Source organism: Thalassoroseus sp. (genome assembly GCF_984380535.1).
In genome coordinates, this window is the sequence record NZ_CFHRBF010000003.1 from 115,344 (window position 1) to 173,014 (window position 57,671).

A 57,671-nucleotide genomic window follows, 5' to 3' on the forward strand; every position below is an offset into this window, starting at 1 on the left:
CTCACAGGATAACGACGGCGTAAACCGCGTCAAACCAAAACCCGGTCACGTCAAGAATCTGCCTTAGGCGGCTTTCTGGGGTTGTTTGGGGCCGATTCGTTCGACTTCCGCCCCGCTCTTTCGCTTGAGATCGAACAAGCCGAAGATTTCCGACGCATTGAGCGAAAGTTGCACGTCGGAGTTGTCGCCTTCACCAAGAATCCGTGCGAACAGTTCACGTTTCTCGGTGAGAATCTTGTCGATACGCTCTTCGATCGTATTCTGACAAATGAATTTCGTGACGACAATCTGAGCCGCCGTGCAACCGATACGGTGGGCTCGGTTAATCGCTTGGTCCTCGATTGCCGGATTCCACCAACGATCGTACAGAAACACATAGCCGGCAAACTGCAAGTTCAAACCGACGGCACCGGTACCGTAGCTCATCAGTAACAAGTTCGAATTCGGGTCCTCTTTGAATTGCTTGAGGATCGGTTCGCGTTTTTTCGTCGGTACTCCACCGTGATAAACCAATGTGCCACACTGGTCCCCAAGTCGTTCGTCGAGTCGGTCTTTCAGCCAATCGATTGTTTTCGTCCATTGGCTAAACAGAATCGCCTTGCCGCCGCTAGCGGAGATCTCTTCCATGTCCGCAACTAGCCGATCGAGTTTCGTCGACTCGCCGGTCAGAGGGTCGTAATTCGTGATCTGTTTAAGTCGCATGACCAACTCAAACACATGTTGCACGGTAATTTCATCGCCCATTTCATTGAGCTGAATCACACCGTCTTTCTCGGCGGTTTTGTAGGCGAATTCTTGAGCGGGCGCGAGCGGAATCAGTTCGTCACGATCCAACCGCGGCGGTAAGTCGGTCATGACGAGGTCTTTGGTTCGCCGCAGAATGTATTCCTCGGAAAGTTGGCCTAAGCGTCGTAAATCCGGCGTTGCTCGCGGCGGGACGACTTTGAGGAATTCGAACAATGCCGCCAACTCTTCGGGGCGGTTTTCGATCGGCGTACCGGTCAGTGCCCAACTGCGTTTGCGTTTGACGGACCGAATCGTCGTTGCAGTGCGGCTGTCTCGATTTTTGATCCGTTGGGCTTCGTCCAGCACCATTAAATCGAATTGCGGACGATCTTCTTCGGGGAGACTTTCATAGTCACGAATGAAGCTCTCGTAGTTGATGAGAAAGATCCCTGCGCTGGGCATTTGCCAGATCAGACCACGTCGACGACTGTTGCCCTCGACGACCGTCAACGGCAATTCGCTGGCCCAGAATTGAAACTCTCGTTGCCAGTTTGGCATCAACGGTTTTGGACACACCAGGAGGATTCGGCGGGCCTGTCCGCTCCGTAACAGTAGACGGACCGCCGTGATTGTTTGCATCGTCTTGCCGAGACCCATTTCGTCGGCTAACAACGCGCACCGCTGTTTGAATAACCATGCAATGCCTTCGTACTGATACGGAAACGGCTCGAACGGCATAATCAGTTCTTGTCCCGCTAACCACGTTTCCAAGGGCGGTTGCAGAACGTAGAACAGTCGGTCTTCGAGTGATAAGGCATCACTCGGTGGTTTTAGCCGTGTCCGTTTCTTGGGCTGGTTATCGCTTGCGGTCGCCGGCTTTTTGGGTTTCGGAACTGGAACTGCGGACTCTGCATCGTCCGACTTCTTCGTCGGCAAGAATTCAATCCCAGCCGGGAATGTGAGACCGAACGTGCGGACACTGGGCCGGTGGGGACGCCAAGCGAAATTGACACTGACTTCCGTCAGGAACTCGGTCGATTCCGGCTCAATTTTGAGTTCGCGTGTGAGAGCCGCGTTGATACCCGATTGGTAAATCGTGGCGTCCGTCTCGAAGGGGATGACGTGACATTCAGGTTTGGGAAATGCGGGCCGATTCGTCGCGGTGGCGGCAGACATGGCGGACTCCTATGGTCACGACTCGGTATTTCACGACTCGAGAAGCCGTGTTCGTCGAAGGCTATGTTTGACACAACCGAAAACGCTGTGTCACCGAAGGTCGTGGTCCTAAGCTGCTTCGCGTGTCGGTGCAGCGGCTTTTCCGAGTGCTTCGCTCAACGCATCCTGAATTCGTTGGAAGGGTTCTGAAAGTTCCGACTCTGCTGCCAATGTGCCTTCCAATTGCTCCAAAGCGGCTCGATCGTCTGTATGTCCCTCTGCCAATTTCAAACGCTGACCGGCAATGACCATCTCATCCGCACCGGATGGTGTTGCCGAGTCGATCAGACAGGCGGCGGCCATTGAAATGTGCTCACGCACGCTGAGTAATTCAAGATCGTCCACCAGCACCACGGTCGGTTTGACCCGCATCTTTTCGACGAGTGTTCGCCCGATGAGTTCCCCTCGCAGATAAGGCAAAAGTGTCGGACCGTAGAGGATTTGTTGAGTCCGATTGGCTTGTACCGGGGTCGTGCATTGGAATTCCAGTGGTCGGCCTTGAGGATTGGTAATCAACATACCTCCGACATGGCCACGGTCTTGGAGCGAAATCGTAGTAAGAAAGCCCAATCGGAAATCGTTTGCCGTTTTCGCCGACATACAGCATCCCTGCCTAGATAGTTCACAACGTGTTCATTTCTTCGCTGCCATCGCGCGACCTCACGTGTTGGTCTCGCGGGCTAGCCACCAGTCTTGCGCAAATCGTTTCCCTCATCGTCGATGTACCCCAGGCGACTCCAGTCGAGTAAATCAAACATCGGGGGGAATTCGGTGAATTTTCTCAGCGCGCGGTATATTTCCTCTAGCCGTCACTCGAGTTTTCCGATTGTAACGATGAGAAGTCTTCCGCAGCTCAGGAATTTTGCTGCCAGTGACAACGGTCGAGGAAGTTGATCGACCGTGCGATGGTCGGGCCACATTGCAGACCGAGACGGAATCATGGACAAAACCTCTCTACTTGCCCAGTCTCCACGAAGATTGTGGACCATGCACGGATTTCTCGCGGTTATAACCTGTGTGTTGTTTCCCACACTTTGTATCGCGGATGTCGTCGAGGCGATGCCGCGTCATTCCGTGCATATTGGGGTGATTGGGGAAGCTGCCCGTCCTGGGGTGTACCAACTAGCAACCGGCACAGCGACGATGGGGCATGTGCTCAACCGTGCGGGTGGTCTGACTCGTCGTGCGAGTGGAAGCGTGCGAATCGTTCGGGGAAACCGTTTATCTCACATGATTTACGTGGGAACCGAAACGACGGATCAATCGCGACTTACAGAGTTGCTTGACGGCGATGTTCTCATCGTCGACGGCTTTGTGTCGCGTAGCCGCACCGTTCAGATGGCCGCGAGCGATACGGCCTATGGAACCTCGACGGCAAACATCAATCGTGATGGCGAACCCATTCCGGTGGCACTAGTCGGTTTGACGACGCATCCGATTGTGATTCCCGTTCCGAAAACGCACGCTCATCCCAAAGCGATTCTCGCGTACCTGGGACAGAGCCCGGAATTGGCGTCGGGTTTACAGATCACGTCACCAGCCTTGGGACGAAGCCGGTCCGCGTCAAACACCGATCGATTTACCGGGCCGACGGTTGTTTCTTTTGAAGGGCTGCCGATTGAATCGAACCGACTGCCCGAACTTCCGCCCGTGTTCCAGGACGATCTTGAACAAACGGCTCCATCGACCGTCGGGACTATCGGAAATTCCGTTCCTGAGACGTTGCCAACTCCGCCGGTGCTCAGCCGCGTGGAACTCGGACCCGAGCCACCGCAGTTGATCGTGCCAAACACAAGTGAGCTTGAATCCCAACCGTCGATGTCTGGCCCCACGCTCGGCGAACCAGCGATTGTGCGATCGGAAGAACCGACATTGATTCAGAAGATTCGCAAGATTGAAGAGGCGGCTGCCGCGAGGAAATCCGAGCAGACACCGACCGTTGCACATCCTGTCGCCGAGAGAAAACCGGCTCGTTTAGACGTTGCGACAATCGCTGACACGGTCGCATTGGATCCCAAACCGGAAACGAGCAGCAAGCGTGCGGAATCTTGGCGGATGTGGAAATGGGTTGCCGGGGTCACCGGGATCTTTCTGGCCGTGACATTCGTTTTGGTACGAGCATCGCAACGATGGAGTGCGACTCGTGCAGCTGCGAAAACGGAAATCCGGATCGATCGGCCTCACCAGACCGTCGAAGAGCTACTCAAGGGACCGCACTTCACGCCGACCCCGAAAGCAGAACCGACAATTCACGCGAAAGGCCAGGCAGAATCCAAACCTGCCATGCCGACGCCGAAGCCCGTAACTCAGGCGAGTATTCCACTGCCAAAACCCAAGTTTGCGTCTCCACGGGCGGTTCGACACGTTCCGTCACAGAATACCACCGGGCATCCGTTAGCAGAACGAAGTCGGTTTGATGACGCGTTGGCGAATCTTTCCGATGCAGCTTAAGCCGGCTCACTTGACGCTCATTCGCCGCATGAACCGCAAATAATTCGCTTCAAAAAGCGGGAGATCTTTGCCGAAGGCATCGCGGAATTCATCGAGTCTTTGCGACGGAGAGTCTTCGGAATTCATCGCCCGCTGCGTGAGTGTTTGCAGATACCGAGCATACGCGACGGGTTGCGTTTCGATCAGATAGAAGCTCAATGCCCATGCTTCGCTGTAAGCATCGAGTGTGTCCGTCTGAAACGGGCGGTCAGATTTGAGTAACGATTCCAGCGATTTTTCCGGACGTCGTGACACAAGAAAATTGCGGAACCAGATGAGTCGTTCGCGATTGATTCGGCTGCCGATCTCGTGTCTTGCGGATCGATCGAGAATTCCCGGCGCTTCGAAGACCGTCGCCAGTCCTTCGACAACCCACCGAGGATTCGCGCCTAGTCTGGCGTGTAGACCGGTATTGAAACCGATTTGATGGGTGGCTTCGTGGACGAGTGTGTCTCGCAAGTTTCCCGTGACCATCGCGAACGCACGTTGATTCAGTTTGTCGGCGGACTCGGAGTCGCTCACGGACGCTTGTTCCGAATCGAAGATCGCGACCCGATTGGTCTGGGGCGAGTAATAGCCACGCAAACCGGCAAAGGGTTGCAGTCCATCTTGGCGACAAAAGTCGGCGAACGATTTGGCGTCCGCGAATACAATTGCAATCAGTGGAAACTCTGGCGTCTCGACTTGGAACCCTCGCATCGCGAAGTAGCTTCGAAACCCGCCGTAGACTTCGTCCAAAAGATCGCTGTAATCCCGGGCCCGTCCCATTGGGGCGACGACCACGTAGTTTCGACCGGCCGCAACTTCGTAACTTCGTCCGAATTCTCGCTGCAATCGCGTGCGTAACGCAATCGACGTCTCCGCATTGAACGGGCTCTTGGTGCGTTCGACACGTCGGACCGATTTTACGGGCAACGTCTTCAACCATCCATCCGGTTGCATCAGCCAGCACCGCGTGGAATCCATTTGCACGAGTTTGCCGGAGATGGTCTGGTTGTCGTCAAGGTGGAGTCGCAACAGGTTGGGGGCACCGGCAAAGGTTCCCCGCGACAACATGAGCAGAATGACAACAAAAAGGCATCGTGAGAAACGAATCATGGTGTCGACTGACAATCTCGATTTCGCAAGTGACGCGGTCGGTCCAATTCAACTGTAGCTCGGAAATGTTTTCGACCTCTAGGATTTCAGGAGAAATCCGTCATCGCCACTTTCTCAGCCGTCACAACCGCCGTAGACTCAGGGAAGACTTCCCAAGTCAGAAAAGAGCGGTGCGACAATGCGGTATCTGACAACCCGACTGATTCTTGGACTGCTGTTATGCATGCAGCTTCCCGTCAGTGTGTTGGCTGACGAGGTGAATCAGGCCGTCACCGAGTCTTGGGTGAAACAACTGATGGCTGGGACTCGTAGTGAACGAGTGGCTGCACAGCGGGAACTCTTGGCAGCCGGTCCGGGTGTTCTCGAATGGTTGCCACCGCTTGATTCGATTCGTGATGTTGCGGCTCGTGAGCAACTGCGACGAATCCGAATCGAGTTAGAACGGCGATCTGCCAAGGAATCGGTTCAAGCAAGTTTGCTCACACTATCTGCGGAGATGACGCTCGCCGATGCTTTTCGTGCAATCAGCGAGCAATCGAATAACCGATTCGAATGGAAGGCGTTGCCGGCAGATGTTTTGTCGCAGTCGATCGCGATGGATGTCAATTCCGTGCCGTTTTGGCAGGTCATGACGACATTAGCCAACCGCTTCGAGTTTCATTGGCAACGACCGGAATCCGGCAGCGAACTCCAGCTCGTCGATGGAACGCGGCAACGCATTGCGAAAACGCAAGTGCTGGAATCAGTCCTGCTGTCTGTGGAGCCGATCAAGACGCGACCGATCGGTACGGACAATTCGACTCGGTTGGTGCGGGTGCGGTGTCGGTTAGAGGTCGAACCACGTTTGCGACCCTTATTCCTGGCAATGACCGGTCGCGATGTCGCTCTGCGAAATTCCTCGGGCGAGACATTCCCTGCGTTCAATCCGGACGCCCAATATGAACTCGCGTTAGGCGATGCGGGCGAAGTGGCGTTCGACGTGGATTTCCTGGCAACCGATGCAGAGATTGACGTTCGCGATTGTCTGTTCCAAGGACAACTGACGCTCACAATTGCCGCCGGGACCGAGGAGATTCGGTTCCGCGATTTGTCGAAATCGCAAGGAGCGTCTCGGCGACGCGGTGGTGTGACCGTGACTCTCCGCGACGTGACGACTTCGAATTTCCAAAACACGCCACAATGGAAAACGCGGTTGGCTGTCGCCTACGAAACCGGTGGCCCGGCGTTTGAATCTCATCGAACGTGGATTTTCCACAATCAAGCGTACCTGGAAGGTCCGAACGGTGTGCGTCAGCAACGTGACGCAGGGTTCTCGACGGAACTCACGACAGACGGTGGTGTGATCCTGGAATACACTTTCCGTGATCCGCCGTTTGAAATCGCCCGGACGGACTTCGTCTACGTCGCTCCCACGCTGATTACAACATTACCGATTGAATTTCGTATTCCTAAAGTTCCCGGACCAACATCCAAGGACACTCCTCAAACCGAAAGTCACGATTGATGCATGGCCCCGCAGCACTGAAAGCCGTTTTTCACACCCCGGACATTGCCTGGAAGATGTACCTGGAAGACCTCACCGAAGAGGAAATGATGCATCGTCCTTGTGAGGGGGCGAATCATATTAAATGGCAGATGGGACACCTAATGATGTCTGATCATCGGATGGCCTCTCTGGTGTTCCCTGGCCAGATGCCCGATCTGCCCGACGGCTTCCAAGAACGGTATGCCAAAGAGACCGCCGAGAACAACGATCCGTCGGCCTTCGACAGCAAAGAGGAATTGATTCGTATTTGTGAGGAACAACGTGCAGCCCTGTTCGCGGCATTGGAACAGGCGACCGAAGAAGAACTCGATCGAGAGACTCCCGAAGAATGGCAGTTCTTCGGTCCAACGATGGGCTATGTTATTGCAATGATGCCAACGCACTGGATGATGCACGCGGGACAATGGGCAGTCATACGAAGACAATTAGGCCGGAAACCCCTGTTTTAACGATTCGAGTGAATGCACAATCCGCGATTTTCCGAGAATCGGCAAATCGTGATTGACACGCACTTCCCTAAATTGCCCAATGGACCGATATTGCCGAAACCGAAAATTCAAGACAGCGCGATGGGATCTTGATTGACAATAAACTTAGACGAAATCGATAATGTACGTTCCGTCAGAAGACTTGAAGATGTCAAGAAATCTTGGCATTTCGAGTCGGACGATGTTGCCAATTGACAACAGGTAGGTGGTGAAACAGCAACGCGGGCCTTCGTACATTTCATCGCATTAAGAATTGACTACCCGCTCTCCCAGGGAATTCGTGAAACTGATGCATTGATGCTCAGTGGTACGTTGGTTGCTGAGAGAGTGATTCGGACGGTTGAACAAACGAGTCTCTCAACTTGTTGGGGCCGAACCCCCACGACGATGCCCGCATTCAAACCGATTACCAACCATTCAACGCAAACTGTCTCTCGGCCGGTTGCGTTTTTTGGCTGCGCGGTGGCGGATTGCGGTTTTCATCGGTTGTCTCTGATTGACACAACGAAGGACAAGCCATGGGCCTGACCCACTGGATTCAAAAACTTCTCGGCCAGAAACCTGCGAAAACTCGTCAGCCTGAAGACGAGTACGTGCAGCTGTTCATGAGTCGGTTGGAAGATCGTCGGGTGCTCAACGCCGATTTCGGCGTCGTCGGCACCGAGTTGGTACTCAACGACTTCGCGCAAATCACCGACGAGAACCTGACCGTTCAGGAGAACACCGGCGCGGGAACTTTCGAGTTCGTGCTTTCCGAAGGGATCTGGACGGAAGATCCGGCCAACCCTGCGGTTGCTGGCATCTCCGGGGCGGGCACTGGGACTTTGTCTGTCGACACGACTTTGTTCCAAGGAGGTACGCCGACTCTGGAAAGCATTCTGATCGACGACTCTTTCGTGGGTGCCGGCATTGATCCCGATGTGACGTTCAACTCAGCTGACTTTAGCGATCTCGACGGCGACCTCGAATTAAACGGTGTCAGCAACGTTGTTTTGACCGCCACTGAAACGCTGACTGTTTCCACATTCAACGTTGATGCAAGCACAATTGTCTTCGACGGGGACTTAACCGGTACGGGCCTGGTCACGTTGGAAACGGATTCCGTGACGTCCGGCGGCGCGATCTCGATCAACGGATCGGTTGATGGCGTCGGCCTGACCGCAACGTCAGGGAATCAAGCTTTGACAATCGCCGGCAATTTGGGAACAAATACCGCGTTGTCGTCGTTGACATTGAACAACTCGACCGAAACCGGTGCGGTGAGTATCGACGACATCGGTACATCGTCCGCAGTTGGGGTTAGCGGCAATATCACGATCGGGAATAGCTCACTATCGAGTTTGACCTTCACGGGGACGCAGTATCAGAGTGGCGGAACTCAGTTTTACCGTGTTGGTTCTGGGCAGGAATACCTGTTCAATGCTGGTAGCGACGTTTCGATCGGCACGTCGGCGGTGGCCAATTTCGGGGTGAGTACCAGCGATCCGAATATTCGACTGACGGATGGGTCGAATCTGACGATCGATGCAGGAACAGGAAACGTACTGATTCTCGGTGGAATCCGCGGTACGAATGACGAGACTGTGTCGATCAATGCTAGCATCATTCAACTCGGAACCGTTGGTGACGCGGACGAGATTCTATCTCTGACCACCAGCGGTAGTACGCTCGACTTGCGTGGCGATATCACAACCAGCAGCACGGCTACCGGGAACCTTGTGACGATTAGTTCTACGTTTACCCAATTGCAAGTGGGTGGGAATGATATCATGATCGACACATCCGCGGGGAACGGGAATATCAGCATTAATAGTGTCCAAGGCGGCAGTCGTGACTTAACACTGAACGCCGGCAGCGGCACAGTGACGACTAACGGGAGCCTCGGGTTTACTGGTCAAGAACTCCACGACCTCACTATTACCGCCGGTACACTCAATCTCGGTAGCAACATTCGAACCGTCGCGCGTGATGAAGCAACCGTGGATACAGCAGGCGATGTGTTGCTGGATGCGACAACAATTAACGTTACAACGACCATCGAGATCGATACCACGGCCGATAACGGCGGGAATGTTGAAGACGGAACCCTCTCGGTAACCGGCCCCATTTCGGCGGCGGGGCAGAATCTCACGATTAACGTCGGCACGAATGGCCTGCAGCTCAACAATTCCTCCAACGACTTTGGCGGTCTGGCGTTGACGGCAAACAACGCCACCGTGGTCGACGCCAATATGCTTACACTTGGCGATGTAACCACACAAGCTCTCTTGAATTTGACGACCGGGTCCGGGAATTCCACGCAAACCGGTGGCACCACCATTAGCGGCACCGGAAGCTTTATCAAATCCGGAGCAGGTACACTCACACTTAGCGAAGCCAACACGTTTTCCGGAGCCGCCCAGATCACGGAGGGACGCGTCATCGTCACGAATGCGGACGGTCTCGGCGCGGACTCCGCCGCAACAACAGTCGATTCAACGGCGACCCTCGAATTTGGTGCCAGTGTTACGGTATCGGAACTGCTTATATTCGACGGGGGAACTTTGGAGTCCTCAAATTCCGTCTCTGCGACATTGACTGGCGGTATACAGCTAAGTGCCGATAGTGCTATCAACATTGGGAATAGTAGCCAAGTTTCTGTCAACTCGACGGTATCCGGTACCGGTGGGTTCACGGTCAACGGCGGCAGCGGAGGAAGCACACTTCGCTTGCAGCAAGTGAATAGTTTCGCCGGAGATGTCATTGTCGAATCCGGCACATTGTTGCTGGAAAATGCCGCGACACTTGGAAGCACCGCGGGCAACACGCAGATCGACACTGGCGGCTCTCTCGAACTGAATAACATCACAATCAACGGCGAATCGCTCGTTCTGGTGGGGGCAAGTTTCGCCAGCAGTGGCACGTCGCAATGGAACGGCACGGTTGCCATCTCCGGTAGCAACAGCTTCTCTCCGCAAATCGGTACCTTGACGGTCGGTGGAGTGATTAGTGGAGCCGGAAGTGTCACGACCGGCACCGGGACAACCATCTTCACAGCGGCAAATACCTATACCGGAACAACAACCGTCGACGGCACACTGCAGATCGGCAGTACCGGTTCCATTGCCAGCGATGTCACTGTCAACGGTACCCTGGATGTCGATGGAAGTGTCAGCGGCACCGTCACGGTCGAATCTGGCGGGACTCTGCAAGGGACTGATGGAACAGTTCTCGGAACGGTCACCATCAAGAACGGTGCAACACTCGCACCTGGCGACAGTCCTGGCATCATCACGTCCGGTGATTTGGTCTTCAACGAAGCGGCCACGTTCGCGGTTGAATTCGATGACGACAACGCAGCCGGCGCGACAGCCGGTACGGACTATGACCAAGTGCAGGCGATCGGTTCAGTCACGATTAGCACGACCGGTGCTGGAGTCGCGTTGGACTTGGCTGATCTCGGTTCCACGGATATCGATGTCGGCGATGTGTACGTGCTGATTGACAACGACGATACAGATGCAATCGTCGGCACGTTTACCACGGTCACCGCGGGTGGCTCGACAATTTTTAACGAAGTCGGCGGTCTCGAAGAAGGAGATACATTCGAATTCAACGGCACACAATTCCGCGCGTCCTACGTCGGTGGAACCGGCAACGATTTTACTCTGACGGTCGAAAGTATCTCACCGATCATCGTGGGTACCGCCGGCGACGATAACTTTGTCGTCTATCGATCAGACAATGGCACAGCGGGTGACGGGACCGATGACCGGATCGTCGTCGAACGTGATGGAACCGTCGTATTGAACGAGCTGTTTACCGATGTCGTTGGTTTGACGATCAACGCCGATGATGGCGATGACACCCTCACCATCGACTACTCCGCAACGACACAGAATGTCGGAAATTCGGTCGGCTTTTTCAGCTTGGTCAATAACGGCACGATTACCTTCAACGGCGAGGGGCAAACAACCCAAGATACGCTCATCATCAACGATGCCGATGGGGCAACGATCGACACGGTGACACATGTCTTTACAAATGCTAACGATGGCAATGTGGAAATCGTTTCTCAGAGTTCCGGTACGGGAAATATCGTTTACACCGGTCTGGAACCAATCACTGACAATCTCAGCACCGCCAATCGCGTCTTCACCTTCACTGGTGGCGATGAAACGATCACATTGACCGACACGACAAATGCCGGCGAATTACAAATTGACTCCACACTCGGCGAATCGGTGACGTTCAACGACCCCACCGCAACACTGACGATCAATGCCGGTACCGGGATCGACACGATTGTTCTCGAAGACACCGTCAACGTCGACGGCAGCCTGGATAACTTGACGGCTGCACTCACCATCAACGGGGATGCCGGGAACGACGAGATTCAACTCAACGCCAACCTATCACTGGGTTCGGCAACTTCCACGGGGAACGTGGTCTTCAATGCGGAAGCGACCGTGCTCGGTCAGGATGTTTCCATCGATACCACCGGAGGGGGATCGAACGGCGATGTCACCTTCCAAGGAACCGTGGACTCGGATGGCACCGCGAGGGCACTTTCGCTGACATCGGGCACTGGAACCATCGCCTTCACCAACAACGTCGGAACAACGGCTAGTCTTGCTAGTTTGTCGACCGACGTCGGTGGCATCACTCGGATCGATGCCGATGTCACCACCACCGGTGACCAAAGCTACGGCAATGTCGTTGCCATCACAGGGACCACCGTCCTGACTGCGGTCAACGTCGACTTTAGCGATCGCGTTATCGGGTTCAACGGTGGTGTCGCGGCGGATGGGTTTGGCGACCTGACCGTCACCGCGTCCGGTACGACCACATTCAGCAGTCAAGTCGGGCACGATGGCACCGCAATCGCTCGCCTCGTCAATCTGACAACCAATGGCGGTGGAACGACAATCTCGACCTATCCGTCAGCCAATGGTGCGGATCGCGCAATTGATGTGACCGGGACGTTGCGTTTCGACGATCAATACACCGCTGATGGCAACAAGGCATTTCGTGCAGACACGATGATTTTCAATGGGATCGTCGAAGGTCTTAGCGATGGTGCCGGTGCCTTCATCTTGAACGCCGACACCTCGATTGAATTCAATGCAGCTGTCGGAGCGACCAACCGGATTAGCTCGGTCACAACGACCGGGACCGCCACCACGTTTCTCAATACCACGCTCATTCACTCCACCAACGTGCAAAGTTACGGGACTGCAGTCGAGATCAACCCGGCTGGAACGGGGAATGCGGGCACGACTCGGCTCGATGCTGATAGCAACGGAATCATTTTCGGCAGCACGCTCCGCAGCGCGAACGACGCCGAGGATTCGCTAGTACTGACCGCGAACAACATCACCTTCAATGGTGCGATCGGCGACAACAGCCAACGTCTAAACAAACTGACAATTGATGACCTCAACGATGATGGCGTCACGAAGATCGTTGGAAACGTCAGCTTTAATGGCTCGATCACACTCTCAGGCAATCTTACCCAGGATGACGGAACCGGCACCACGACATTGAACGGCGGTAACATTGGAGGAAATCTCGATGTTACGAGCAGTATCGTGACATTTGCATCAGGGACCCTGGCCGTGACGGGGAACGTCACCGTTTCCGCAAGCGATGACGCACAAATCAACGCGGCAGTCACGACCGAAGGGAACGTCGATGTGTCTGCCAATGACGATATTACTTTCGGGGCTGCTGGTTCTGTGTCGGCGACCGCCGGTTCCGGGACGTTCACGTTTACCGCAGATGCCGACGGTGATGCGAATGGTACGGGCGGTGCCTTCACTCAGACTGACGGTGCCGTAATCTCAGCGGCGGGTGTCGTCACCATCAACGCCGACGAAAACGTGACCCTGGCTAACGTGCAGACGTCGAGTACAGGTTTCAATCAAATCAACATCACGAGTGGTTCGGGCGCGATTGTGGATGGCGGAGATACCGACATCGATATCGTCGCGGATTTTGCCTCGGTGAATCTCACTGCAGCCACGTCGATCGGGGGACTGAATGTCGGCGAGGAAATCGAGACCACAATCTCGACGTTGGACGCAACCGCCTCGGCTGGTGTGATCGGAATCCTAGAGAGTACTGGTCTTAGTCTGAACAATGTTTTGGCATTGGGCGTGAATGGAGTTGTTGAGGTTGCAAGTACTCTCTTCAACGTCCAAGCCGGGAACGTGCAAGCCACCGATCGCGTCACATTGAACGCCCTGAGTGCCACTGGCAACGTCAACGAATTCGGTAACGACGCCTCGGCGGACATCACGGCTGCGAGCGTCTCACTGCTTGCAGGCGGGAATGTGGCGGTCGGGAACACATTGGAACTCGATACCGATACTCTCGCGTTTGCCGTCGGGGGGAGTATCTTCGTCACAAATGATGGTGCCTTGACCATCAACGACGTAGATACGTTGACCGCTTCCACCGCAGGCGCGGGTGGCTCAGTTGTTGCAAACAGTCCGCTGACAATCGCGCACAATGTCACCATCGGAAATAGCACGCCCGACGCGACCATGGCGGACATGACCTTCGAAGCCGGTGGTCAGGATACCGTCGCTGATGATGATCTCACCATCCTAGCTGGTGCGACGGTGCGTTTGGTCGATGGAGACGCCAGTACGTTGACGTTCCTGGCTGGGGACGACGTAATCCTCGTCTCCGATGCCGACCCGCGTATCGAAACCGCGAACAATGCCGATCACGTGGTCGTCATCACCGCCGATACCGAAGGATTGACTGCACCGTCGGATAACGATCGCGGTTCGATTACTCAGACGGGAACTGAGGTGACGATCGTCGCCTCCAGGCTGACCCTGAACTCGTTCGATGGTATCGGGGACAGCTCCGGCGATGCCGGTACGACTGCCGACAATGCGTTGCAAATCGACGTTGATTTCCTGACCGCTATCAATCTCAATGGCGGAGCCAACGTTAACGACATTCGAATTACCGAACGCGATGACGTCGGCTTGGTCGAGATCGTCAATCCAGGACTCGTCGCCACGATCACAGCAGGCGGCGCGATCACGGATGGTTCGACAGCCAACGAGAATGCGAATGTCCGGGCTGGCTCACTCGCGTTGCGTGCGGGCAGTGGGATCGGCGTTGCGGAAATGAGCAATAGTGCAACCGATGACGACGATATCGACGTCCAAGTTCTGAACCTAGCGGCGACCACTGCCACCGGCGACATCAGTATCTCCGATAGTAACGATGCCGGTTCGGTGCTAGACGATGGCTTAGCGATCAGTGTGGTCGACTCGCTCGTTGGAATCTCGATCACTGCGGCCACCGCAGACGATGATATCCTCATTCGGCACAGCGGTGATGGGAACGACGTCTTCGATGTATTCCGTGACGTCACCATCACGCCAGGTACCGGATTGACAGCCGGTGGTATCACGTTGATTCAGTCTGACGACGCCAACCTCGATATCGAAGCCGACATTCTCAACTCCGGCGGTCGTGACAGCTTGAATCTCGACGGCGGTAGCATTGAACTGATCTCGTTCGCAGATGTCGAAATTCTCGACCGGGACATCGACGGGAGCGCGTTGACAATTTCGACAGCAACGGTCGGTGGTGTCGATACCGGAAACATCGAAATCCATGCCGGTCGCGTGATTGATTACTTCAATCCAGCTTCGCAAACTCTAGGTTCAACCGACGGCGATATTCTGACAAGTTCCGGTTTAGATGCGACCATCACTACTGATGATTCGGACGCCGGCAGCAGCAATGGCAACATTTTGTTGACGGCCACTGACGACGTTCAATTGGCCAATATCACGGCGGGGGCTGCGTCGGTTGGGACCTCGGGCATCGTCTATGTCATTGCAGACAGCAATGTGGACGGGACTGGCTATCAGGACGGGACCGGTTCCATCGTCGACTCGAATAACGGGGAGACCGCGAACATCACGGCGTTGGCGGCTGTGTTACGAGCCGGGACTGGAGTCGGCGATGGAGTGAGTGGGCTCGCGGATATCGATCTTGCCGTTGCGACGGTCGCGGCTGAGACGGATTCCGGCGATATCAACGTTCGAAACGACGGATCTCTGACGATCGGAAGCATCGCGAGTGCGATCTTCAGCAAGTTCGGTGTCGCTCCATTACTTAGCGGTGCCACGATACTCGATGACGTCGCGATCGGGACTGATGCACAAGACTCGACAAACGACACGATCACCATCGTCGCCGCAAGTCCTTTGATCGTCGATGCGACTGTCGTCAACAACGATGCGGGTAACATTCTCTTGGCGGCTCAAGGCAGCACGAACGCCTTAGTGGGCACGTTTGCGTCGAGCGATGACGATCTGCAAATCAATGCCGACATCACCGCCGCTGGTGGGAACGGCAATATCACCTTGCTCGCAGGTGGGGATATTCTTCAGACCACTGGTGCCGTGTCGGCAGCCGGGACTGGTGTCGTCAACGTCTCCGCGGGTGAAGACTACAACGACGGTACGAATCAAGCGGGCAATGCCGCTGCCGACGTCGTCATGTCCGATGGAGCGGTCATTCAGTCCGCTGGCGGAAATATCGACATCGAGGCTACTCGAAATGTCGTCTTGGGGCAGGTGACGACAACCACAACCGTGTTCGTGACCGCCGACGACAACGATTTCGGTCTGACTGACAACGTCGGTGCGATAAGCGATGCCACACCTGCCAACGATACCGGCGGAACTGCGCTCAACATCATCGCGAATACCGCAGTCCTACAGGCAGCCACCGGCATCGGTGATGCTGCTACCGATGATGCAGATATCGACATCGATGTGACAACTCTTGCGGCCTACACCGAAACGGGCGACATCAGCATTCAGGATCCGTCCGACCTCACTCTGGCGGCAGCAGGCGGATTGACGAACGCGATCGAAATTGGCACCGGCGGCGCCGATGATCACATCCTCGTCCGTGAGGGGAATGGCATTTTGACCGTGAACTCTCTCGTAACGAATGCCGGTGCTGGAAGCATTACGCTTGCCTCCGATCTCGACGCGGCTGGTGACGATCTTCTCGTCAATGCGAATGTCACCAACACGAACTCTACCGGCGGCGATATTCGGCTCATTTCGTTCGGTCATGTCATTTTTGGTAATGGGACCACGCTAAATACCAATGGCGGTGATGCTGAAATCCACGCCGGACGCCAATACGTATTCGGGGCCAACGGTGGCGGAAGCTTGGCGAATTTCCAGGCGTCTGACGTCCAAGCCACCGCTGGCGCTGCGACTCCGGCTTACAACATCAATACGGATGGCACGAACGCCGACGGGAATGTGCTCGTGACCGCCGGACGTCATATCGAACTGTCGGCGATCACAGCCGGTAGCGGCACCGTGTTTCTCACCGCCGACGCAAACGGAAGTGGGGATGGGGCAATTAGCGACTTCTCCGGTGGCACGACCGTTGACGTGACGGCTGCGAATGCTGTCTTCCGTGCTGGCAGCGGCATCGGAACAGATGCGGAAGATCTCAATGTCTTGTTGAGCCGAAACTTCTCGGGGGCAACCGGACGCGGCGACATCCATGTGGCCAGCTCCGGGAACTTGACGACCGGTCCTGTCTCAGCGGCCACCTTCGATATCGCCGGGAATACTTTTTCTGGGGCACTATCCGGTGTGTTCATTACGGATGCTCTGCCATCGCTCACTGGTGCCGATAATTCGGACTCACTCGGCGGTGCGAACAGCGGTGACGACAACATCACATTGACGGCGAACGGTTCACTTTCGATCGGTGCGGTAGTCGTCAATCTTGATGCTGGCGACATCAATCTGAACGCAGTCGGTAACACATTGACAGTCAACGCAAATGTGGCCGCTATCGGTGCGAGACTGGCAGTCCCGGTGGTCGTTGGTGATATCCGAACAAATGCCGACACGATCATTCTCAACGCGCCAGAAGCCACCGTTACTCTGCCCAACGGGACAATGCTGACCAATGTTGCCACGCTACAAACTGATGGTGGTAACATCGATTTGAGTATGCCGGCGACATCGGTCATCGTCTTGCAGAACAACGCCGTTCTCGACACCGACTATGTTGAAGATTTCACCGACGCCGGAAGCATCCTCTTCCCGGCCAGCGGAACAGTTAGTGCCGCTCAAATGGATCTCATTCTGGAGTTGGACGTCCGTCGCGAAGGGAACTCAGTGAATGCGACGGCGGGTAACGGTGTGATTGGCATCGAAAGTCCAATTACGAATACCGGAGGTTTCTTCCTGGGAGCATTCATTGCCCGGACGGACGGCGTGGGAGTTGTTAACCTCAACGCTGACATCACGACCGATCACACGCTCAATGACCAGGATGCTGTCGGCCCCACGAATCTCACGGCGGCGTTAGGTGGCATCGTATTGGAGGGCCGAGTTCAGGTCGGTAACACGACTGGTGGAACCGTCACGCGGGTCCTTTCAACCGATGGTGTCACTGGTGGAGACGCCGGCGATATCGACCTCTCAGCGGCGGAACTGTTCGGATCGAACGTTGCCGGCGACGATTTGCAACTTAACGTCGCGACCACCGCGGCCGGCACGCTGGCGGGTGACGTCTTCCTCGGACTCGTTTCCAATGACGGAGGAGACGTTGGCGAAGAATATCTTCAAACGGTGACCGTGAACGCCACGAGTGGAACGGGAGCGGCTCGCACGCTCGACGGCACACTCGTCTTGACGAACAACGTCACACTCGATGCCGGAGCGGCGCCCGCTGCGTTTCGGTTCGATGGCGTCTCGGTTCTTCTCGATGCGGCCCTGGGGACTGTCATCGAAGTGACGACCGAGCAAGGCGGAAACGGAGATGGCGGAGCGGTCGACTTCGGTACCGCAACGATTTCCAGTTCGCAGGCTGGTGTCGATTTGGTGATCGACACTCGCAGTGGAAGTGACCTTGCACCCAACCATACTGCTCCATCGGGCAATGGGACCGCTGGGGCGATCACGATCGGCAACGTCAACGGAACGTTGATTGATCGCGTCGATGCGGTCACGCGAAACTTGTTTGACCGCACAGCCGGTGGCGGTGAGTTCGTCAACGATCTGACGCTCGATGCGCTTGGTACGGGAGCCGTCATCACGATCGATTCAGACACCGCCAGCACCACCGAGATTCGCACCGATGACGATGGTTCCGCGACGTTCAATGCGGAATCGGGAGACGTCACAATCGCCGGTGATTGGCGGCTTACCGAGTCGACAACGATCGACACAAATCAACCCGGCAATCCCATCATGGCGGGATTCGTCGATGAGAGTAGCGGCGGTACTGTCACATTGATCTTCGCCAATCTTTCAGCCGTCGCGTCAAATGTTGACCTATCCATCGACACTTCAGTCGCTACCGTTGGCAACACGCCGAACCTCAATGGCGGCGAAGTTCAACTCGGAAATATCAATAGCACGGGCGGTGGCACGGCACTGAACAACATCACGATCGTGACCGATGGAGGAGGTTCCCTTGGGGAAGCAGGCGATCTTGAGTTTCATGGCGATGTCATCATCGACGGCACCTTCGACTCGACAGCCGCTCATACGATCTTCCGCAGCGCGATTGGCCCCAGCTACTCGCGTTCGGCACTGCTCGATAACGCCTCGCTCACCGCTGGCACTGCATACGTTCGTGCCACCGGAAGACGAAGCGGCGATCGCACCGGAGACGCTGGAGACCCGACTCGACAAGGGGACGGGGCCGACCTGATCATGGAAGAACCCAGCGTGGCGGGTGAGATATTTATCATGTCGACCGTCGGCGAAGTTGTGCTCCAAGCCAACGATGACGTATTCCTGCAGCGAGTGATTGCAGCAACAGACGCTTTCATCGTGGCCGGTGCGGATAACATCGACGCCGGAAAAATCGTCGATTACTCGTCAGACGAGACGCTCGCGAACGTGACAGCCATCAATGCCTCGTTCATTGCAGACGACGGCATCGGCGCGGCATTCAGTGACACGAACTCGGGAGACGAGGCAAACGATATCGACGTCGAAGTCACCAATCTCGCTGCGACATCGAACTTCCGCGACACGGAACTGGCTGAGGTTCCTGGCACGAGTGGACCAATCCAGACGGTACCAATTCAAACGGGCGACATTTTCATCAGCGATGCCGGGAGCCTGACAATCGCTGATCTTTCCGGCACAACGCTGGATGGAATCACGGGAGCCAATGGAGTCTCCATTACCGGTGCGGGTGCCGCTCAGGATATTCTCATTCGCGAGGGGGCAGTGAACGGGGGGGGCGACGAGTTTACGGTCAATGCCAACGTGACGAACGCGAGTGCCGGGCATATTACCCTGGCGGCGTTTGACGGTGACCGTCGGGGCGTCAATCCTGCTCCAGACGTCAGCGGTCTAACCATCAACGCGAACGTCACCAGTACGGGTGGCGACGTTCGACTGTATAGCGAGGTGGATGTTGACTTCACGGGGATGGCGGTGGTCGATACCAACGGCGGTGGAGCCCTCGTCCTTGCGGGAGTTGCATTTAGTTATACCGGCGGCTTTATAAATACGGGAGATGTCCTTGGTGACTTGACCATGGCAAGCGGCGCTTTGATCACGACCGCCGGTACCACAGATGGGGATGTCTTGGTCGCGGCTCAGCATAACGTTGCTCTCGCGCGGATCGATGCCGGCACCGGCAATGTGGCAGTACGGGCAGACACGAACGATGACCGCGATGGGGCCATCACCGACAACCAAGCGGACGAATCCCCCAACGTCATCGCTGCGAATTTGCAACTTCGCGCAGGTGATGGAATCGGAACTGGCATTGGCCCAGCTGATACGGACATTGACACCACCGTTGGCGTCCTGGCGGCGATCACAAGCACCGGCAATATCCACGTCCAGAACACGACGAATCTTGCCATTGGGTCGGTGCCGACCGTGAGCATTCCGGCGAATGACTTCGTCGTTATCGGCGTAGCTGGATCGTCTGGGGTCGCCATCTTGGATGACGCGGTCGATGCCAACACGGGCACGTTCTCAATCGATGTGAGAGCCACCGGTTCGCTTACCGTGAACGATACGGGTGTGATCCGAAACGGCGTGATGGTCTTTAACGAGACGGTCGTCAACGCCGATGCTGGGAACATCACCCTGTCGGCAGAAGGCACGACGTCGAGTTCCGATTTGACAATTAACGGTGATATCGCCGCGTTTGGAATTTCGGCCGCTGCGGTTGATGGCACAACAGGCGGCAATATCCGTCTGTTCGCGGGCGATACAATTTCGCTCAACGGCGGAACTGCACGATCGATCTCGACCGAAGGCACCGGGCAAATCTTCTTGTTTGCTGGTTCCGACCGTTTCAGTACGCTTGCCGGTTCCGATGCTGGCGACATCCTGATGAGCGATGGCTCGCGAATCACGTCTAACAATGGACACATCGGTTTGAGTGCTGCTCGAAATATTGAACTCAGCCGAATCATAACGGGGGGCAATGTTGCCGTCCGCGCCGATTCGCGGGTCTCCCATGATGGCAGCGCCGACTTTACGTTGAACGGTACCGGTGCGATTTTTGATAACCTGACCGGGGAAGGTTTAGGGAATGAAAACATCGTCGGGAACTTCTTGCAACTCACCTCCGGCAGTGGAATCGGTGACGACAGCGAAGACATCGACACCGGCGTGAACCAACTTGTCGCCGAGACCGACTCAGGCGATATTCATGTGAAAAACACCGGGAATCTGATTATCGCGGCTGGGTTTGGACTGGAATATTCCCCAAGTCCAGGTCAAATGGCTGACATTGACACCGTTGGGGTAAGTATCAACGACGATGCCGGGCTCGGCGGCGATGCTCAAGACAGCACTAACGACAATATTACGATCGTCACGGCGGGAACCTTCAACGTCCTCGGAGCGGTTCGCAATCGGGATGATGGCGACGTAACATTGTCTGCGCGAGGTTCAGCGGGTGTCGATCTACTCACGATCTCAGCCGATGTTGCGGTTGTTTCGGATACGGGAATCGGAGGGACGGGTCGTATCTTCCTCGACGGTGAAGGCGTGAGTCTCACGAGCGGAACCGTTTCGACGGAGACCGGCAGTATCGCCGTTGATGTCGGTACCAATACACTTACGACGGCGGCAGTTGCCACCATCTCGACGACTTCCGGCAACGTCTATATCTCAGCCGACAATGCCGATTTGGCGGGAGAGATTTCCACCACCGCCGGCAAAATCCTCATCGCTGCCGACACAACCACCCGACTAATATCTCTTGGTGCTGGCGCAGTTTTGGGACTGGCAATCGATGATAACGAACTGAACCTGCTATCCGCACCGACGATTGTCATCGGTGTGAATCCAAACACGCCCAACGACCTCTTTGGCGGCCAACCGTTCGATAACCCCGAAGGATTGTTCCCTCATATCGATCCACCGGGAACAACTGCTGGTCCAGAAACTGACAACCCGTTCGGTGGCGTCACGAGCGGTTTGATTACCTTCGGCAATTTCGTCGCGGATTCCGAATTTGCAACCGGAGAACTCGAATTGTTCACAACGGGGCAAATCTCGTTGACGGGAGCGATTGATCTGACAACGGGCCCGATGCGAACGCTCGATCTGATCAGCGGTGCCGCCGGAATCACACAAAGCCCGTTTCCGCTCGGTGCTCTCAGCGTTAGCCGACTTGCGGCCCGCAGTACAGGCGGCATGATTTCGCTCGACAGCAGTTTCAACTTTGTCGATGTCTTCGCCGCGATTACTGATGGCGGGAACATTTCCTTCACGGAGCAAGATGGCTTCACCGTCGACGTGGCCGGAAACGGTGGATGCACAATGACGGACGTAGTCGGTGTCGTTTCCAACGGAGGAAATATCACCCTACAGACCGGCGGGAATCTGACGATCGACGATGCAACGACGACCACAGTCGCAAATATCAATGCTAGTACCGGCGATGTCACACTGACAGCCGATGCCAACTTGTCTGCCTTGTTGGGTCCAGCTAGCGACGGTGTCGGGGCGATTATCGACGGTTCAATCGGCGAGTCGGCAGGAAACGTCAACTCCGCTGATACGAACGTCATTGGCAACGTGGTGACACTCTCCGCCGCAAGTGGTATCGGAAGTGACAACACTGGCTCGGAATTCGGCGATTCCGAGGACCTTGACATCAACGCCACCATTCTCACCGCCACAAACACGACGAGTGGGGCAATTCAAATCTTCGAGGTTGACGATCTCCAATTAAACACTGTCGTCAATGTCGATCGAATCGTGGTGCTCGATGTCACCGGAGCAATCAGCGATGTCGATCCGCTTTTGGAGGGCACCCAAAATATTACTGCTGGTGCAGCGGCATTACGTGCGGGAACGGGAATCGGTAATTTCGCATACGGCATGCCGCTTACGGAAGGCAACGATATCGATGTGGACGTCAACACGCTGTCGGCGTTCGTCGCAGATGGAGACATTTTCATCACCGATATCAATAATGTCTCGCTCGATAACACCGATTCCATGCTCGGCGTTTTCGGTGGTTTGACAGAAGCGATTCGAATTGGCGGTGGTTCTGGCGACATTCTTATTCGGACTGAAGATGGAAATCTCAGCGTCGATGAGACCGTCACCAATGCCGGGACCGGGACACTGACCCTTGCGGCAGGAATCGGCGGACTGTTGGCCAGCGGCAATTTGAACATCGATGCCGACGTCACTACCACGACCGCCTCTGGCGGACATATTCGCTTTGTCGCCGAGGAAGACGTTAACTTCACCGGATCCGCAACGGTGCGTTCGAACGGAGACGACATCGAAGTGCATGCGGGGCGTGTGTTCAACTTCGATCAAACTCTCAGCGCTGGAGATGGCGACGGTGATATCACGATGGCCTCGACAAACCTCGCTGAAACCAGCTTGGTAACGGGCGGCGGTGACGCCATTCTGACAGCGACCGACAACGTGGCGATCAGTCTGATCGATGCCACTGGCCAGACAGTGTATGTGGTGGCCGATAGTGACCTCAGCGGCATTGGTGCCATTCTTGACAGCCGAGATGGTGATGGAAGCGGCAGTGCGAATATTATTGCAGCTTCGGCGTCACTCCGAGCCGGTGATGGTATTGGATCCTCGACAGTCGGTGGTCCCGCCGACGCGATTGACACCACGATCGACACCATCGCCGCCGTCACCGATCAAGGTTCGATCCGGTTGGATGATACGGATGCCCTGACGGTCGGCACTGTTCTTGGCGACATGTTCTCGGTTGATCTGACTGTGGGAAGTTATGGCGAAACGAGCACGGGGAATGTTGCTGATCTTTCCGGTCTGACGATTTCCGATACCGTGAACAACAATAGTGGCAACGACGAAATCCGCGTGCAAGCCGCATCGTTGACGGTCAACGACACCATCGCGAACTTGGACGTTGGTGACGTTACTCTGCACGCCGTGACCGGCGCGGTCACTTTGAATGCGAATGTTACTTCCGAGCGAGTTCTCGGAAGTGGCAACTTCATGAATGGCGGGAACAATCCTTCGGGCACGATTCGCATCAATGCAAACAGTAACGTCACGCAAATTGCGACAGCGACGATCACCGCCGATACTCTCGGTGTGATTTCGGCGACCGGCGAAATTAATCTGCTGACCGCCGTAAACGATGTCAATAATCTTTCCGCCGCAACCGGCGGTGGGGACTTTGGCTTCCGAGATACCGATGGCTTTAATCTTCGTGCCGTCACATCAGTGACCGACGCGGCTTTCAATGCTTCAGGCCTCTACGGGGGAACGAATGGTCTGAATGTTGGGACCGGTACTGTGAGACTGATCGGTCAAGGTTCGGCAAACAATGTCGAAGAAAACAGCCTCATGCAGGACGGCGTGACCGGTGGAATCATTGCAGGAAGTTTCGGCATTCGATTGACTGGCGGCGATGTGCGTTTCGATCCCAATGGAGCTATGGGGTCTGCAATCAATGACGTCGATGTTCTGACGGCTGAAGTCACACGACGCGATATTGGCGGCGGCACCTTCATCGGAGGCTCGTTGCAGTATTCCGATACCGATGAACTTACAATCGGCAGCGTTACCAGCCGTGATGTGTTTGCTGATTTGTCCGGTCTGAGAGTTGAAGTCGATGCGTTGATTTGCGTGGGCAAGGTCGCCATGGGGGCTGAGGGCTTAGTGATTTCCGAAGCCATCGCAGTGGGAACTCCCGCATCCGCCATGGGCGGGCCCGTAATGGGCGGGATCGGTGGAACGCTGCGCATCCGGTCGGCGGGAACGATCACTCAAACGGCTGTCTTGGAAGCCGTTAATTTGGGGATCATTGCCGGTGCTAATGTCACGTTGGAACTGGGCAACGATGTCGATGTGCTGGCCGCCGACGTCATGGGCAACTTGTTCTTCAACGATGTCGACGACTTCAGCACGGGAACTGTCACAGCGCTGGGTTGCTTTGATCGGGATGTCACCGGCATTTCGGCGACGGTGGTCAATATCTGTGCCAATGAAATCAGCATTAATGCAGCGATCAACGCGAGCGATGCCGTCCGCTTGCTGGCCCTCACTGGGAACATTACGCAAACAGCAGCTATTCAAACCATGAGACTCGGGGCGCGGACGGCTCTCAATGGTGACATCGTACTGACGAACACCAACAACGACGCTGACATCATTGCCATGCGATCCGAAGGCGGCAATATCAGCTACACCGATAGCGATGGCGTGATCGTCGACTACATCGACGCGGACGAGTGCTTTGTAGCCGATGTTGTTGGGGTCACCACGCCCGGTGGAAACATCACACTGACCACTGGCAATGTCAACGCCGGTGGGAACAGTGCCAGTACAGACCTCGTGATCGACGACGCCGGTAACACACCGCAAATCGGGTTCATCAGCACTGGTGCGGGAGCGGGGACGGTTACGCTTTCCTCTCAAGCCGGTATTGTCGACAACTCACCTGGGGAGTCAGCCGCGGCCGATGGTATTAACATCGCGACTCTCGGTGCATTTACAGGCAATCAGAACGTCAACATCGCCGCTGCAATGATTACGTTGCGAGCGGAATCTGGTATTGGTTCCGACGCTGGACTGTTCGCTGACCCCGGTGATCTCGACATTGATGCAGACACATTGTTCGCAGAGAACGTCACCGTTGGGCACATCCAAGTCTTCGACGTCGATGACATCGCACTCGGCCAGCCGATTGACGGCACCGACAGTCAAGGGGGGATCGAACAGGGGGGCATCGAAAACCGCGGTCGGTTGGTCATCATCGATGCGGCCGGTCAGATCACTGATGTCGCGGCTAGCGAAACCTACGTCGATTCGACGAATACCGTGCGAGATGCATTCAATGTCATCGCTGGCACGCTCGGACTCCGTGCGGTCAACGGAATCGGCAATTACGACTGCATGATGCCAACGGAAACGAACGATCTCGACATCAACGTCGATAATCTCGCCGCAACAACCCGGTTCGGTGACATTTTCATTTCCGATCGCAGCCAACTGACGATTTCCTCGGACGGCGTGCAAGGCGTGACCGATGCCGACGACGTGGTGGGTCTAACGATCACTCGCAATGGTGCCGATCAAGAGATTTACGTCCGTGAAGGTCGCCTGAATTCCAATGATGTCATCAACGGTGGTGACTTCGTCGTTAACGCTTTGATCGAAAATGTCGCGACCGCTGGAAATGTGACTCTAGCTGCATTCGGGACGAATGCGACTGGGACCGAAGCACTTGTCCTCAATCAAACTGACGTCAATCGCGACGGACGTGTTCGGACCGCCGATGGCAGCATTCGGTTGATCAGCGAACAAGACGTTTTGATCAACAATACCGCCATGGGGTCGAATCCGGTGGTCTCTTCCGGGACATCGGGAGAGGTGGTCATCGCGGCAGGATTCACGTTGCCGTTTGTTGGGAACCTAGCCAATAGTGCGACCGTCGACACGGAAATTGCAGGTGCCGACATCGTTATGGAATCGGGTTCGCAAGTTGTCACAAACGGCAATCTTGGGAACGACGCGTTGTTAATGGCCCGCCGAAATGTTGCGTTGAGCCAGCTTAATGTGAATCGGGCGAATGCATACATCGTGGCCGATGCCAATACTCTGGCGATGACCGGCAACGGAATTGGGGCCATTACAGATTCCCAAGCGGATGCGACTGCCAACATTATCGCGGCGAACGCCTCGCTTCGGGCGGGCAGCGGCATCGGAACCGCTAACGATGATCTCGACTTAATGGTCAATCGACTGGCGGCCGTAACGGATTCCGGTGACATCGTCCTTCAAAATGTGAATGGATCGAGTGGATTGACGATCGGTCGGGTCGATGGTGGGTCATTCGACCTCAATTGCGACGATATGATTCTCGTCGGCCCGCTGGAAGGTGTGACCATCGCCGCCATGATGGGCAACAACTCTGGCAGCGACCGCATCGAAATTCGCGCGACCGGTGGAGCGAATGGATTACTCACGGTCTCTTCGAATGTCGTCAATAATGACACGGGGGCTATCGTCCTCGCAGCAGAGGGTGTTGCGACAACGGACGACTTGGTTGTCGATGCAGACATTACTTCGGCCGGCGGACCGACTCAATTGGTCGCAGGCGATTCCGTCGTGCTTGGTCAAACACGGGCTGTTACGGTTTCATCGGCGGGTGGCGACATTTCCGTGACTGCGGGCACAAACTACAACGGCTTGAACATGGCGAATGCGTCTGATGGCGGTTCCGTCAATGGACCGGTTGCCATCGGAACTTTGAACGCCGACATTACCATGTTTGAGGATGGTGTCTCGCAAAGCGTTGTACAGTCGATCGGTGGTAACATCGGGCTGCGAGCACCGCGTGACATCTTTGTCACTCGACTGAATGCGGGCATGCCCGGCATGAGTGGAACGGTAGCCATCTTCGCAGATGCCAATCCAAATGGACTGCGTCAGGATGGAATCGGTCGCGTGCTGGACGGGCTACAGTCGGAAGCTCCAAACGTCATTGCCAATTCGTTGCTGTTAGCCGCGGGCGATGGCATTGGTGTTGTCGATCCCACAGACCCACGAAATGCGGGCCAATCGCCAAGCACGCTGAATGCGGCCGTCAATTTCAATACGAACGTCGGCCAACTGACAGGCTTCACTGACAGCGGCGACATCCACGTCGACAACGAAGGCGACCTCACGGTTACCCAATTGACATTCAACTTCGGCGACCTGACGGCAGCGATGGTTCCACCATCGTCATTGACAGGTATCACGATTGAAGATGCGGCCAACAGTGACAATGCAGCGGACGAAATCATTTTTTCGAATCAAGGCGCGCTGACAATCGTTCAACCGGTTCTCAATCGGAACGGTGGAGCGATTACACTCGTCGCGTTCGACGATGCGATTGGTACTGAGGCCGATGTTCTGACCATCTCGGCGGATGTGCAAATCCAGACGACGGCGGGAAACAGTGTCTCGCAAATCGTATTGGCGGGCCAGGGCGTCACCATTACGCCTGGGGCGTTCGATGCCACTCCAACCGTTCGATCTGAGAATGGTCAGATCACCGTCGATACGGTACTCACGCCCGTTGATCCATCGATGCAACCGAACGGCGATAGCACAGGGCGGTTCACGATGGACGCCGGCGCTGTTCTGCAAACTGCGAATCAGAATATCATCATCTCGGCCGATCGCGCAAGTCTGGCGGGGCTTATCTCTGCCGGCGGAAACGACCGTTTCATCCTGATCGCTCCCGACACCGGCACGACGAGCATCAATCTCGGGGGTGCCGCTGACGGAGTCAGTGATGGCATGTCGCTTTCGTTGGCCGACAGTGAACTCAACACACTTCAGGCTGAAATTGTTCGGATCGGCAACGCACCGATCGTCCGAAACAGCGTGGAAGAAACACTTGTCAGCCAAGCGAACGCAAATCTCGTCGGGATGAATGGCCCATTGAACGGTTCTGCAACTCGCGATATCGACACTCTGCCACAACCGTTCAACGGCGATACGACAGGCACGATTACCTTTGCAGGTGACTTCACCGCCCGCACTGCATTTGCCACAGAACTCTTCCAGTTGCGAACCCGCGACGCTGCGAATCTTTCGATGACCGACAACGTGGTCATCAATGCCAACGTCGATCTGAGTGACGCATTAGATCCGAGCACCGGCGGAAGACACTTCGAAATCTTCGCGGGCGGAAACATCACGCAGACAAACGCTCGCGTTCAAACCGGGTCGACCATGGATGACCGTGCGGTCGCCGATCTGACGGTGCGTGACGGAGATGTGTTCTACTCCGCTGAACGCTCGATTTCCCTTTCAGGCGGAGATTCCGGGACAATCGTGACAGCCAATGGCGAGATTCGTTTGTTGGCAAATGATCCCGAGCAGAGCACAGCGATGATGGTGCCGACCGGAGGAAGTTTTGCCGGCATCACGCTAACGAACAACGCGGAAATTCGCACCGGGGCCAGTAACATTCCTGGTGGTGACATCGTTCTTGACGGGCAGGGTGGAGACGCTGGGAACAACAGCGATGGTATTGTGATCGATAATTCGAGTATTCGGTCGGTCGGAACGACTCCCAATGCGGGAACCATCAGCATCTTGGGTATCGCAGGACGGATGACTGGTCCGACCGTCATCGATAACAACCAAGGTGTACGAATCACCGGTGCAAACTCGCTAATCTCATCGATCAATGGTGCGATGACCATCACCGGAACGAGTTTCGGCACCGGTGACGACAATCAAGGCGTTGAGATTTCGAATTCGGCACAACTCGAATCGTTGGGCACCGCGACAATCACGGTTCGTGGTACTGCCGGGCAAGAAACCGGATCAACGCCGACCAACGAGAGCGAAGGTCTCCTACTCACGTCGGCCGCTAGAGTCACCTCGACAGCAGCCGGAAATGTGTCGCTCATCGGGCAGTCGTTCGGTACGGGCAACAATAATGAAGGGGTGGAAGTCTCGGATCGTGTGCAGTTGACTGCAAATGGCAGTGCATCGTTGACCATCAATGGTTCGACCGGAAGTCAAACCCGGCGTGGCGTCAACGATAACGAAGGCGTTCTTGTCACGGGACCTGGGACCGTTGTGCAGACAAATACCGGATTCCTTGCCATTCAGGGCGTCAGCTTCGGGACGGGCGATCGCAACGAGGGGATCGACATTGGTGGAACTCTTGCGAGTACAGCAATGCCAGCGATTGGCGGTGTTCAGATTCGCTCGAATAGCGGCATGGTCACCATCGATGGAACTGGTTCAAGCGGTGTCAACGCCAACCGTGGGGTCCGGTTGCAAGGGAACGGTACCGTGGTCGCGACCACCACGGGCGTGCTAAATATCACGGGCAATGGCGGTTCTGATGGCTCCGCAGGCAGCGGAGACAACGACGGGGTGATGATCGACGCGAATGCCCAGGTCGGCGACATCAACCAAAACGGAACCGTGACAATCGTCGGGAACGGCGGCAATGGAAACGATCGCAATCGCGGTGTCCGCATCAACAATGGTGATGTGAACACGCAGAACGGTAACATCCAAATCATCGGTACGGCAGGTTCGAATGGCAATGACGGGATCGACAACGAAGGCGTGTTGATCGAAAACACTGGGACGGTTCGGTCGTCGGGAACGGCCGACATCCGAATTGAAGGTCTGGGCACTGGCGGGATGGATGGAGAGGGTGTCCTCATTACAGGGGTTGACACTTCGGTCTCCTCTGCCAGTCGTAACATCCTGATCCAAGGTCGCAGCAATGCCACAAGCACGACGCACAATGTCGCCACTGGGAACGCCGGGGTCGAACTGTCTGCGTCCGCCGTTGTGCGAGTCGGTAACGCTGGGAACGTGACGATCATCGGTGAGGATGTCGGCATCGGAAACGCGGCCACGAACGATGACAACGTCTTGATCGACGGACCAACAACGATTCTGGAATCACAGAACGGTCGTATCAATGTTGTCGGCGTCAACACGGATGTGCGACTTGAGAACGCAGAGTCCATGAATGTTGCCGCCGACAACAGGGGCCAAATTCGCACGGCCGATGGCCTCGTCACGATTACGGCAGCCGACGACATTCATCTCGGAGTCATCAACCTCAACAGCAATGACAACGCACCGAACGGCGTCGGTCATCTGCTGGCGGATCATGGATTCGGTACGACTGCTGATGCCGTCGCAACTTTCGGCGGCAGTCCCGACCTGACGATGTTGCGATCGATGACCATCTCCGATGGAGTCGGTCAAATTACAGATAATCGCGGCGGAGATGGGGCTTTGACAGGACCTAGCCGGCCTAATGTATTGGGCGGTCCGGTCACGTTGATCGCAGGGAGTGGCATTGGGATCGGTAACGGTGAAACGGCCCAAGCCGGCACCCGTTCGGTGGTCGCCAATAATGAAGCAGACATCGACGTCAATGTTCCGAATCTGGAAGCTTTGACCGCGACTGGTGGGATCAATCTCTGCAGCTATGCGTCAACGATGACAATCGGAGGAGTGCCAGGCAGTGACTTAATGGATGGCACCGGTCGGTCTGTGGGTCTCACCGTGGGCGAAGGAAATCCCGCGAGCAACGATGGAGACATCTTGGTTCGAGGGATCGGCCTACTGATCAGTGAGACTGTGACAAACACGGGGGCTGAAAACGCGACGTTTATGCGTCTACCCAACACCACAGGAAATATTACCGTCGAAGCCCTTGTGGATATCGCAGTGGGGACTCTGACCATCGATGCCGGTGCGGCGCTGCAAACCAACGGTGCAGGATCGATCAGCGCGGGCAGCAACGTGACATTGAATTCGAACACTGCTAGTTCCGAGTTCAACGCTACTGTATCTTCCCGAAGCGGTTCGATCGTTTCCACCTCGGCTACGTCGACAGTCATCAACGCCGGTTTCCAAGCAGGGCGAGACATTAATATCACCGCTCAAACGGCGGTCGGGATCAATGCAGGAGTCAGTGCCAACGGTAATCTGATGATCGACGCCGTCACCGATACGCTGACGTCAACCGCGCCGGGGCAGCTAACGGCGGACAATGTCACGCTTAGCTCCGCGGAAGCCTCTGTCTTCGGCGGTAGTGTGACGGCTCGTGGCAATATCGTGTCGCGGTCGGACAATGCAAATGTCACAGTGAATGCTGCATTCGTTGCTAGTCGCAACATTGATGTGACGGCCAATACGTTCCTGAGTGTCAATGCCTCGATGACTGCAGGCGACAATCTCAGCCTGAACGCCGTCAATGGCTCACTCGTCACGACCATTGGCGGTCGGCTGGTTGTCGGCGATGATCTTTTACTGCGATCGGCAGCGGAATCCATCATTGGTGGCGAAGTCGACACTGGCAGAGATATTAATTTCGTATCCCGTAGTTCCAGCATCTCCGTGAATGCGGAATTCGATGCTGGCGGAAACATGGTGATCAACGCCGCCACCGGGTTCGTCAACACAGCTCTGATGCGTGCGTTGTTCGGTGGTGATATTACCATTACAGCTGGTACCAATATCGAAGTTCGTGGTGACATTTACATCGTTGGCGACGCCCAAATCAACGGAACAGCGAGAACGGGCACTACGATGATCGCTCCGAACGCGTCCGTCGAACGACGACAAGGCAGCATTGAAAACAACGCTGTGTTCGGACGAGTTCGAGTCGTAGAGCCGAATATTTCCGAAATTCGAGTTTCCGATGTCAGCGCTCTCGGTGAAGTCACTGTGACGTTCAACATCGGCTCTTTGGATGAGGAGAACCTCACCTACATCATCGATTGGGGTGACGGTACCATCAGCATCGAGGGAATCGGCGGCGATGAACTGAACTTGCTGTTCAACCGGCCTGAGGGTGGCGTCACGGATGAAATCGTGCGTGCCCGTAACGTTGGCCCAACGACGCAAGTGAACGCCGGTGAAGAGGTCGCAACTCACACCTACACAACCGCTCCCGATCCCAACAATCCATCGGCCCCAATCCGAATCCTTTTGGTCGGCTTGAACGACCCGAATATCAATTTCGTCGGGAACGTCCCAGGGCCTTTGGATCGGGGCTCTAATAACTTGGCCGCCGGTCGCAACGCGACCGAAATGGGGGGCCAAAACGCTCTACCAACATTCAATGAAACTCTGGCAAGTTTGCTTCGAGGTGACCGGGCGGGACTAAACGGCTTCGGCTCGAGTGTTCAGTTTGACAAACGTACGGTGAGCGTGAACACGGTCGTGCCCAGTTTCGTGAATCCCGGTACTGGGTTCGGGACGGTGGTCTTCGACCTGTCCGCCACACCTCCGCCGCTGTTTAGTGGTGAGGCTGATGCGAATGACTTGATCACGGCCGACAATACGACGCCCGTCCAACTGAACCAGAATCAAGGATTCACCGGGAATACCCAGGATCAATCGGGGTCCGAAGAGAAGAAATTCCTGCTGCGAGTGCTTTCGCCTCGGGGCGAAGTTGTCGCAGAGTTCCAACTCACTGCGGAGGAAGTCAACAACCTGACCGCACTGTGGCGACGCTTCGCGGAAGCTGACGGTCGATATCAAGTTGTCGTTGTTGAAGGTGAACGAGAAGCGGTCTACCGGGACGTTACTCTCAAGCAAGGTCGAGTGGTTCAAGAACGGGAACGCACGCCGGATGACACGGGCCGTTCTCAAGTCGTTGACGAGAACGAAACGCCGGCCGAACCACCGGTGGGAGCAGACGACGGGGCTGCAGCCGACGCCGGTGGCAATGCGAAACCTGCCGAACAACCAGCTTCCGGTGCCGTCACTGCGATTCCCGCTTCCTCGCCGGTTTCGCCGGATGATTCTTGGGCCAACTGGCAACCAACGACAACTGGGAAAAAACTCACCCGGAAACTTGGCAGCAATGCCAATGACGCATCGACAAACGGTCTCACAGCAACCGCTGGTGTAATGGCAGCCGGTGCGATTGTCGGTCGCCGTGCCCAACAGCAGGCCCAGGACGAAGCCATCGCCGACTTCACGCGGCAAGACACGAAGGGCCGAAATGCCCGTCGCCGCCGACGTCCCAAGTAAAACGAAATGGCCCGCTCAAACACTATTTGAGCGGGCCATGGAATCGTATTCGCGGTGATTGCCACCAATATCGAAACTTAGATGACGAAGTCGGTTTCGCGTCCGAGAATCCGGTCAATCGTGTCCTGGGGGAGATCGATAGCCGGGGCATTGGCACCGCCCGCACGATCCGTTGGATTGATCCCACAGTAAACGGCCCAAGGTCCCAAATGTCGCCAGCGACCGGCCCGCTTTGGTTCGTTGTCTAGCACGGGAGTGGTGCAGCGATTACAACCGATCGTCGAATAGCCTTGGAAATGCAGCGGGTTGATGATGACAGCATGCTCGGCGATGTATTTTTCAACCTGATGGTTGCTGAAGTTGACCAAAACATTGACGCGGAGGCAGTTCATTTCCGTGTCGATCGCCAGGATCGGCGTATTTTCCCGTTTGCCCCCGTCACTTCGCCGAAGACTACCTACCAGAGCGTCATACTGGCCTTTGGCTTTCAACAAGGGTTCCGTCTTTCGCAAATGGCAGCATTGTGCTTGACCCTCGGGCGTAAGGTACAACACGCCGAGCTGGTCGGTTTGCTGCTCCATCGTGCGATCTGGTTCGAGAGTAACCACATTTAAGCCGTACTCTTCAATGAATCGATCACGCGTCTGCAGCGTCTCTTGGAACAAAACTCCGGTATCGACGAACAATACGGGAATCGGAAGCTGCAGTTCTTTGATCATATGACAGACGACACTGCCGTTGCGTTGCATCGACGATAACGCTGCCAAGCGATCACCGAAAATGTCGGCCGCCCAGCGAATCAGCTCTTGAGGCGTGCGTTCCTCAAAGGTTGTGTTGAGATCGTTCAAGTCTGCTTGCGTCAGGCGGGCCATGATTCACATATTGTCAAAGAGATGGAGAAGTTCGATGCCCGCCATTTTAGTAGCTACTGGGCCGGAATCAATCAACGAACCGCATCGTCGCGGTCGCCCGGTGTGAGGTGCACCGCATTAGAACGCCGTGAAGCTCCCAATTCCGACCGACCCCGACACCGGCAAGAGACCATAGAAACCACGTGTGAAGTATTGTTGGATAAGGTCGCCTGTCCACTGGATATGTGTTTTGGGGAGAATCACAACATCGCCATCACGCAGCCAGACTTCTCCCGGCGGGCAGGGTTGTCGACCGAAGAATGCATCGTGGAGATTCAAACGGGTCGCCAGAATTTTCCAGTTTTCATCCCGGCGAAGAATCACGACTTCTTCGAGTTTCGCACCGGGGTTCCATCCACCAGCCAATGTAATCCCTTGCATTGCGGTCGTAGGACCAACCAGTTCGTACCGCCCCGGTGTGCGAACTTCACCGACGACGTAAACGTAACGCGGCGCCCGTTGAATCAGGATGGGAGTCAATTCGATCCCCTGCACCAGACTCGCGTATCGCTGTTCGATCTCACTCTTGACTTCCGTCAGATTGAGTCCTTGGACAAACACCGAACCGATTGCCGGCAGCTGAATTGTTCCCTCGGGGGTCACACTGACCTGACGACTCTGGCCACCATTTCCGAAACGACCGTCGACTGTATTCCGAAGCTCTTCCAGTGTTGTATTGACCTTGGTTGGAGTCACAGTAATACCTGGGTCCAACACACCACCCAAGCGAAACCTGGATTCCAAGTCGTTACGCAGTTCTTCGACTGTCCGGCCGGCGGCGGTGATCTGACCGAACTGTGGTACTGTGATGGTACCGTCTGGCTGGACGATCAATGCCCGATCAAACTCAGGAGCAGAGAACGATTCGATTCGCAACTCGTCGCCGCGATTGAATCGGTATGGCTGCGACATGGTTTCACCGGTCAGCCGATAGACGAATTCGAGCGTGTCGTCCACGCGAAGACGGTACTCTGGAACATGTGCCGTCCGTGATGGTCCCACGTACTCGCCAGGGCCGTAAATTTCCCAAGGAATCAAGTGTGCACGACTCCAGTCCATCGGACAGCAGCCGTTCTCGCATTGCACGCCACAACGAAATTGTGGTGCTTCACATGCGGCGTACGTTGAATTCAAAGGTGTCGGAGACGAATAAGTCCCAGCGTTCATCGGGTGAGTGGCGGGATAACCCACTGGGGAACCAGTCGGCGACACGACAGTCGGCGGACTGAATGCATCTCCATGCTGAGGCGGATTCATGCCTGCTGACGGATAATGCCCTGGATCACCGGTCGCCGGTGTGACGTATGCCGGGTCATAACGGTAGGAGGTTTGCCCGGCTGCGATCAATGCGACTCGTCCGTTCTCCTGGCTCTGATTCGCGGCAAACCTCGGCGAGGCATCACCCGCGCATCCGGCGAAACTCGCAAGCCCAAGAATCAAAACGAAGCAAATCGATTTCCACTGCAATGACGGAGTAGTCCCTAAGGTGTTGATCATTGTAAGTGGTTCCTCTGGCCTGAGACCGTTTTGTGGTCTTCGATGTCCGCGGTGAACGCGATATTGCCCGCGTTTTCCGACTCTCGTAAGAAGGAAACCGCGACATTTGACCGTTAACTGTACTGAGTGCTTGTTGACCGCAACGTATGACTTGTTCACATGAGCGAAGACTTGCGGGCTAACCTATTACCGTGTTGGCGGCGATGAGGTTTGAGGGAGTTGCGTAGCAGGCACGTTGAGCGGCTGACTTCGCGTTCGGAAAGCCATCGGATCGACCCATTCGATGGCCGACTCCACTCGCAATTCACTCGGCGGTGTCGTTGGATGCATCACAAAGTTGCGGTCGGTACCTGGCTGTCGACGCATCGTTTGGACTTTTTGCAAGTTCCGCCACACTTCCGGTTGAGCAGCAATTGCATAGCTATGTCGAAATGCCTGTTCTGCGGCGTCAAGCTCTCCAATCCGAGCAAGCAACACTCCGACTTCATTTGCGGCTCGATTGTTTTGAGGCCAGACACGAATGGCGGCCCGGTAATACGCCAACATTTTGGCTTCAAGTAACGGGTTCGGCAGCGAATCCTCATGCGTCAAATACGGTTGCAAACGTCCAAGTCCGTAAAGCGCATAGGAAGCGACTGGCTCATGAGCTCCCGCGTCGGCCAATCGGTCACGTGCATAGAAATAGTATTCCTGCATGGCCGTCAGTGGGTTGATGGATGGGACTTCTTCTGACTTCGCAAAGACCGGAGTTTGATGCCCAGCGATAAGCCGAGTCATCGTCTGCCCGACTTTCGATACAGATCCCGGGAAAAGAAAATCATCCGCCTCGTCCATCGCTTCCAATCCATCAGTCATCGCAGTGATGTGTTGCTGTCCACCCGTGCGAACGTCGGCCGCTGACGCCACGAGACTCAACGCCTTCTCAAAAGCCGACGCAGCAGAGTGCACGGCTCCCCGGCTTGCCAGCTCCATTCCCCGGTTGAGGTGTTGCTCCGCTTGACGCAAAGGAACACGCGAGACGGCATTCATGCGGGCATCTGGAACTTGACCCCAAACGCACGAAGTCGCGAGGGTAACCGAAATACTAAAGATGTTCAGAAGGCAGCTCTTCATCGGCAACCGAACGTTAAGAAACTTGATCAATTGGCCCTGACTTAGTGTTGATTCCGTGCAAGTCGGCATAACCGGGACTTTGGGAATTTTCACCACCATCTGTATCGTCTTCCGCCGCGTGACCAATCATCGTTACGACGTAGGAGACTGCGTTGCGGGCTCAATTCTTCGTGCAAAACCGTATAGACAACGCAGCTTACCCATCCCCCTCAACTCGGATAAGCCGTGCGAAGGTTACAGTCGGGCGCGTTCGTGATCGCTGTTGCCTCAACCATGTGAGGTGATGACGGGAATTTGACGGCGGTCCCGTCCTCGTCAGCATTCGTGACCTATGTTCTCTACATAGACTCCCTTGCGTGGATTCTCCGTCCACAAATTTCGATAGCCTTCACCCTCGACCAGCGGTACTTTCGGATGACCGATCACGAGCGATCCACAACGTTACGAGATGCAGGCCGAATCCTCTTTCGGCACAAGCGGAAGGCACTCGCGTTCATGGTGATGGTGGTCAGCCTGGTAACGCTCGTGACATTGCTCACGCCCAAGGTCTACCGTTCGCAAGGCAAACTTCTGGTCAAACTCGGCCGGGAGAATGTCGGCATCGATCCAACCGTCACGCTGGGACAATCCAGCACGGTGTCGCCGCCATTGAGTCGCGAAGACGAAATCAACTCCTTGGTCGAGATTCTACGGAGTCGTGCGGTGATCGAGGGAGTCGTGAAAACCCTGACACCAGAAACCATCCTGGCTAATAAGTCTTCATCGAGTTCTCGAACACCCCACGAACAGGCCGTGCTCCTGCTTCAAGAAGACCTCGGCGTCGGTGCCGCGAGTAAGTCGAACGTCCTCGATGTCAGTTTCGACCATGAAGATAAAGAACTTTCGCGTCGCGTTGTCGACACCGTGATGGACGTCTTCATTCGCGAACATGTTCGTCTCAACCGCACACCGAAATCGCAAGCGTTCTTAGACGAACAAATGAAGTCAACTCGCGACAAGCTCTTTCAGGCGGAAGATAAACTGCGACGATTCGAGAATCAGTCCGGCATAGTCTCGCCGGAAACTCAAGAACAATTGCTCGTCGAGCAGATCTCGAAACTCAAAATCGAAATGCAGCAAGTGGAGACACAGCGACTTGCCGTGCAAGCCGAACTTGATCATCTGCACAAGCTTTTCGAGATGGGGCCGGATCAATCGCTGTCAGCGGCGTACCAAGGCACTGCGAACGACGCGCTCGACGACAGTCGCAAACAACTTTATAGCTTGCAAGCCCGCGAGAAACAGTTGCTCACGATCTACGACGAAGACTACATTCTCGTCCGACAAGTTCGCGAGCAGATCGCTAAGACAAAAGAACTCATTGAGAATGAAACCACGCAGCAGCAAAGCACGCGTTGGCCGCAGCGGACCTACGAAGAGGCGCAAATCGTACTAACGACGAAGCAACCCCTGCTGGCTTCTCTCAAGGTGCAATCGCAGGAACTGAAGTCGCGACTCGCCCGGCTGCAAGCGGACCAAAAGCGAATTCATGATCAGGCGGCCGAAATCAAACAGCAGCGTCGGCAAGTCGCGTTGTTGGATCAAAGCTACCGAAAGTACACGGAAGGACTCGAGCAGGCGCGGGTGGATCAAGCTCTCCAAGATGAACGAATCTCAAACTTGAGCATTGTTCAACCCGCACTGACTCAGATCAAACACGTGAAACCGATGACATTGGTCAACTTACTACTTGGTGTCGTCTTCGGAGTTTTTGGCGCAATCGGTTTAGCGGTCGCTGCCGAGTATCTCGACCATTCGCTGAAAACAAGCGACGACGTTGAAAAGCATCTCGCGCTGCCAGTTCTTGCATCAGTTCCTGAACTCAAGCCTTCCGAACTCGAAGCTCGACGTTCCGCCTGATGTCGCTCGAAACTGAACGTATTGAACCGAGAAACACACTAAGGAGTGCACGGTGATTGCCCCCGTCAAGCACAATGAACCGTTAGAGCGACGCGAGTCGCCAAGAGACCGGAACCGAATTGTTCGAGCCGATCACCTAGCCGAGTCATGTCGCACGTTGCTCCGCAAACTTCCTTGGAAGGGAAACGACTTAGATACCCCGCTGACAGCCATCGGTCTCACAAGTTGTCATACAGGAGAAGGGGTGACGACAATCGCTCGCGAACTCTCGGAAACGGCTGCAGCTACCGGCGAACATAAAATTCTGTTAGCCGATTTCAACTTCAATACCGAACACAATTTCACGACGGATCGATCGCGACCAAACTTAGGCGTTGCCGACGTCCTACTCCGCAATGCGTCATGGAAAGACGCCGTTGTCAATACCGACGTGCCGGGTCTGTCCTATATGCCCGCCGGACATCTTCGCGATAACGCCAATGATGCGATCGATGCTCGTTGCCTACCCGACCTCATTGAAGAGCTTAAAACAAAATTTGATCTTGTCATCGCTGACTTACCACCCGCGGGAGAAGTCAGTTCGGTTCTCCGCATCGGTCGACTTCTAGATGGTCTTGTGATCGTAGTCGAGTCGGAAAAAACTAGGCGAGAAGTTGTCGCCAGACTCAAGTCACAGCTCGACTGCGCAAGAATCAATATGCTCGGCGTTGTGCTCAATCGACGACATCAACACCTTCCAAACTGGCTATACAACTTGTTTTAAACGCTCGCCTTGAATTATTCTAATTTCGACATCCACGGACTTCTCTCATGCTGATTTCAGTCTGGCAACGCGTCTTTAATTCGCATAAAGCAAACCTGCAAAAGGTACCGGGCGTTCTATCGACAACGGAGTTCAAACGAACTATCGCCGAAGAACGAGTACGTTCTGAACGAACTCATATTGGATTCAGCTTGCTCACCTTCCGAGCAACATCGCCACAAGACAAACCGAATACACTGCTAAACCTGCAACTCACTGCCATCGAACGCTTGCGAGTGCTCGATAAGATCGGGTGGTTAGATCGAGATACCGTCGGCGTGCTAATGCCAATTACTTCCAGTAGCGATGCAATTCACGTCGCGGAAGAGATCAACGCGAAACTTGCACAACGGAAGCAACCGGTCCCAGAATTCGAAGTCTTTACGTACCCACTGACCGAGCAATCAGACAGAAATGATGACTCGCACCAAGTTGGTAACTCAGATCTTGAGGACAAGATTCTCAAAGAGTGTAGCGATCTTCAGGAGATGTTAGAAACCGAAAAGTCAGACGAGAGTGGCACACCGGCAGCCTCGACAGATACTCAAGCTGTCGATTCTAGCACGTCATCGAACTATGTTGTCCATCCTATGACAGACCTTTTCATAAGGCCAATGCCGGTCTGGAAGCGACTACTCGATATCACCGGGGCATCCCTCGGTTTGGTCGCTACAGCACCGATTCTGTTGCTATCCATGTTAGCAATCAAAGTGACATCACCGGGGCCGGCCATCTTCAGCCAAAATCGCACGGGGCTTGCCGGACGAAAATTTCGGATTTACAAATTGAGAAGCATGGTCACGGATGCCGAGACGCGAAAAAAAGAACTGATGGACTTGAACGAGCAAGATGGTCCCGCCTTCAAAATCGCTCATGATCCACGCATTACTGCAGTTGGACGATTCCTTCGAGCGACTAGCATCGATGAACTTCCGCAACTGTGGAATGTCTTGATTGGCGACATGTCACTCGTTGGGCCGAGACCTCTTCCTTGCAGCGAAACTGATGCATGTCACGGATGGCTACGGCGAAGACTCGATGTGACTCCAGGGCTGACATGCGGTTGGCAAACTCAACCCGAAAGAAATCGCATCACGTTCGATGACTGGACTCGCATGGATGTTCGCTACATCCAAGAACGCTCAATGTGGACAGACATCAAACATGTCTGGCGGACATTCGGTGTCATCGTCGGTCGTCGGAGCGTCTAGTATGCCAAACTTACCTGGCATAACGCCGCCCAAACCGGAACGTTCCGCCTTCCAGCTTCTTCGCAGTACAGTTCGAAAGGGATTACAGTCGGGCTCGGTCAGTAACGGTCTTTGTGCAATTCTGGATCAAGCTGTCACAAGTGGCGGACGCTTTGTATCAACGATTCTAGTTGGACGCGCATGCGGAGCAGAGGGCCTCGGACTGTATGCCCTCGGTATCTCGATTGCGATGATTGCATTAGCCGTCCAACACTCCGTCATTACGGCCCCTTACACCGTCTTTCTGCATCGACTCCGAGAGGACAAAGACCAAAAATCCTATGCAGGGAGCATGTTAGCCGTATGGCTTGTTCTTGCAGTTGGTATCGGATTGCTGCTCGTGACGAGTGCGTTAGCACGACCGCTCACTAATACGCTGAACTCAAACGCATCCTTCTTTAGAGTCCTATCGATCGGGGTGCCATTTCTGCTACTCAGAGAATTCGCTCGGCAACTCGCCTTCGCAAAGCTCAAGTTTAAGGTCGCGTTGCTGATCGACACCGTCGCAGCCTCATTGCAGACGATAGGCTTGGTCGTGTTAATGACAATGGATCTGCTAACGCCTGTGACTGCATGGTGGGCAATAATCGCAGCTTACGGGGGTACGTGTGGCGTTTGGCTCTTATTGAACCGTACGGGGTTTCAGGTTCGACTTGCTCAAGTTCCCTCTGATTTCCGTCAGAACTGGCGACTCGGTCGTTGGGACATGGCAAGCAATGTCATGATGAATTGCCAATTATACCTGGTGCACTGGTGCCTCGCATGGTGGGTCGGCGTCGAGGCCACTGGTGAATATGCCGCGTGCGCAACGGTTCTGCTTTTTGCGAACCCTATCGTGATGGGATTAAGTAATTACCTGATGCCAAGGGTTTCAAGGACGCTGTCTACGGAAGGATTGGCGACAATGAATCGTTTCGTTCGGTCGGCAGCTATTACCCTGGTCGGGGCTATGATTGTCTTCTCGGTCGTTGCGATCTCGTTAGGTCCACTACTGCTGCAACTGCTTTTTCAGCTTACTCCCGATGCAACCCACCGAGTCGTCATCGCGATCCTGGCAATGAATGCAACGGTTGGTGCACTCGGCGTTAGTGCAGAATGGGCTTTGTTAGCAATGGAACGCCCGCAGACGAATTTCTACGCGACAAGTCTAGGTCTAGCTGTCACTAGTGTAATAGCTGTAACAAGTGTCAGTCGGTTTGGAATGATCGGTGCTTCGGCTGGATTACTGCTTGGTACGGTCCTTTCTGTAAGCTACATCTGGACTGCATATTACGTTGCATCTCGACAGCAAATTGCCGCAACCCAATTGCAACCCTCTCAGTCAGAAGCCTAACCGGAATTCGCGACAGGAACCGCGGATTCAATACGGGTCAACAGGCTGAAGAACGATTCATAACGAGACGCAAGTCAACATACACATAGCGATTCCACGTATCGATGATTTTGTGATTAAGGTAAACTGGTATGTTACCGGCACGAGGCCACATCCGTTGTGATCAAGGTAGTCGAACAGATTTATATGTTCTGACACTATCTTGCTGGCTGATGATGCTGGCGACATTCTCGATGCCTGAACGTGCCGACAGCCTAGCCGGTGGAGCGCTTGATAGTATTGGACTGATTAAACTCGCCGCCCGCGCAATCGCGACAATCCTTTTGACCTGGCGGATCATTCGAATCCTAGCTCGTGTTGGTTTCATAGCGGCCGGACGACGTGTACTGCCGATCGCCATTTTTCCGCTATGGGCACTCGTGTCCGTTACTTGGTCGCCATTACGATCCGTTTCAGTGGCACAGTCATCGAGTTTAGTCGTGCTGGTTTTGATCGCAACGCTTACCGCCTACAAGTGTCGCTCGAAAGCTTCCGTTCAATTTTTGCTTAAGCAACTATGTTTGATGCTTGCGATGCTCAGTTGCTTGATTGTTGCGTGTTATTTCTTAGCGCCGCAGTTTGCTAGTATGACACGTAATGGAACTGGCCTCTTTCATGCGACCAACACGGCGGCGACGGCGTCTTTAGGATTGGTGTGTCTCACATCATCCCTGCTAATTTGGAATTTCGGCTGGACTCGACGGATGGCGTGGTCCGCGTTGCCCCATCTAGTCGTAATCATTATCTCGGCCAACAGACTGTGTTTTCTGGTCAATACAGCTGCGTTGCTAATCGTTTTCTATCTCTATGGCAGCCGCCTCATGGCGGCCATAACCGTAACAGTGCTTTGCGGGCTCGGTGGCTGTTATCTACTTCTTGACCCAAACCACGAAGCTTTTGCCGCCGTCGGTAGTGAAGTCGTCTCATATGCCAGTCGAGGTCAGAACTTGTCTCAATTGTCGGCCTTGTCCGGTCGCGAGGAAATGTGGACCGTCCAATGGAATTCGTTTTTAGATTCCCCTTGGATCGGTCATGGCTACTTCGTGACATCGCGAGAAGGGCAACTATACGTATGGTATAACTGGGCAAATTACACGGCACATAATCTCGTTTTGCAAGTCGCTGTTACTACCGGCATCGTGGGCCTAACACTTTTTGTGTTCGGCATCTGTGTACCTTACATCAAAGCCGCCCGACGTTTGATGAGTCGTCCCACCAAAAGACCACTTGGGCACTTTCTGGCAGTGATCGGTTTTTGGTTCTTCGGTTGGTCGACAATGAATGAGTCCATCATGGGGCCAGTTCAGCCCGAGTCTGTTGTGTTCTTCGTGCTACTCGGGATAGGGCTTGGTTGTGTAGCGTCTGAGGAAACTGCTGGCAACACGCAGACTGACAACGTGGCTCAAAAGCGTCCTTATGAACAGCTGCCAATGGTCGTTTGTTCTTGAGAATCAATTTTCATCATAGATGAGTGATAGGGTTTTGTATGCAGGTACTAACAGCGGATACAAGCGTCGTCGATGGCATCACCTCCGAGCCTGAGAATCATCCGGGAGTCGAATGGCCTGCTAAGAAAACAGTTTTGGGTGTTCAGTTGTCTCCAACGAACTATCAGGAGGCGACCGACATAATCATCGAAGCAGCCCAGCAGAGAGAATCCGCGCTTGTTTCGTGTTATGCAGTCCATGCGTTAATGACGTTCTCGGGCAACGATGAACTTCGATCGATCGCTAATGACTTTGACATGATTACACCGGATGGACAACCGGTCCGCTGGGCGTTGAATCTTCTCCACGGTGCGAAGCTGCGTGATCGCGTGTATGGTCCGGATTTGACTCTATGGCTTTGCGAAGCGGCAATGACGAATGATGTGCCGATTTATCTTTACGGGGGGAGCCCGACCGTCATTGAGAGGCTTGTGGAACGTTTGCAAACGCGATACCCGTCCCTGAATATCGCAGGGTATGAGTCGCCACCATATCGTTTGCTCACTGATGAAGAAGTCACTGAGGTTGCAGGACGTATCAACCAATCGGGAGCGGGACTGGTTTTCATCGGTCTTGGTTGTCCGAAACAAGATGTCTTTGCACATCGAATTCATAACCAACTTCAGGCTGTGCAAGTTTGCGTCGGAGCCGCTTTCGATTTCCATGCCGGTGTCAAGTCGAGTGCTCCTTCGTGGATGCAAAAGTTAAGCCTGGAATGGCTCTATCGACTCGCAATGGAACCACGGAGACTTTGGCGTCGGTATCTTGTCACCAACTCACAGTACTTGTTTCGGTTAGGTCTTTCGCTCCTCAATATTCCGAAAGTTCTTCGGCAAAGGACAAAGCGATAAGACGCGCGTAATGAATGTCCTCTCATCACTTGTGAATTCCATGAGCATACACGTTCCGAAGGTTAGTGTCGGCGTTCCGGTCTACAATGGCGAACGTTATCTTCATGACTGTTTAAAATGTCTTCTTGAACAGTCTTTCGAAGATTTTGAGATCGTGATTTCGGACAATGCTTCGACTGACGATACCGAATCGATCTGTCGCCACTATGCAGCGATTGATAGTCGCATACACTACCATCGGCAAGATACTAACCGCGGTGCGAACTGGAACTTCAACCAGGTGTTCCACCTTAGTCAAGGTGAGTACTTCAAGTGGGCTGCAGTTGACGACCTCTGCGACAAACATTATCTGCAGAAGGCGACAGAGTGCCTAGACGACCATCCTAGTTGTATATGGTGCCATTCACTGACAGTTCATATCGATGAGTTTGGGCGTCGGTTCGACGCAAATCCACGGTCTCAGACAGAGGATGTCCATAGCCTTTTGCGGTCAAACTCACGTCTGGCGTATGAATCGGCAGACGCGTCGCGTCCTGCAAAACGGTTTAGTGCCGTGCTACTAGGCACGACATGGTGTTCAGACGCATTCGGTCTGATCCGGAGAAAGTATCTCTCCGAGACGGCACTTGAAGGACCTTACTATGGTGCCGAGAAAGTGCTGATGGCGGAACTCGCATTGCGAGGGCAGTTCATTGAAATCCCCGAAGTCCTGTTCTACCAACGTGTTCACCCAGACGCTTCCGGGGAAATGCAGTGCGATCGCGATCGCGAGCGATTCACTTTTGGGATCGGCTCGCGACAGGGACGGTGTAATTCGCTCGCACTTCTGCGAGGTTATGTCGAAGCCGTTCAGCGAGCCAAGCTGAGCCCGCGCGAACGAGCGTTTTGCTACGGACATCTTATTCGCTATGCCTGTCAGTTTCGCAAGCTGTTTAGAAAAATGTGTCACGCGACGTCCAGTCTATGCACGAGCTATAAGTCGCCGTTACTCGTGAAGCGCTAGTCCGCTTACGCTAACGAACAGAAGTCGCGGGAGTAAGATTGTTCTTTTGGTCTTCAACGTCCGTGAATAGAACGTTCTGCTTCAGCATCGGCGAGGATACTCACACGTCGGCCAAACGGAAATGGTGCTATGGCCGCCGTTCCTGCGAGACCACGTGGCCCCTTAACTTTGATGAATTCTGAAAAAGTGCGCGTTTCGCAAAATATACATCATGCGGCTGCTCACACATGTTCTATGTTTTTTTAGTAACACTTACCAATCGCAGATATTGCAGTTTCAGGACATAAACTCATGGTGATGCCTTTCGACGGCGTATTTAACGGTCGCAAAGTCTTTGTCACTGGACACACAGGTTTCAAAGGGTCTTGGTTGTGTCTGTGGTTGAAAAGGTTAGGAGCTGAAGTCGTTGGTTACGCTCTCGCACCTCCTACAACCCCGAGCCACTTTGAATTAGCTGATGTCACTGGCCAACTCGTCGAAAGTCACGAAGGCGATATCCGCGACTATCCGACACTCAGTCGTGCTATGCAGGACGCGCAGCCAGATATCGTGTTGCATTTGGCGGCGCAAACGGTCGTTCGCGAAAGCTATCGAATTCCCCGTGAGACTTTCGACATCAACGCGGTCGGGACCGCATCTGTTCTCGACGCGGTTCGGGAATTGAATCGTCCTTGCACGGTCTTGTGCATCACAAGCGATAAATGTTACGAAAACGTCGAGCAGTTATGGGGATACCGTGAAACTGACTCTTTCGGAGATCATGACCCTTACGGCGGAAGCAAAGGAGCTGCCGAGATCGTTGTCAGGTCATACCGTCATTCATTCTTTCCGCCGGAGCGTTTGGATCAGCACGGTGTCAAACTGGCATCGGCTCGAGCCGGGAATGTCATTGGCGGTGGTGACTGGACTAGCGATGCTCTGATCGTTGATCTCGTGAAGTCACTGGAAAATGCAACTCCCGTAGAACTTCGGAACCCACACGCCTATCGTCCTTGGCAACACGTTCTGCAGGCGCTCAGTGGGTATTTGACGCTTGTGCAACGAATGTTGCAAACAGACGACGCGACATTCTGCGAAGGCTGGAACATTGGTCCTTTGCCAGGAAACGAGTTGAGCGTTAAAGGGGTCGTCGAGACGTTCCTCGAAGAATGGGGGACCGGATCTTGGCGCGATGTGAGTCATCCCGACCAACTCCGTGAGGCGACACTGCTACATCTTGCGATCGATAAAGCGATGTGGAAGCTCCCTTGGAAACCATGTTGGACCGTGCAAGAGTCTCTCCAGAAGACAGCTCAATGGTACAAAGCGTGGTTTGAGGGTCTGCAGAGCGTTCAAGATGTTAGTCTTGGCCAGATCGAAGAGTACGAGCAAACGTTTGTGGCCTCTCAGCAACAGCTGTTCCGAGATCGTGGGCTTCTTGCTGACACGGATTCGACTCAACGGGTGGGGGCTGAACAAGCTCAATGCAGCGTGCCCACCTAGTCGATCGGCACACAATCAGAATCAATCGCTGCGCTCTACACAAGACGATGACTCAGAATTGCTAACCCTTGATCAATCTTCGGGACGATCGCCATGCCCCAGATTCAGAATTCCGAACTTCGCACAAACTTCGCGTTGTCGAAAGAACTGCAGAAGAAAAGTCATCGCCTTGTTCCCGGTGGAGCACATACATATGCCAAAGGTGACGATCAATTCCCGCTGGCGTCGCCTGGGTTTATTACGCATGGCGAAGGATGCCATGTGTTCGACCTCGACGGTCATGAGTACATCGAATATGGAATGGGGTGCCGAGCGGTCACTTTGGGGCATGCCTATCCGGCAGTGATCGAAGCAGCTCGTGCGGAACTTTCGAAAGGCTGTAATTTCAGCCGGCCATCACCACTGGAGTTTGAACTCGCCGAGGAATTGCTCGATGTAATTTCCGGTGCCGACATGGTGAAGTTCGCGAAGGATGGATCCGATGTGACCACCGCTGCGTTGAAACTTGCGCGAGCACATACCGGTCGAGACTTGATCGCTTTCTGTAGCGATCATCCGTTCTTCGCGACAAACGACTGGTTTATCGGTCATACCGCTGTCAACGCGGGTATCCCGGAGGCACATCGAAATCTGTCGCTTGGGTTCCACTACAATGACATTGAAAGTGTGCGGCGGCTCTTTGCAGAACATCAGGGCGAAATTGCGGCTGTGATTCTCGAGCCGGCTAAATACGACGAACCACAGGACGCTTTCTTGCATCAAGTGCAAGAACTTTGCGTTCAGAACGGGACTGTCTTCATTTTAGACGAGATGATCACCGGGTTCCGGTGGAATGTGGGCGGCGGACAACGTGAATACCAAATCGTTCCTGATCTTAGTTGTTGGGGCAAGGCGCTAGCGAATGGTTTTTCGGTTTCAGCCCTGTCAGGCAAGCGGGAGTTGATGGAACTTGGAGGACTTGACCACGATCGTGAGCGGGTCTTTTTACTGTCCACAACCCATGGTGCGGAGACACATGCTCTCGCAGCGGCGAAAGCAACCATTCAGACGTACCGCACGGAACCAGTGATTGAAACACTATACTCCCAGGGACAAAAACTGAAGGACGGTCTTGATCAGGTTATTAAAGACTCTGGTCTTTCCGACTACCTGCAGATTCACGGGCGTCCTTGTGCCTTGGTCTATCACACGCTCGACGCGGAACGTCGCCCGTGTCAGTGGTTCCGAGCATTGTTTATGCAGGAAATCATCAAGCGAGGTGTTCTGGGGCCGTCCTTTATTATCAGCTATTCGCACTCAGACTCAGACGTTCAGAAGACGATCGATGCGGTTGAGGGAGCCTTGCCAGTTTATAAGGCTGCCTTAGAAGACGGCGTACAGAATTTCGTCGACAGACCAACTGCTTCGGTCTATCGAAAGTACAACTAAATCAACTCAAGACCGCTGAGTAAGAAACAATAATTGGCCGACTAACGAAAACACTGAACGAAGGCATGAAACGGGGTAGTTTATTATGATTCAAGCTGTCTATAGTCAAGATGCGGTCGAGAAGAACACCGGAAGCGAAGATGACATTCGTCATTCGCCGAAAGCCCCGGCTCACCAGTGCCGTTTCTGTAAGACGCCGCTCACACATTCGGTTGTCGACCTTGGCATGTCGCCGTTGTGCGAAACGTTTCTCACTGCAGAACAACTCAATGCGGCGGAATCATTCTATCCGCTGCATGCATTTGTCTGTGAGCAATGCCTGCTCGTTCAAGTCGAAGCCTATGTGAGTGGGCAAGAGATCTTCGGACAGGAGTACGCTTATTTTTCTTCTTATTCTGACTCGTGGTTGAAACATGCGTCGGACTACACCGATATGATCATCCCGCGACTCGGGTTGACTAAGGATAGCTTGGTTGTCGAACTTGCGAGCAACGATGGCTATCTGCTGCGAAACTTCGTTCGCCACGGTGTGCCTTGTCTCGGCATCGAGCCGGCTCCAAACGTTGCCGCGGTCGCCGAGGAACAAGGAGTTCCGACACGTGTGGAATACTTCGGAGTCGATGTTGCTCGACAGTTCGCGGCTGAAGGCATTCGGCCTGATCTCTTGTTAGGCAACAACGTGCTAGCACACGTTCCCGACATCAATGACTTTGTCGGTGGAATGAAAATCATTCTAAGCGAGCGGGGAACCATCACGATGGAGTTCCCGCATCTTGTGAACATCATCGAGCAGAACCACTTCGATGGGTTTTATCAAGAGCACTATTGCTACCTCTCGTTTCATGTGGTTCGCAAGATCTTCGCTCATCATGGACTGACGCTCTACGATGTGGAAGAACTCCCAACTCACGGTGGTTCGATTCGGATTTATGCTCGTCATACCGAAGACAGCACGAAGCCAATTTCTCCAGCTGTCGAGCAGATGTTGCAGTACGAGATCGATCGGTCGTTCACGGAGTTGTCAACTTACACTTCGTATTCAAAACGTGTTGAGAAGACGAAGCACGATCTCCTAGAACTCCTCATCCGGCTCAAGCGTGAAGGCAAGTCAATTGCCGGTTATGGTGCTCCTGGCAAAGGCAACACGCTTCTCAACTACTGCGGCATTCGTGAAGACTTCTTAGACTACGTCGTCGATCGAAATCCTTACAAGCATGGTCGCTTCTTGCCTGGGTCTCATATCCCGATCTTCGACACAGACCGAATCGAAGAAACACGCCCCGACTATATCTTCATTCTGCCGTGGAATCTCCGAGCGGAGATTACCAAGCAACTCGAATATACCCGCGAGTGGGGTGCCAAGTTCATCGTTGCGATTCCCGAGTTGGAAGTCTTCTAGTAGTAGTATTCATCCTGTAGGAATCCTGTTCACTTCTTAGTCTCATTTAATCGAGAAGTGGTTTTGAAACGGGACCTTAGTCGATGCGGACCTCAACCTGTCATCTCACTGTCAATCATCTGTGACATCGAACTGGAATACGAGTCATGAAAGTCGTTTTGTTTTGCGGCGGATTCGGAATGCGACTTCGCGAGTATTCAGAGTCCGTGCCGAAACCTATGGTGCCGATCGGATATCGTCCGATCCTTTGGCACATCATGAAATACTACGCACATTTCGGCCATAAAGATTTCATCCTATGCTTAGGATGGAAAGCCGACGTTATTAAGAAGTATTTTCTGAACTATGACGAATGCGTATCGAATGATTTCGTCTTGTCTGGTGGCGGTGAAGTCGATCTACTGGCGAGCGATACGCATGATTGGACGATCACGTTCGTCGATACGGGGACACAGGCCAATATCGGTGAACGACTCCGTGCGGTTCGCCCCTATCTCGATGGCGAAGACACGTTTCTCGCGAACTATGCTGACGGTCTCTCGGATGCACCTCTTCCCGAACTGATCGACTTGCATCATCAGCAGGACGCAGTGGCCACATGCTTGGCAATCAAGCCGATGCAAAGTTTTCACACGATTCATTGCGAATCCGACGCATGTGTCTCGTCGATCGAAAGCATGACCGCTGGCGATTCGTGGATCAATGCAGGGTTCTTCGTTCTCCAACATGAGATATTCGACTATCTCGAAGCCGGTGAAGAACTGGTCTCGGAACCGTTCCAGCGATTGATCGCAAAACGCAAGTTGTTCGCCAAACGCTATCATGGCTTCTTCGGGTGTATGGACACTTTCAAAGAGAAACAGCAGCTTGATGATTTGTACGCATCGGGGGAAGCTCCCTGGGAAGTTTGGAAACGCTCAGACCGCGGCGCCCATCCGGGAAATCAAGTGGTACCGATCGATGTCGAGAGCCGATTGATGTCGGACGTCGAAGGGATCAGTCGCGAGATCGCAGGTTCACAAAGCGAGCGTACTAGCAATTCCGTCGAAGTTGTCGACACGGTGGGAGAATAGCAATGATTTCTCTGCGGGCTCAGGATGTTCGCACCGTCTTATGTCTCGGAGCACATTCCGACGATATTGAGATCGGTTGTGGCGGCACGTTGTTGAAACTGATCGCTGATAACCCGAACTTGAGTGTGTACTGGGTTGTTTTCAGCGGCGAACAAACTCGTGCCGACGAAGCAACTGCGTCCGCTCAAGACTTTCTTAAAGGCTGCAGAGAACGAGAAGTCATTATCAAAGGTTTCCGCGATAGCTATTTCCCCTATCAAGGGGAGGCGATCAAAGATTTCTTTCACACACTATCGAAGGAAGTCCAGCCGGATCTTGTTTTTACTCATCGTAAAGAAGACGCGCACCAAGATCACCGCACACTTGCAGATTTCACCTGGTGCACATTTCGGAATCATCTGATTCTCGAATACGAGATCCCGAAATTCGAAGGCGACTTAGGGCATCCCAATGTTTACGTGCCGCTCGAAACAGAAGTCTGCAAGCGAAAGGTGGACCTGTTAATGCAACACTTCGCGACGCAGCGAAGCAAGAACTGGTTTACACGTGAGACATTTGACGCTGTCCATCGTCTACGCGGTTTAGAGTGTGTCAGTGACTACGCCGAAGCGTTTACATCGCGGAAACTGACTATCGGCTGAAGTTGCTAGTAAAGACACGAACTCGACTAGGCCGTCGGTGAAGAGGATGTCGTTTCAGCTTTGGTTGCTGATGACACCACGGGACCCATGGTCTCGAACATTCGATCGAGTGATGGCTTGAAGACATTCCCGATGAGCACATCCACCACGTCACCGTGAAACTCTGGGTGCATTTTCAAGAACGAGCCGAAACTGAACTCGGTCGAATAAAAGGCGTACACCAACTTGCGGAAGCGTTCGACGCCGGCTCGATACTCGGGGATCCAACTGCCCAATGCTTGTTCGGAAAAATCATTGGAATCGAAAGCCGCGTTCACGGCATCGGCTGCCATCCATCCCGATTTTAAGGCGAGAAACACGCCAGATGAATAGACGGGATCGATAAACCCACCTGCGTCCCCAACGAGTACCCAACCGGGACCGGAAGCTTTCCGGGTTGTATAGGAGAAATCCTTGGTGGTGAAGTGCTCGGTCACGCGGGTGGCTGATTCAAGTCGCCGTTGCAACGCGGGACAACGTGCTAATTCTCGCTCGTAAACGTCGGCCGACGAGAGCTTGTCACCGAACATATAGGCCAAGGTGCCGGTGCAACCAATACTCACGATGTTGTCCGGAAGCGGAATATACCAAAACCAGGAACTCTTCCCGGCTGTTTGCATGATGATCGTGGCTCCTTCGTCTTTCCCATCGCCACGTAATGCATTTTCATAGTAGGTCCAGATCGTTGCCATCTTCAGTCGCGGATCCGGCACCTTGAGATTGAAACGCGATGCCAGAAATGCTGACTGTCCAGAAGCATCGACAACTACGCGCGAAGATACTTCGTGAGTCGTTTCGCCAGTCTTGACGCGAACTCCGGTCGCTTGATCGTCGGTGAACAGTACGTCCAGAACCTGGGCATCCGTCCGGCAAACGGCGCCAAGTTCAACGGCCCGGTCAATGAGCATCTCATCGAAAACGCCTCGCTCGACTTGCCAAGTCACTGAGGACTCGTGCGGGTTGTGCTCATCGAAGTAAAATGGTGCTGATTCCTTATGTCCATCGCTGACAAACTGCACGCTGTATTTCTTCGGAAATGCGCTTTCCCGCATTCTGTCTAGCAACCCCAACCGTTCTAATGCCCAGTACGTTTCGGGAATTAGAGACTCGCCCACGTGAAATCGTGGAACCGCACTGCGTTCTAAAATGAGGACCGATCGTCCTTGTTCGGCGACCAACGCTGCAGTTGCTGCGCCGGCCGGACCACCGCCGATTACGATGACGTCGTATTCTTCATTCAGTTCAGGTTGCGGACGAGTTTTTGGTGTGGGTTGGGTCTGAATCATTGGAGTATTGATTGTGCGGGCGGGAATGAAACAGGGGGAGACGTATCACAACGTCAGAAAACTCTAGGCAAGTGGTGTGGAAATTTCCAATAAATCCACGGCGGGTAGTTGATTGCAGAAGATGGTCGCCAGCCGACCGTATGTCGTTTGCTCGCCGGAGATACGCATCAGGCGGGCCAATTCCGGACCCGGCGTGATTCTCAGCACAGCGCCCAAATCAATATGACGCAGAACATTATGGTTGATCAGCACACGTCCGAGGGGAATCTCGCCGGATAGAATTTCGTCGCGGACGGCGTTCGTGACGTATTGAAAGTCGAAACGGACGATTCCGAACTGCACGACTTCATCGGTCCCAGATTTCAGCAGGAGAATCTTCCGGACGTAGATATCGTCGATGAATCGCTGTTCCAAGACTTTGACGTCGACCTGCGATTGATGATGTCGCTCCATGCTGACGGTCATATGGGAATTGTGAACCAGCAGCTTCTGATACGGCTCCGGCACGAGAGCTCCCGCGACATGTTCCGCCTTGGCGATTAATGGTTCTTCGCTAGGGAACAGAGCCGTCAGTTGATTGAGTTCATCAAGCGGATTCACCAAGCCACCTCGAAAGAGTCTAAAAGAGAAACCAGAATACGCGGTGATCGAAGCAGCCGGATCAGGTGTAGCGGACCGAGCGGTGTTGAGGTTCGAAATACTCGGTGAGTAGGCTGTCGACTTGCAATAAGCCTTTGCGAGTCAGTGTCACTTCGTCGTCACTGACCTCGAGATATCCCGCGGACTGTTGATTGGCGAGCGCAGTTGCAAATTCTTCCCGCAGATTCACTCCGAATTTCTCTTGCAGTGGTGGCAGCGAGACGCGGCCTTCTTTCATTTGCAAGATGAATTCACGAATCAGCCGTTGATGGTCGGTTGGGACGAGTGCCCGATTCACCGGCAACACTCCGGTGCCGATCGTTTCCATGTAGTCTTCGATCCGATCGAGGTTCTGATAGTGCACGCCCTGGAAGTGACCGAACGACGAGACACCTGTCGCCAGAATATCCGAGCCGCGGAAAAGATTGTCACGATAGATGAAGCGATCGGTTTCGGGATTGCGGATCAGTTCGTTCCCGCTGGAAGCTTGATAGCCATGGCCGGCCAGATAATCCATTGCTTCATTGACCCAACGCCGTTTGGTGTCCCAATTGGCAATGGGCGAAGTGACCCCAAGTTCCTTCATCTCTTTCGAGATAATCGTGTTATGCGGCAACTCCATCTGATAGATGGTGATGTTATCCGGCTGCATTTCGGCGGCTTTTTCGTAACACTTCTGCCAGTTCTCGTCAGTCTCGCCGATCATGCCCGCGATGAGGTCGATGTTGACTTGCGGAAAATCTGCGTTCTGGATCCATTCGTATGCTTTGAGAACTTCCGGCGAAAGGTGGGCCCGTCCGTTTGCCTCCAGAATGGCGTCGTTGAAATTTTCGACTCCCAACGAAACTCGTGTAACGCCGATCTCTTTTAAGGTATTGACCTTGTCTTCACTCAGCGTTCCCGGTTCACATTCGAAGGTCACTTCACGAGCGGTTTCCCAAGAGAGATGTTCGGTGAGTCGGTCCCGCAGTGAGCGTAACTGTTTCGAGCTGAGATACGATGGTGTACCGCCTCCAAAGTACGCGAAATGCAGTTCGCGATCGACTACACCCGGTTTCTCAGCGAGCAACGCGAATTCACGTTCGAGCGACTGCACGTAATTCTCGATGGTCTTCGCGTTCTGCTGGGTGTAAACACGGAAATAGCAGAACTTGCAGCGTTTCCGACAGAAAGGAATGTGCATGTACAACCCGAGCGGCACACTGGCATCGGGTTCACTGTTCAATGCATCGAGGATGCTCGGAACGTAGTCCGTCTTCCATTGCGAGAACGGTGGATAGTTGGAAATGAAGTAGCTACCGACTTCGGTAGTGGCTGTGGTGTCGGTCGTCATAGCGAGTCAATTCTGGTTACAAATGCATGTCGCAAAGTCGCCTCACGGCTGTTTTTTGCCGAGACAGACGATCGGTTCATCGGCACCTTCCGCTGCAATCACGAGACAGTTCTGTCCGATCGCAGGGGAAGCGGTCACTTCGCGTCCGATTTTGTATCGTTTGCGTTCTTGGCCGGTCTTGAGATTGAGTTCGTAGAGAAATCCGTCACTCGAACCACAGAATATCCGGTCACCCGAGACAACCGGTGAACTATCAATCCGTTTTCGGGTCGTGAAAGTCCATCGGCTGCGACCTGTCTTGCGATCGATCGCATGAATCTGCTTGTCACGCCCCCCGACAATCACCATGTCATCAGTGACGGCAGCGGAAGAATGATACGGAAGCTCCTTGTCCTCGTCGCGATAGGACCACAGTGTTTTCTGTGTCTTCCAGTCAATTGCCAAGACAGTGCTGGCGTAGGTTCCCACGTAAAGAATTCCATCTCGCAACGCCGGCGAAGCAATCAGGTAAGACCCGAGTGGCATGTCAATCTCTTCGGCGCCGGTTTCCAGGTTGATAACACGAAGATGCTCGTCGCATCCGGTTACGAAGGTGTGTTCGGTCGAGATTGCTGGTGAACAGTTGACGTATCCGTCAGTTTCGAACGACCAGATTTTCTCACCGGACTTCCGATTGAGACAATACAAATTGTTATCGTAAGAACCGAAGATGACTTTCTCACCAACGATGCTAGCCGAACTGACGATTTCTCCGTTCGTTTTGAACTGCCACAGCCGTTTTCCCGTTTTCGCGTCGAGGGCATGGAACATACCGTCTTCATCACCGAGATAAACAACACCCTCCCAGACGGTAGGCGAAGATTTGAATCCCGGTGCAAAGGCAGCCGGATCGGGATCGTCGATCGAGCGTGACTTCCAAAGGATTTCACCAGATCGAAGTCCGATACACAGAACATCGCCGCCGAGCGTGGGGACATAAACCCGATCGGACACAATGGCAGCGGTCGAGGCAACACCGAATTCTGTGGGAATCGACCACAGGACTTCCAGATCATCCGGCAGCTCGGTATTCGCGATTCCCAGCAACTGAAATCCGTTGCGGTAACTGTTCCAGTCCTTTGAATTGGCGGTCTGGGCATCTTGAGCGTGTGCCGATCCTACGGCAATGATCACACCAAAAGCGACCATCAGCAGGCGGGATGCAGCACGTCGCCGTTGCGGCGCCATCATGCGGGTGAAAATGCGCATCGGTAAAGCTCCTCGAGACTGGTTGCATCAACAGGACGTGGATTAAAATTCCCCGTCCATTGTTGGGCGGCCTCAGTCGCCATTCGCGGAATGAGGTCCTCGGATACGCCACACGATTTGAGATCGGTTGGCTGACCGGAGGCTGCAATGAGTTTGGTTAGGAATTCCGCGAGGGAATCCACTGGAGAGTCGCCATTCAGACCGGCATCGTTCGCCAAATCAGCGTACAAGTTGCCGACTTTCGCACCGTTGAAGCGGACAACGTGCGGCAGCATCACCCCGATCGCAACGCCATGGGCCAAGTCGTAATGGGCGGTCAACGGGTTCGCGAGGGCGTGTGTCGCACCGAGCATGGAATTTTCGATTGCAGCACCGGCGAAGTGTGCTCCGAGCAGCATCGCACCGCGGGCTTCTAGGTCTTTCCCATCGTTCAACACACGGGGAAACCCGTTCGCCAGCAATCGCCAAGACTTTCGACTAAACAACGTGGAGACGCTGTTGCGTGGTTTCGTGACGTATGTTTCGATGGCATGACTGACCGCGTCCACGCCGGTCGCAGCAGTAATTTTCGCGGGCATACTGAGCGTGAGTTCGGGATCGAGAATCGCAACCCGACACGCCGCCTTCTTGTCGCCGCAGGCCATCTTCATATGGGATTCTGCCTGCGCGATTAGTGCAAACGACTGCGCTTCGCTTCCGGTGCCGGCGGTCGTTGGAACAGCCACCATTGGCAACATGGGCTTGGTCGCTTTGCCCACTCCCCAAAAATCTTCCATCTTCCCGCCGTTGGTCAGCAGAAAGTTCACACCCTTGGCGCAGTCCATGCTACTGCCGCCACCAAGCCCGACAATTACGTTCGCGTTTGCCTCGCGGGCAACAACTAACGCGGCGGCCACGTCATCGGTGGTTGGGTTGGGACGAACTTTGTCGAAGAATGTGACCGTGAGACCCGCTTCACGCAAACATCGATCCGCGCGTTCAACATGCCCAGCGTCTCGCAATCCCGGGTCGGTGACGACGAACACCCGATCTCCCAGTGATTTCGCGAATTCACCCAGCCGGTTCAATGTTCCAGAGCCGAAAACAACTCGCGTCCGGGGGTCGAAGTCGAAACTCGTTAACTCCTCGGCTATTGAATTTGATCCGCGGTTCGACGAAGCGATGCTATGCGAATTGCGAGTATGTGCGTTGGAACTGACGGCTGCGGTCGAATCTGCGGGCATGAAGGCAAGTCCGAACAGAACGGCGGGCGGGTCGAGGCAGGGGCCGGATGTCAAAATCGGGGCTGCATGGGTGGTATCGGCAAACCCCGATCTCTTGAAGTGTAA

General features: G+C 54.4%; 27 protein-coding genes. 16 read left to right on the forward strand and 11 right to left on the reverse strand.

The window, feature by feature from the left end; all coding sequences use genetic code 11:
* Positions 1 to 63: 63 nt before the first annotated feature.
* Together AC5DDB_RS05075 and AC5DDB_RS05080 are read right to left on the reverse strand one after the other, a co-directional pair.
* Complete coding sequence (locus AC5DDB_RS05075) at positions 64 to 1,902, reverse strand: DEAD/DEAH box helicase (RefSeq protein WP_491738601.1); 1,839 nt, start codon at positions 1,900 to 1,902, stop codon at positions 64 to 66.
* 108 nt (positions 1,903 to 2,010) lie between these two features.
* Entirely contained in the window at positions 2,011 to 2,541 is a 531-nt protein-coding gene (locus tag AC5DDB_RS05080) for a hypothetical protein (protein ID WP_491738602.1), read from the reverse strand.
* A 339-nt stretch (positions 2,542 to 2,880) separates the two neighbouring features.
* Between AC5DDB_RS05080 and AC5DDB_RS05085 the strand changes: the two genes are divergently transcribed.
* A complete protein-coding gene (locus AC5DDB_RS05085) occupies positions 2,881 to 4,392 on the forward strand; it encodes a polysaccharide biosynthesis/export family protein (RefSeq protein ID WP_491738603.1) in 1,512 nt (503 codons plus the stop codon).
* Between the two features lie 6 nt (positions 4,393 to 4,398).
* Here AC5DDB_RS05085 and AC5DDB_RS05090 read toward each other — a convergent pair whose 3' ends face one another.
* The gene (locus tag AC5DDB_RS05090) at positions 4,399 to 5,529 is read right to left on the reverse strand and encodes a DUF1570 domain-containing protein (protein WP_491738604.1); all 1,131 of its coding nucleotides are present in this window, start codon (positions 5,527 to 5,529) and stop codon (positions 4,399 to 4,401) included.
* Between the two features lie 178 nt (positions 5,530 to 5,707).
* On the opposite strand from AC5DDB_RS05090, the gene AC5DDB_RS05095 reads away from it, so the two are divergent.
* The 3 genes from AC5DDB_RS05095 to AC5DDB_RS05105 all read left to right on the forward strand — a co-directional run bounded on the left by AC5DDB_RS05095 (position 5,708) and on the right by AC5DDB_RS05105 (position 33,590).
* Positions 5,708 to 7,033, forward strand: coding sequence for a hypothetical protein (locus tag AC5DDB_RS05095; protein WP_491738605.1), 1,326 nt, complete (start codon positions 5,708 to 5,710; stop codon positions 7,031 to 7,033).
* The gene (locus AC5DDB_RS05100) at positions 7,033 to 7,524 is read left to right on the forward strand and encodes a DinB family protein (protein ID WP_491738606.1); all 492 of its coding nucleotides are present in this window, start codon (positions 7,033 to 7,035) and stop codon (positions 7,522 to 7,524) included. The genes AC5DDB_RS05095 and AC5DDB_RS05100 overlap by 1 nt, the downstream gene beginning before the upstream one ends.
* Positions 7,525 to 8,081: 557 nt before the next feature.
* Positions 8,082 to 33,590 (forward strand): autotransporter-associated beta strand repeat-containing protein, encoded by a 25,509-nt coding sequence (locus AC5DDB_RS05105; protein WP_491738607.1) that lies wholly within the window; start codon positions 8,082 to 8,084, stop codon positions 33,588 to 33,590.
* A gap of 77 nt (positions 33,591 to 33,667) precedes the next feature.
* Here AC5DDB_RS05105 and AC5DDB_RS05110 read toward each other — a convergent pair whose 3' ends face one another.
* The 3 genes from AC5DDB_RS05110 to AC5DDB_RS05120 form a co-directional block, all read right to left on the reverse strand.
* Positions 33,668 to 34,462 (reverse strand): phosphoadenylyl-sulfate reductase, encoded by a 795-nt coding sequence (locus AC5DDB_RS05110; RefSeq protein WP_491738608.1) that lies wholly within the window; start codon positions 34,460 to 34,462, stop codon positions 33,668 to 33,670.
* Between the two features lie 117 nt (positions 34,463 to 34,579).
* On the reverse strand, positions 34,580 to 35,998 hold the full coding sequence (locus AC5DDB_RS05115) for a polysaccharide biosynthesis/export family protein (RefSeq protein ID WP_491738609.1): 1,419 nt from the start codon (positions 35,996 to 35,998) through the stop codon (positions 34,580 to 34,582).
* A gap of 186 nt (positions 35,999 to 36,184) precedes the next feature.
* A complete protein-coding gene (locus tag AC5DDB_RS05120) occupies positions 36,185 to 37,027 on the reverse strand; it encodes a hypothetical protein (protein WP_491738610.1) in 843 nt (280 codons plus the stop codon).
* Between the two features lie 498 nt (positions 37,028 to 37,525).
* Between AC5DDB_RS05120 and AC5DDB_RS05125 the strand changes: the two genes are divergently transcribed.
* The 12 genes from AC5DDB_RS05125 to AC5DDB_RS05180 all read left to right on the forward strand — a co-directional run bounded on the left by AC5DDB_RS05125 (position 37,526) and on the right by AC5DDB_RS05180 (position 51,798).
* On the forward strand, positions 37,526 to 39,010 hold the full coding sequence (locus AC5DDB_RS05125; RefSeq protein ID WP_491738611.1) for a GumC family protein: 1,485 nt from the start codon (positions 37,526 to 37,528) through the stop codon (positions 39,008 to 39,010).
* A 52-nt stretch (positions 39,011 to 39,062) separates the two neighbouring features.
* Positions 39,063 to 39,773, forward strand: a complete 711-nt coding sequence (locus AC5DDB_RS05130; protein WP_491738612.1) for a CpsD/CapB family tyrosine-protein kinase — start codon at positions 39,063 to 39,065, stop codon at positions 39,771 to 39,773.
* A gap of 47 nt (positions 39,774 to 39,820) precedes the next feature.
* Positions 39,821 to 41,023, forward strand: a complete 1,203-nt coding sequence (locus AC5DDB_RS05135) for a sugar transferase (RefSeq protein WP_491738613.1) — start codon at positions 39,821 to 39,823, stop codon at positions 41,021 to 41,023.
* A 1-nt stretch (position 41,024) separates the two neighbouring features.
* A complete protein-coding gene (locus tag AC5DDB_RS05140) occupies positions 41,025 to 42,395 on the forward strand; it encodes a lipopolysaccharide biosynthesis protein (protein WP_491738614.1) in 1,371 nt (456 codons plus the stop codon).
* Between the two features lie 233 nt (positions 42,396 to 42,628).
* Positions 42,629 to 43,882, forward strand: a complete 1,254-nt coding sequence (locus AC5DDB_RS05145) for an O-antigen ligase family protein (protein ID WP_491738615.1) — start codon at positions 42,629 to 42,631, stop codon at positions 43,880 to 43,882.
* 38 nt (positions 43,883 to 43,920) lie between these two features.
* Positions 43,921 to 44,772: a WecB/TagA/CpsF family glycosyltransferase gene (locus AC5DDB_RS05150; RefSeq protein WP_491738616.1), complete on the forward strand. Its 852-nt coding sequence runs from the start codon at positions 43,921 to 43,923 to the stop codon at positions 44,770 to 44,772.
* Positions 44,773 to 44,812: 40 nt separating this feature from the next.
* On the forward strand, positions 44,813 to 45,775 hold the full coding sequence (locus AC5DDB_RS05155) for a glycosyltransferase family 2 protein (protein ID WP_491738617.1): 963 nt from the start codon (positions 44,813 to 44,815) through the stop codon (positions 45,773 to 45,775).
* 291 nt (positions 45,776 to 46,066) lie between these two features.
* Positions 46,067 to 47,257 (forward strand): CDP-glucose 4,6-dehydratase, encoded by a 1,191-nt coding sequence (rfbG, locus tag AC5DDB_RS05160; RefSeq protein ID WP_491738618.1) that lies wholly within the window; start codon positions 46,067 to 46,069, stop codon positions 47,255 to 47,257.
* Between the two features lie 93 nt (positions 47,258 to 47,350).
* Positions 47,351 to 48,685, forward strand: coding sequence for a glutamate-1-semialdehyde 2,1-aminomutase (locus tag AC5DDB_RS05165; RefSeq protein WP_491738619.1), 1,335 nt, complete (start codon positions 47,351 to 47,353; stop codon positions 48,683 to 48,685).
* A gap of 85 nt (positions 48,686 to 48,770) precedes the next feature.
* On the forward strand, positions 48,771 to 50,084 hold the full coding sequence (locus AC5DDB_RS05170) for a methyltransferase domain-containing protein (protein ID WP_491738620.1): 1,314 nt from the start codon (positions 48,771 to 48,773) through the stop codon (positions 50,082 to 50,084).
* Between the two features lie 146 nt (positions 50,085 to 50,230).
* Complete coding sequence (locus AC5DDB_RS05175; protein WP_491738621.1) at positions 50,231 to 51,157, forward strand: glucose-1-phosphate cytidylyltransferase; 927 nt, start codon at positions 50,231 to 50,233, stop codon at positions 51,155 to 51,157.
* A gap of 2 nt (positions 51,158 to 51,159) precedes the next feature.
* Positions 51,160 to 51,798 carry a PIG-L deacetylase family protein gene (locus AC5DDB_RS05180; RefSeq protein ID WP_491738622.1) on the forward strand — a complete coding sequence of 213 codons (639 nt, stop codon included), beginning with the start codon at positions 51,160 to 51,162 and terminating at the stop codon, positions 51,796 to 51,798.
* Positions 51,799 to 51,824: 26 nt separating this feature from the next.
* Here AC5DDB_RS05180 and AC5DDB_RS05185 read toward each other — a convergent pair whose 3' ends face one another.
* From AC5DDB_RS05185 to AC5DDB_RS05205, 5 genes are all read right to left on the reverse strand, one after another.
* Entirely contained in the window at positions 51,825 to 53,123 is a 1,299-nt protein-coding gene (locus AC5DDB_RS05185; protein ID WP_491738623.1) for an NAD(P)/FAD-dependent oxidoreductase, read from the reverse strand.
* 63 nt (positions 53,124 to 53,186) lie between these two features.
* A complete protein-coding gene (locus tag AC5DDB_RS05190; protein WP_491738624.1) occupies positions 53,187 to 53,723 on the reverse strand; it encodes a hypothetical protein in 537 nt (178 codons plus the stop codon).
* 61 nt (positions 53,724 to 53,784) lie between these two features.
* A complete protein-coding gene (locus AC5DDB_RS05195; protein WP_491738625.1) occupies positions 53,785 to 55,095 on the reverse strand; it encodes a coproporphyrinogen-III oxidase family protein in 1,311 nt (436 codons plus the stop codon).
* A gap of 42 nt (positions 55,096 to 55,137) precedes the next feature.
* Entirely contained in the window at positions 55,138 to 56,343 is a 1,206-nt protein-coding gene (locus AC5DDB_RS05200) for an outer membrane protein assembly factor BamB family protein (protein WP_491738626.1), read from the reverse strand.
* Positions 56,322 to 57,566: an iron-containing alcohol dehydrogenase gene (locus AC5DDB_RS05205; protein ID WP_491738627.1), complete on the reverse strand. Its 1,245-nt coding sequence runs from the start codon at positions 57,564 to 57,566 to the stop codon at positions 56,322 to 56,324. The genes AC5DDB_RS05200 and AC5DDB_RS05205 overlap by 22 nt, the downstream gene beginning before the upstream one ends.
* Between the last annotated feature and the right edge of the window lie 105 nt (positions 57,567 to 57,671).

Coding starts and splice junctions, on each gene's coding strand:
- AC5DDB_RS05110 (WP_491738608.1), bottom strand. CDS start 34,462: ATGGCCCGCCTGACGCAAGCAGACTTGAACGATCTCAACACAACCTTT.
- AC5DDB_RS05200 (WP_491738626.1), bottom strand. CDS start 56,343: ATGCGCATTTTCACCCGCATGATGGCGCCGCAACGGCGACGTGCTGCA.
- AC5DDB_RS05155 (WP_491738617.1), top strand. CDS start 44,813: ATGAGCATACACGTTCCGAAGGTTAGTGTCGGCGTTCCGGTCTACAAT.
- AC5DDB_RS05165 (WP_491738619.1), top strand. CDS start 47,351: ATGCCCCAGATTCAGAATTCCGAACTTCGCACAAACTTCGCGTTGTCG.
- rfbG (WP_491738618.1), top strand. CDS start 46,067: ATGGTGATGCCTTTCGACGGCGTATTTAACGGTCGCAAAGTCTTTGTC.
- AC5DDB_RS05100 (WP_491738606.1), top strand. CDS start 7,033: ATGCATGGCCCCGCAGCACTGAAAGCCGTTTTTCACACCCCGGACATT.
- AC5DDB_RS05115 (WP_491738609.1), bottom strand. CDS start 35,998: ATGATCAACACCTTAGGGACTACTCCGTCATTGCAGTGGAAATCGATT.
- AC5DDB_RS05125 (WP_491738611.1), top strand. CDS start 37,526: ATGACCGATCACGAGCGATCCACAACGTTACGAGATGCAGGCCGAATC.
- AC5DDB_RS05180 (WP_491738622.1), top strand. CDS start 51,160: ATGATTTCTCTGCGGGCTCAGGATGTTCGCACCGTCTTATGTCTCGGA.
- AC5DDB_RS05075 (WP_491738601.1), bottom strand. CDS start 1,902: ATGTCTGCCGCCACCGCGACGAATCGGCCCGCATTTCCCAAACCTGAA.
- AC5DDB_RS05135 (WP_491738613.1), top strand. CDS start 39,821: ATGCTGATTTCAGTCTGGCAACGCGTCTTTAATTCGCATAAAGCAAAC.
- AC5DDB_RS05120 (WP_491738610.1), bottom strand. CDS start 37,027: ATGAATGCCGTCTCGCGTGTTCCTTTGCGTCAAGCGGAGCAACACCTC.
- AC5DDB_RS05195 (WP_491738625.1), bottom strand. CDS start 55,095: ATGACGACCGACACCACAGCCACTACCGAAGTCGGTAGCTACTTCATT.
- AC5DDB_RS05170 (WP_491738620.1), top strand. CDS start 48,771: ATGATTCAAGCTGTCTATAGTCAAGATGCGGTCGAGAAGAACACCGGA.
- AC5DDB_RS05150 (WP_491738616.1), top strand. CDS start 43,921: ATGCAGGTACTAACAGCGGATACAAGCGTCGTCGATGGCATCACCTCC.
- AC5DDB_RS05095 (WP_491738605.1), top strand. CDS start 5,708: ATGCGGTATCTGACAACCCGACTGATTCTTGGACTGCTGTTATGCATG.
- AC5DDB_RS05085 (WP_491738603.1), top strand. CDS start 2,881: ATGGACAAAACCTCTCTACTTGCCCAGTCTCCACGAAGATTGTGGACC.
- AC5DDB_RS05175 (WP_491738621.1), top strand. CDS start 50,231: ATGAAAGTCGTTTTGTTTTGCGGCGGATTCGGAATGCGACTTCGCGAG.
- AC5DDB_RS05090 (WP_491738604.1), bottom strand. CDS start 5,529: ATGATTCGTTTCTCACGATGCCTTTTTGTTGTCATTCTGCTCATGTTG.
- AC5DDB_RS05205 (WP_491738627.1), bottom strand. CDS start 57,566: ATGCCCGCAGATTCGACCGCAGCCGTCAGTTCCAACGCACATACTCGC.
- AC5DDB_RS05145 (WP_491738615.1), top strand. CDS start 42,629: ATGCCTGAACGTGCCGACAGCCTAGCCGGTGGAGCGCTTGATAGTATT.
- AC5DDB_RS05185 (WP_491738623.1), bottom strand. CDS start 53,123: ATGATTCAGACCCAACCCACACCAAAAACTCGTCCGCAACCTGAACTG.
- AC5DDB_RS05080 (WP_491738602.1), bottom strand. CDS start 2,541: ATGTCGGCGAAAACGGCAAACGATTTCCGATTGGGCTTTCTTACTACG.
- AC5DDB_RS05105 (WP_491738607.1), top strand. CDS start 8,082: ATGGGCCTGACCCACTGGATTCAAAAACTTCTCGGCCAGAAACCTGCG.
- AC5DDB_RS05140 (WP_491738614.1), top strand. CDS start 41,025: ATGCCAAACTTACCTGGCATAACGCCGCCCAAACCGGAACGTTCCGCC.